The sequence below is a fragment of the Demequina subtropica genome (assembly GCF_000971235.1).
Taxonomy (GTDB): Bacteria; Actinomycetota; Actinomycetes; order Actinomycetales; family Demequinaceae; genus Demequina; species Demequina subtropica.
Window position 1 is genome coordinate 114,302 of the sequence record NZ_BBMB01000012.1, and the last position, 56,225, is coordinate 170,526.

General features: G+C 72.7%; 53 protein-coding genes (2 of these 53 running past the window's edge). 25 read left to right on the top strand and 28 right to left on the bottom strand.

The window, feature by feature from the left end; genetic code table 11:
* The 6 genes from AOM06_RS11855 to AOM06_RS14815 all read right to left on the bottom strand — a co-directional run.
* Positions 1-807, bottom strand: partial view of a pyruvate carboxylase gene (locus AOM06_RS11855; RefSeq protein ID WP_062306342.1) — the beginning only. Its footprint begins 2,601 nt before the window's first position; only the first 807 of its 3,408 coding nucleotides appear in the window; its start codon is at positions 805-807; its stop codon lies beyond the left edge, outside the window.
* A gap of 138 nt (positions 808-945) precedes the next feature.
* Entirely contained in the window at positions 946-1,518 is a 573-nt protein-coding gene (locus AOM06_RS11860) for a MerR family transcriptional regulator (protein ID WP_062306347.1), read from the bottom strand.
* 90 nt (positions 1,519-1,608) lie between these two features.
* On the bottom strand, positions 1,609-2,346 hold the full coding sequence (ftsR, locus tag AOM06_RS11865) for a transcriptional regulator FtsR (RefSeq protein WP_062306351.1): 738 nt from the start codon (positions 2,344-2,346) through the stop codon (positions 1,609-1,611).
* A 3-nt stretch (positions 2,347-2,349) separates the two neighbouring features.
* The gene (locus tag AOM06_RS11870; RefSeq protein WP_062306352.1) at positions 2,350-2,772 is read right to left on the bottom strand and encodes an FHA domain-containing protein; all 423 of its coding nucleotides are present in this window, start codon (positions 2,770-2,772) and stop codon (positions 2,350-2,352) included.
* Positions 2,773-2,830: 58 nt separating this feature from the next.
* On the bottom strand, positions 2,831-3,448 hold the full coding sequence (locus AOM06_RS11875) for a CDP-alcohol phosphatidyltransferase family protein (RefSeq protein WP_062306354.1): 618 nt from the start codon (positions 3,446-3,448) through the stop codon (positions 2,831-2,833).
* Positions 3,449-3,469: 21 nt separating this feature from the next.
* A complete protein-coding gene (locus AOM06_RS14815; protein ID WP_156163692.1) occupies positions 3,470-3,619 on the bottom strand; it encodes a hypothetical protein in 150 nt (49 codons plus the stop codon).
* 107 nt (positions 3,620-3,726) lie between these two features.
* Here AOM06_RS14815 and AOM06_RS11880 point away from each other — a divergent pair, with 107 nt between their 5' ends.
* The gene (locus tag AOM06_RS11880; protein ID WP_062306355.1) at positions 3,727-4,272 is read left to right on the top strand and encodes a MarR family winged helix-turn-helix transcriptional regulator; all 546 of its coding nucleotides are present in this window, start codon (positions 3,727-3,729) and stop codon (positions 4,270-4,272) included.
* Positions 4,273-4,320: 48 nt separating this feature from the next.
* Complete coding sequence (locus tag AOM06_RS11885) at positions 4,321-5,418, top strand: FAD-dependent oxidoreductase (RefSeq protein ID WP_062306357.1); 1,098 nt, start codon at positions 4,321-4,323, stop codon at positions 5,416-5,418.
* 16 nt (positions 5,419-5,434) lie between these two features.
* On the opposite strand, the gene AOM06_RS11890 is transcribed toward AOM06_RS11885, so the two are convergent.
* Positions 5,435-8,806: a proline dehydrogenase family protein gene (locus tag AOM06_RS11890; protein WP_062306362.1), complete on the bottom strand. Its 3,372-nt coding sequence runs from the start codon at positions 8,804-8,806 to the stop codon at positions 5,435-5,437.
* Between the two features lie 99 nt (positions 8,807-8,905).
* On the opposite strand from AOM06_RS11890, the gene AOM06_RS11895 reads away from it, so the two are divergent.
* Positions 8,906-9,799 (top strand): LysR family transcriptional regulator, encoded by an 894-nt coding sequence (locus tag AOM06_RS11895; protein ID WP_062306366.1) that lies wholly within the window; start codon positions 8,906-8,908, stop codon positions 9,797-9,799.
* Positions 9,800-9,808: 9 nt separating this feature from the next.
* Here AOM06_RS11895 and AOM06_RS11900 read toward each other — a convergent pair whose 3' ends face one another.
* The gene (locus AOM06_RS11900; protein ID WP_062306369.1) at positions 9,809-10,570 is read right to left on the bottom strand and encodes an EI24 domain-containing protein; all 762 of its coding nucleotides are present in this window, start codon (positions 10,568-10,570) and stop codon (positions 9,809-9,811) included.
* Positions 10,571-10,662: 92 nt separating this feature from the next.
* Here AOM06_RS11900 and AOM06_RS11905 point away from each other — a divergent pair, with 92 nt between their 5' ends.
* A complete protein-coding gene (locus AOM06_RS11905) occupies positions 10,663-12,075 on the top strand; it encodes an amidohydrolase (protein ID WP_062306372.1) in 1,413 nt (470 codons plus the stop codon).
* A 1-nt stretch (position 12,076) separates the two neighbouring features.
* On the opposite strand, the gene AOM06_RS11910 is transcribed toward AOM06_RS11905, so the two are convergent.
* Positions 12,077-12,505, bottom strand: a complete 429-nt coding sequence (locus AOM06_RS11910) for an OsmC family peroxiredoxin (protein ID WP_062306375.1) — start codon at positions 12,503-12,505, stop codon at positions 12,077-12,079.
* A 188-nt stretch (positions 12,506-12,693) separates the two neighbouring features.
* Between AOM06_RS11910 and AOM06_RS11915 the strand changes: the two genes are divergently transcribed.
* Genes AOM06_RS11915 through AOM06_RS11935 form a run of 5 tightly spaced genes read left to right on the top strand, consistent with a single transcriptional unit; the run spans position 12,694 to position 17,329 of the window.
* Positions 12,694-13,482, top strand: coding sequence for an SDR family NAD(P)-dependent oxidoreductase (locus AOM06_RS11915; protein WP_062306378.1), 789 nt, complete (start codon positions 12,694-12,696; stop codon positions 13,480-13,482).
* A gap of 5 nt (positions 13,483-13,487) precedes the next feature.
* Positions 13,488-14,084: a TetR/AcrR family transcriptional regulator gene (locus AOM06_RS11920; RefSeq protein ID WP_082105559.1), complete on the top strand. Its 597-nt coding sequence runs from the start codon at positions 13,488-13,490 to the stop codon at positions 14,082-14,084.
* Entirely contained in the window at positions 14,084-14,860 is a 777-nt protein-coding gene (locus AOM06_RS11925; RefSeq protein WP_062306384.1) for a hypothetical protein, read from the top strand. The genes AOM06_RS11920 and AOM06_RS11925 overlap by 1 nt, the downstream gene beginning before the upstream one ends.
* A 3-nt stretch (positions 14,861-14,863) precedes the next feature.
* Positions 14,864-16,120, top strand: coding sequence for an aminotransferase class III-fold pyridoxal phosphate-dependent enzyme (locus AOM06_RS11930; RefSeq protein ID WP_062306387.1), 1,257 nt, complete (start codon positions 14,864-14,866; stop codon positions 16,118-16,120).
* A gap of 6 nt (positions 16,121-16,126) precedes the next feature.
* Positions 16,127-17,329, top strand: a complete 1,203-nt coding sequence (locus tag AOM06_RS11935; protein ID WP_062306390.1) for an MFS transporter — start codon at positions 16,127-16,129, stop codon at positions 17,327-17,329.
* On the opposite strand, the gene AOM06_RS11940 is transcribed toward AOM06_RS11935, so the two are convergent.
* Together AOM06_RS11940 and AOM06_RS11945 are read right to left on the bottom strand one after the other, a co-directional pair.
* A complete protein-coding gene (locus tag AOM06_RS11940) occupies positions 17,319-17,780 on the bottom strand; it encodes a hypothetical protein (RefSeq protein WP_228372945.1) in 462 nt (153 codons plus the stop codon). The two genes, AOM06_RS11935 and AOM06_RS11940, sit on opposite strands and share 11 nt — an antisense overlap.
* A gap of 24 nt (positions 17,781-17,804) precedes the next feature.
* Entirely contained in the window at positions 17,805-18,653 is an 849-nt protein-coding gene (locus AOM06_RS11945) for an HAD family hydrolase (RefSeq protein ID WP_174447473.1), read from the bottom strand.
* Between the two features lie 153 nt (positions 18,654-18,806).
* Between AOM06_RS11945 and AOM06_RS11950 the strand changes: the two genes are divergently transcribed.
* A complete protein-coding gene (locus AOM06_RS11950) occupies positions 18,807-19,520 on the top strand; it encodes a gamma-glutamyl-gamma-aminobutyrate hydrolase family protein (protein ID WP_062306398.1) in 714 nt (237 codons plus the stop codon).
* A gap of 19 nt (positions 19,521-19,539) precedes the next feature.
* Here the strand turns inward: AOM06_RS11950 and deoD are convergent, their stop codons facing one another.
* On the bottom strand, positions 19,540-20,244 hold the full coding sequence (gene deoD / locus AOM06_RS11955; protein ID WP_062306401.1) for a purine-nucleoside phosphorylase: 705 nt from the start codon (positions 20,242-20,244) through the stop codon (positions 19,540-19,542).
* Between the two features lie 33 nt (positions 20,245-20,277).
* Entirely contained in the window at positions 20,278-21,183 is a 906-nt protein-coding gene (locus tag AOM06_RS11960) for a PfkB family carbohydrate kinase (RefSeq protein WP_062306404.1), read from the bottom strand.
* A gap of 140 nt (positions 21,184-21,323) precedes the next feature.
* On the opposite strand from AOM06_RS11960, the gene AOM06_RS11965 reads away from it, so the two are divergent.
* Both AOM06_RS11965 and AOM06_RS11970 read left to right on the top strand, forming a co-directional pair.
* Positions 21,324-21,950, top strand: a complete 627-nt coding sequence (locus AOM06_RS11965; RefSeq protein WP_062306408.1) for an alpha/beta hydrolase — start codon at positions 21,324-21,326, stop codon at positions 21,948-21,950.
* Between the two features lie 46 nt (positions 21,951-21,996).
* Positions 21,997-23,067, top strand: a complete 1,071-nt coding sequence (locus AOM06_RS11970; protein ID WP_062306411.1) for a class I SAM-dependent methyltransferase — start codon at positions 21,997-21,999, stop codon at positions 23,065-23,067.
* Here the strand turns inward: AOM06_RS11970 and AOM06_RS11975 are convergent.
* Together AOM06_RS11975 and AOM06_RS11980 are read right to left on the bottom strand one after the other, a co-directional pair.
* Entirely contained in the window at positions 23,061-23,945 is an 885-nt protein-coding gene (locus AOM06_RS11975; protein WP_062306416.1) for an NUDIX domain-containing protein, read from the bottom strand. The two genes, AOM06_RS11970 and AOM06_RS11975, sit on opposite strands and share 7 nt — an antisense overlap.
* Positions 23,942-25,177, bottom strand: coding sequence for a DUF2254 domain-containing protein (locus AOM06_RS11980; RefSeq protein WP_062306421.1), 1,236 nt, complete (start codon positions 25,175-25,177; stop codon positions 23,942-23,944). The genes AOM06_RS11975 and AOM06_RS11980 overlap by 4 nt, the downstream gene beginning before the upstream one ends.
* A gap of 105 nt (positions 25,178-25,282) precedes the next feature.
* Here AOM06_RS11980 and AOM06_RS11985 point away from each other — a divergent pair, with 105 nt between their 5' ends.
* Positions 25,283-25,765: a glutathione peroxidase gene (locus tag AOM06_RS11985; protein ID WP_062306424.1), complete on the top strand. Its 483-nt coding sequence runs from the start codon at positions 25,283-25,285 to the stop codon at positions 25,763-25,765.
* A gap of 6 nt (positions 25,766-25,771) precedes the next feature.
* Here AOM06_RS11985 and AOM06_RS11990 read toward each other — a convergent pair whose 3' ends face one another.
* From AOM06_RS11990 to AOM06_RS12005, 4 genes are all read right to left on the bottom strand, one after another.
* On the bottom strand, positions 25,772-26,389 hold the full coding sequence (locus tag AOM06_RS11990) for a YitT family protein (RefSeq protein ID WP_062306429.1): 618 nt from the start codon (positions 26,387-26,389) through the stop codon (positions 25,772-25,774).
* Positions 26,390-26,420: 31 nt separating this feature from the next.
* Positions 26,421-27,677, bottom strand: coding sequence for an MFS transporter (locus AOM06_RS11995; protein ID WP_062306433.1), 1,257 nt, complete (start codon positions 27,675-27,677; stop codon positions 26,421-26,423).
* Between the two features lie 123 nt (positions 27,678-27,800).
* A complete protein-coding gene (locus AOM06_RS12000; protein WP_062306438.1) occupies positions 27,801-29,750 on the bottom strand; it encodes an acyl-CoA dehydrogenase family protein in 1,950 nt (649 codons plus the stop codon).
* A 16-nt stretch (positions 29,751-29,766) separates the two neighbouring features.
* On the bottom strand, positions 29,767-30,417 hold the full coding sequence (locus AOM06_RS12005; protein ID WP_062306444.1) for a TetR/AcrR family transcriptional regulator: 651 nt from the start codon (positions 30,415-30,417) through the stop codon (positions 29,767-29,769).
* Between the two features lie 75 nt (positions 30,418-30,492).
* Between AOM06_RS12005 and AOM06_RS12010 the strand changes: the two genes are divergently transcribed.
* From AOM06_RS12010 to AOM06_RS12030, 5 genes are all read left to right on the top strand, one after another.
* Entirely contained in the window at positions 30,493-31,761 is a 1,269-nt protein-coding gene (locus AOM06_RS12010) for an acetyl-CoA C-acetyltransferase (RefSeq protein ID WP_062306448.1), read from the top strand.
* Complete coding sequence (locus tag AOM06_RS12015; protein ID WP_062306452.1) at positions 31,761-33,113, top strand: 3-oxoacyl-ACP reductase; 1,353 nt, start codon at positions 31,761-31,763, stop codon at positions 33,111-33,113. The genes AOM06_RS12010 and AOM06_RS12015 overlap by 1 nt, the downstream gene beginning before the upstream one ends.
* Positions 33,113-33,982, top strand: coding sequence for a MaoC/PaaZ C-terminal domain-containing protein (locus AOM06_RS12020; RefSeq protein WP_062306456.1), 870 nt, complete (start codon positions 33,113-33,115; stop codon positions 33,980-33,982). Before AOM06_RS12015 ends, AOM06_RS12020 begins: the two co-directional genes overlap by 1 nt.
* A 72-nt stretch (positions 33,983-34,054) precedes the next feature.
* The gene (locus AOM06_RS12025; RefSeq protein ID WP_062306459.1) at positions 34,055-35,794 is read left to right on the top strand and encodes an AMP-binding protein; all 1,740 of its coding nucleotides are present in this window, start codon (positions 34,055-34,057) and stop codon (positions 35,792-35,794) included.
* Positions 35,791-36,675 (top strand): glutaminase, encoded by an 885-nt coding sequence (locus AOM06_RS12030; protein ID WP_062306463.1) that lies wholly within the window; start codon positions 35,791-35,793, stop codon positions 36,673-36,675. Before AOM06_RS12025 ends, AOM06_RS12030 begins: the two co-directional genes overlap by 4 nt.
* Before the next feature lie 214 nt (positions 36,676-36,889).
* Here the strand turns inward: AOM06_RS12030 and nrdG are convergent, their stop codons facing one another.
* On the bottom strand, positions 36,890-37,453 hold the full coding sequence (gene nrdG, locus AOM06_RS12035) for an anaerobic ribonucleoside-triphosphate reductase activating protein (protein ID WP_062306695.1): 564 nt from the start codon (positions 37,451-37,453) through the stop codon (positions 36,890-36,892).
* Positions 37,454-37,458: 5 nt separating this feature from the next.
* Positions 37,459-39,705, bottom strand: coding sequence for an anaerobic ribonucleoside-triphosphate reductase (nrdD, locus tag AOM06_RS12040; RefSeq protein ID WP_062306467.1), 2,247 nt, complete (start codon positions 39,703-39,705; stop codon positions 37,459-37,461).
* Positions 39,706-40,208: 503 nt separating this feature from the next.
* Here nrdD and AOM06_RS12045 point away from each other — a divergent pair.
* A complete protein-coding gene (locus tag AOM06_RS12045; RefSeq protein WP_062306472.1) occupies positions 40,209-41,900 on the top strand; it encodes a M15 family metallopeptidase in 1,692 nt (563 codons plus the stop codon).
* A gap of 38 nt (positions 41,901-41,938) precedes the next feature.
* Here the strand turns inward: AOM06_RS12045 and AOM06_RS12050 are convergent, their stop codons facing one another.
* Positions 41,939-43,000: a tRNA-dihydrouridine synthase gene (locus AOM06_RS12050; RefSeq protein WP_062306477.1), complete on the bottom strand. Its 1,062-nt coding sequence runs from the start codon at positions 42,998-43,000 to the stop codon at positions 41,939-41,941.
* 122 nt (positions 43,001-43,122) lie between these two features.
* Here AOM06_RS12050 and AOM06_RS12055 point away from each other — a divergent pair, with 122 nt between their 5' ends.
* Genes AOM06_RS12055 through gad form a run of 4 tightly spaced genes read left to right on the top strand, consistent with a single transcriptional unit; the run spans position 43,123 to position 47,260 of the window.
* Positions 43,123-44,049: a phosphodiester glycosidase family protein gene (locus tag AOM06_RS12055; RefSeq protein WP_062306482.1), complete on the top strand. Its 927-nt coding sequence runs from the start codon at positions 43,123-43,125 to the stop codon at positions 44,047-44,049.
* Between the two features lie 3 nt (positions 44,050-44,052).
* Positions 44,053-45,129 (top strand): glycosyltransferase, encoded by a 1,077-nt coding sequence (locus tag AOM06_RS12060; RefSeq protein ID WP_062306486.1) that lies wholly within the window; start codon positions 44,053-44,055, stop codon positions 45,127-45,129.
* 55 nt (positions 45,130-45,184) lie between these two features.
* Positions 45,185-45,859, top strand: coding sequence for a Pr6Pr family membrane protein (locus AOM06_RS12065; protein WP_062306492.1), 675 nt, complete (start codon positions 45,185-45,187; stop codon positions 45,857-45,859).
* Between the two features lie 45 nt (positions 45,860-45,904).
* On the top strand, positions 45,905-47,260 hold the full coding sequence (gene gad / locus AOM06_RS12070) for a glutamate decarboxylase (protein WP_062306496.1): 1,356 nt from the start codon (positions 45,905-45,907) through the stop codon (positions 47,258-47,260).
* Here the strand turns inward: gad and AOM06_RS12075 are convergent.
* A complete protein-coding gene (locus AOM06_RS12075; RefSeq protein ID WP_062306503.1) occupies positions 47,257-47,919 on the bottom strand; it encodes a hypothetical protein in 663 nt (220 codons plus the stop codon). The two genes, gad and AOM06_RS12075, sit on opposite strands and share 4 nt — an antisense overlap.
* Positions 47,920-48,025: 106 nt before the next feature.
* Positions 48,026-49,243, bottom strand: a complete 1,218-nt coding sequence (locus AOM06_RS12080) for a cobalamin-independent methionine synthase II family protein (RefSeq protein ID WP_174447474.1) — start codon at positions 49,241-49,243, stop codon at positions 48,026-48,028.
* 335 nt (positions 49,244-49,578) lie between these two features.
* On the opposite strand from AOM06_RS12080, the gene AOM06_RS12085 reads away from it, so the two are divergent.
* Positions 49,579-50,379: a hypothetical protein gene (locus AOM06_RS12085; protein WP_156163694.1), complete on the top strand. Its 801-nt coding sequence runs from the start codon at positions 49,579-49,581 to the stop codon at positions 50,377-50,379.
* Between the two features lie 210 nt (positions 50,380-50,589).
* Positions 50,590-51,966 carry a pyridoxal phosphate-dependent decarboxylase family protein gene (locus AOM06_RS12090; RefSeq protein ID WP_062306511.1) on the top strand — a complete coding sequence of 459 codons (1,377 nt, stop codon included), beginning with the start codon at positions 50,590-50,592 and terminating at the stop codon, positions 51,964-51,966.
* Between the two features lie 6 nt (positions 51,967-51,972).
* On the opposite strand, the gene AOM06_RS12095 is transcribed toward AOM06_RS12090, so the two are convergent.
* The 4 genes from AOM06_RS12095 to AOM06_RS14820 all read right to left on the bottom strand — a co-directional run.
* A complete protein-coding gene (locus AOM06_RS12095) occupies positions 51,973-52,203 on the bottom strand; it encodes a hypothetical protein (protein WP_062306515.1) in 231 nt (76 codons plus the stop codon).
* 141 nt (positions 52,204-52,344) lie between these two features.
* Positions 52,345-53,751 carry a Re/Si-specific NAD(P)(+) transhydrogenase subunit beta gene (pntB, locus tag AOM06_RS12100; RefSeq protein WP_062306521.1) on the bottom strand — a complete coding sequence of 469 codons (1,407 nt, stop codon included), beginning with the start codon at positions 53,749-53,751 and terminating at the stop codon, positions 52,345-52,347.
* Positions 53,748-55,310 carry a Re/Si-specific NAD(P)(+) transhydrogenase subunit alpha gene (locus tag AOM06_RS12105; protein ID WP_062306524.1) on the bottom strand — a complete coding sequence of 521 codons (1,563 nt, stop codon included), beginning with the start codon at positions 55,308-55,310 and terminating at the stop codon, positions 53,748-53,750. Before AOM06_RS12105 ends, pntB begins: the two co-directional genes overlap by 4 nt.
* A 180-nt stretch (positions 55,311-55,490) precedes the next feature.
* Positions 55,491-56,225: the final stretch of a CshA/CshB family fibrillar adhesin-related protein gene (locus AOM06_RS14820; RefSeq protein ID WP_062306527.1), read on the bottom strand. Its footprint extends 11,772 nt past the window's final position; 735 of the gene's 12,507 nt are visible here — the last part of the coding sequence; its start codon lies beyond the right edge, outside the window — the gene reads right to left on this strand; it ends in the stop codon at positions 55,491-55,493.

A 56,225-nucleotide genomic window follows, 5' to 3' on the forward strand; every position in this document is an offset into this window, starting at 1 on the left:
GACGTAGCCGAGGCTCTGCGCGAACTTCACCGCGTCGGCGCACAGGGCGTCGCGGATCTCGGGGTCCAGCGCGGGCGCCGGGGCGATCTCCACGACCTTCTGGTGGCGGCGCTGGAGCGAGCAGTCGCGCTCGTACAGGTGCACCACGTTGCCCTGGGCGTCCGCCAGGATCTGCACCTCGATGTGGCGCGGGCCGAGCACGGCCTGCTCGAGGAACACGGTCGAGTCGCCGAACGCGTTCTCCGCCTCGCGCATCGCCGCGGACAGCATCTCGACCAGGTCCTCGCGGCGCTCGACGCGGCGCATGCCGCGCCCGCCGCCGCCGGCGACGGCCTTGACGAACACCGGGTAGCCGATGCGGTCGGCCTCGCCGACGAGGAAGTCGACGTCACGCGACGGCTCCGAGGAGTCGAGGACCGGCACGCCGGCCTCGCGCGCGGCCTTGAGCGCGGCGACCTTGTCGCCGGCCTTCGCGAGCACCTCCGGGGGCGGCCCGACGAACGTCACGCCCTCCTCGGCGCAGCGGCGCGCGAACTCGACGTTCTCCGACAGGAACCCGTAGCCGGGGTAGACGGCGTCGGCGCCGGCCTGCTTGGCCACATCGAGGATCGCCTCGATGTCGAGGTAGGCCTTGACCGGGTGGCCCTCCTCGCCGATCTGGTAGGACTCGTCCGCCTTGACGCGGTGCTCGGACATCCGGTCCTCGTAGGGGAACACCGCGACCGTGCCGGCGCCGTTCTCTACTGCAGCGCGGAACGCCCTGACGGCGATCTCTGCACGGTTGGCCACGAGGACTTTGGCGAACATCTGCTTCCCTTCGTCGTTGGGGACATCCTGCCAGGTTTCACGGTGCCAGTCAGCCGCCGTCCAGCAGGTGAGACGGCGCCGTGCCACGGCATGCCGAGGCGCCCGTCAGCAGGACGGGGGACGATGCGGGGCGTCGGGTCAGCCGGCCTGGCTGCGCCGCGCGCGGCGCTCGGCGAGCTCGTCCACATCCGGGGTGCGCGACGCATCGTCCGCGCGGTCGGCGGGCAGCGCGGAGAGCGAGCCCTCGAGCTCGCGCCACACCTTGCCGAGCGCGATGCCGAACACGCCCTGGCCGCCCTGGACCAGGTCGATGACCTCGTCGTCCGAGGTGCACTCGTACACGGAGGCGCCGTCCGACATCAGCGTGATGTGGGACAGGTCCTCGACCCCCCGCTCGCGCAGGTGCTCGACAGCCGTGCGGATCTGCTGCAGGGAGACGCCCGAGTCGAGCAGTCGCTTGACCACGCGCAGGACCAGGATGTCGCGGAAGCCGTAGAGGCGCTGGGTGCCGGAGCCCGTCGCGGAGCGCACGGTCGGCTCGACCAGCCCGGTGCGGGCCCAGTAGTCCAGCTGGCGGTAGGTGATGCCGGCGGCCTTGCAGGCGGTGGGACCGCGGTACCCGGCGTTCTGGTCGAGCGGCGGGAGCCCATCGTCGAAGAGAACGCCCTGGTCGAACCGGGGAGGCATCCGCTGGCCGGGCTCGTCGGTCATCAATCCTCCTAGGTTCAACCTTCACTCAAACGTTAGGGCTGAGAGGGTGCCGGGTCAACGACCGCGAGGCCGTGTCGCGCGACGTTTCCCCTATCCTCCCACCTGGTGGCGGACCACGGCGGAGAACGCGGCGATCGAGGCCTCGCCGAGCTCATGCGCCGCCGCCTCCGCCTCTCCCCCGGCACGCCTCCGCAGGGGCGCGGCGTGCGCCTCCGCGCGGTCCGCCTCGCGGCGCGCGGCGAGCACGAGCGTCCGCAAGGAGCGGACATCCCCGCCCGCCTGGACATAGGCGGAGGCGGCCACCACGACGGGCAGGACCGCCGGCTCGTAGCCGCCGGGCGTCGACGCGGCCACGATGCCGGCGGCCTCGAGCTCGTCGAGCAGCTCCGCCCGGATGCCGCCACGCTCGGCGACCTGCGCGGAGGTGAGGTAGTCGTCGGGCGCCTCGCCGATCTCCGTGAGCGTCACCGGCTCGTGAAGACGGCCCGTGTCGAGGGCGTCGAGCTGCTCGCGGATCGCCGTGAGGGGACGGTAGTGGTCCCTCTGCTGCCGCAGGACGAAGCGGAGGCGCTCGACGTCCGCCGGCGAGTACTGGCGATAGCCCGACGGGGTGCGCTCCGGGCACACGAGCCCATGGGAGTCGAGGAACCTCAGCTTGGACGTGGTGAGCGTCGGGAACTGGGGCTGCACCAGTCCGAGCACATCGCTCACGCGCAGCATCGGCTCATGCGACAGCGCGTGCGGCCATCGACCGACGAGCGCTGCGGCTTCCTCCCGCGGCTCGGGATCGGCGGCGACGGCGGACGGGTGGCGTGCGGCCTGTGCCATCCGTCAGGCCCGCGAGCCCGGGTGGAACGTCAGGCGGTACTTGCCGATCTGCACCTCGTCGCCGGCCTCGAGCTTGCGCTCCGACACGTTCTCACGGTTCACGTAGGTGCCGTTGAGCGAGCCGTGGTCGCGGACGTAGAAGTCGTGCCCGTCGCGGATGAACTGCGCGTGCTCGCGGCTCACGGTGACGTCGTCGAGGAAGATGTCGGAGCTGACCGAGCGGCCGACGGTGGTGACGTCGACGTCGAGGAGGAACCTGGCGCCGAGGTTGGGACCGTGATGGACGATCAGCAGCGCGTGGTCGGGACCCAGGGCCTCGATGGCGACGTTGTCCTGCTGGCTGGGCGCGGCGGGCGCGCCATCCTCGATGGCTGCCGCCGAGTCGAGCGACATCGTGCGCTCTGCGGGGCTCTCGTCATACGTCATGACGCCTCCTTCGGCTCGGACGGTCGCCCCTCATCCTAGGCCCGTCGCGGCCACACGCCTAACGACGCCGCGCACGTCGTGCCAGGACCGTCCTGCCACGCAGATCGCGCACATAGCCGATCCCCGCGTACCAGTAGAGGACCGCCGCGACCGAGGCGCCCACGAGCGCGACGACGCCGACCGCGGGCGTGTCCGGGAAGCTCACCACCTGCAGGTAGGCGAGCGGGAGGAACACGTACAGCATCGCCGTCGCGGTCTTCCCGATGAAGGTCACCTGCGGCGACTCGACATGGTGATGGTGACCGATGAGCAGCCACGTCCCGACCATCACATCGCGAACGAGGAGCACCGCGACCAGCCACCACGGGATGATGTCCCGGAACGCGAGACCCAGCACCACCGCCACCGTCAGCAGCCTGTCGGCGGCGGGATCGAGGAGGCGGCCGAGACGCGTCACCTGTCCCCACCGTCGTGCGAGGAAGCCGTCGAGGAAGTCGGTGACGCCCGCGGCGCCGAGCGCGGCGATCGCCCACGCGTCCCTCTCCGTCGCCAGCAGCGTGCCGAAGACCACGATGAGCACGAGCCGTCCCGCGCTGATCGCGTTGGGGATCGTCCACACCGCGGTCACCGGCACGGGATGGATGGGCCCGGTGTGAGGGTGCTCGATCGCTTCCACGCGCGACAGTCTAGAGGGACGTCAGGAAGGCGAGTCCTGCTCCATCACCTTGTCCACCGTCGCGGCGGCGATCCTGGTGGCCTCGTCCTCGCTCGCGCCACGCGCGATCTCCTTGGCCTTGATCTGCTCGAACTTGTAGTGACGCGTGTCCGTGATCTTGTCGTCGCTCACGATGCACCTCCTGGATCCGAGGGACGTCTCCAGCCTAGGCGCGCCGCCGTCGCGACGCACGACCGAGGGCCTGGTTGACGCGGCGCCGTGCGCTCTACGATGAGGGCATGCACGCCCCTGAGCTCGAGCCTCGAGACGCCGCGCTGTGGCGCGCCGTCACCCTCATGGGCCGACGGCTGGTCGCGGGCCTCGAGCAGCGGCTGCAGGCCTCGGTCGGCATCTCGGTGCCCGATCTCGACATCCTCATGGCGCTCGACGCCGCATCCGAGGGTCGGCTCCGCGCCGGCTCGCTCGGAGAGATGCTCGGCTGGGAGAAGTCGCGCATCTCTCACCACGTCGCTCGCATGGAGGCCCGCGGGCTCGTGAAGCGCGTCACATGCGCGGAGGACCTGCGCGGCACCTGGGTCGAGATCGACTCGGAGGGCCGCGTGGCGCTCATGCGTGCGCTCCCCGTCTTCTCCTCCCACGTCCAGTCCGGCCTCGTGGAGCTGCTGCCCGCCGACGAGGCCGAGGTCGTCGGGCGCGCCGCGCTCCGGATCCTGGACGCCTCGCCCGTGACCGCGTGCCAGGCGGAGATCGACAGGCTCGGCGTCGACCTCGGCCTCCGCGCCGTCGACGGCACCGCCGGATCTCCCCCGGCCGCATCGTCCTGAGCAGCGCGCCGTCCGGCACGCGAGCCGCCAGACCCTAGGGTGGAGCCCATGCCCGACCCCTCCGACCGCACCGCCGACGTCGTCATCATCGGGGCCGGCCAGGCTGGTCTGGCCGTCGCGTACCACCTGGGCCGGCGCGGCCTCGCGCTCGGCACCGACGTGCTGGTGCTGGACCGCGGCCCGGGCCCGGGGGGCGCGTGGCAGCATCGCTGGGAGTCGCTGACGCTGGGAGGGACCCACCACCTCCACGACCTTCCGGGGATGGCCGAGACCGGGCTGTCGTTCGCCTCCGCCCCCGGCGACGTGCCCGCGCGCGCCCTGGTGCCGAGCTACTACAGCACGTACGAGGAGCGTCACGGCATCGACGTGGTGCGCCCCGTCACGGTCACGAGCGTGACCCGCGACGGTGACGGCTACACCGTGAGCGCGGCCCCGGGCTCGGTGCTGGACCGCGTGCGTGCGCGCGTGGTGGTGTCCGCGACGGGGACCTGGACCAGCCCGCGGGTGCCGTTCGTGCCCGGCCGAGAGTCCTTCCAGGGCCGCCAGCTCACCACCGCGGAGTTCACGTCGGCCGACGAGCTCGCCGGCCTGCGCGTCGCGGTGGTCGGCGGAGGGACGTCCGCGCTCACCTTCCTCGACGAGGTCGGCGACGTCGCCGACGAGGTGCTGTGGTTCACGCGGCGACCGCCGACGTTCCACGACGAGGAGGTCGAGCTCTCCCCCGAGCGAGGGCGCGTCGCCGTCGCGATCCAGGACGATGCGGCACGCGCCGGGAGGCCGCTGCCGTCGATCGTCTCGGTGACCGGCCTGCCGAGGTCGGCGCTCGTGCGACGCCTCGAGGCCGCGGGCAGGCTGTCACGCCTGCCGATGTTCGCGCAGATGACCGCCGACGGGGTGGTGACGCGCGACGGTCCCGCGATCGCCCTCGACGCGGTGATCTGGGCGACGGGCTTCCGTCCCGAGATCGCTCACCTGCGGCCCCTGGGCGTGGTGAACGAGGCGGGCGGCATCGTGGTCGAGGACGGGCGCGTGCCCGCGGAGCCGGGCCTCTTCCTCGCGGGATACGGCCCTCAGGCGAGCACGCTGTCCTCCAACCGGGCGGCGCGCGTCACGGCCAAGGCGATCTCGGACCTCCTCGGGCGGTGACGCGCGGCCGCCGGGCTCAGGAGAGCCCGGCCACCACCGCGTCGGCCACGGGCCACGGCGTGCCGAACCGGTGCGCCGTCACCGCCACGGCCTGCTCGCGCACGAACGGCAGCAGCTCGAGCTCGGGGGCCCCGGTGACCGGCGCGTCGTAGACCGCGAGGTCGGGACGCTGCGCGGGCGCGTGACCCACGGCACGCACCCGCATGCCGCCGCCCGCGAGGCGGGCAGCCATCGTCTCCTCGTCCTCGACGGTCCATCGCAGCCCGAGCGCCTCCACCGCGGCGCGGACGCCGGAGGGCGCGGGACCGTCGGCCGAGACCCCGCCCGTGCCGCCCGCGCGGTGACGCGCGACGCACACGCGCAGCAGGGCCTCCTCGTCGACCCCGTCCCAGCGGATCTCGGTCGCGGCGGGGGCGTACCTCAGGACGTTGTGCTCCGACGCGAGCCCGGTGCGGTCGATCGCGGTGCCGTACACCGCGCCCCACGCCTCTGCGTCGGCGGCGGCTGCGGCGCGCACCCATGCGGGCGCCCCCGGAAGGGTCGGAAGGTCGGCGCGTCCGGAGTCCGCGACCTCGGCGCGCTCCCAGCCGGTGAGCGCCATGAGGTAGGACGGGCCGCCGGCCTTCGCCGTCGGTCCGACCACCGAGCGCTTCCACCCGCCGAAGGGCTGTCGCTGCACGATCGCACCGGTGATGCCGCGGTTGACGTAGAGGTTGCCCGCCTCGACCCGAGCGAGCCAGTGGTGGATCTCGGACTCCTCGAGGCTGTGCAGCCCCGCCGTGAGGCCGTAGTCCACCGCGTTCTGCAGCGCGATCGCGTCGTCGAGCGTCTCCGCGGTCATGATGCCCAGCACCGGCCCGAAGCACTCGGTGGCGTGGAACCAGGAACCGGGCCTCACCCCGGTGCGGACCCCGGGCGACCAGGCCTTGCCGTCATCGTCGAGCGCGCGGGGCTCGACGAGCCACCGCTCCCCCGGCTCGAGCGACGTGAGAGCACGCTCGAGCTTGCCGGCGGCGGGCGTGATGAGCGGGCCCATCTGGGTCCGGGGGTCGTCGGCGCGGCCCACGGTGAGGGAGCGCACCGCGTCCTCGAGCTGCGCGAGGAACCGGCGGGACCTGGCGACGGAGCCGACCAGGATCACGAGCGACGCGGCCGAGCACTTCTGACCCGCGTGCCCGAAGGCGGACTGGACCACGTCGCGCACGGCGAGGTCCAGGTCTGCGCTCGGCGTGACGACGATCGCGTTCTTGCCGGAGGTCTCGGCGAACAGCCGCAGGCCCGGCCGGATGCGATGGAACAGCTCCGCGGTCTCGTACGCGCCCGTGAGGATCACCTGGTCGACCCGCGGGTCGACCAGCAGCGCATCGCCCAGCCCTGCCTCGATCCCCGTCTCGTCGATGTCCACCAACCGCAGCGCGTCGCGCGGGATCCCCGCGTCCCACAGGATCTCCGCCAGCAGGGCGCCGCAGCGCGCGGACTGCTCGGCCGGCTTGAGCACCACGGACGATGCGGCGGCCAGGGCCGCGAGCGTCGAGCCCGCGGGGATGGCGACGGGGAAGTTCCATGGCGGCGTCACCACGGTGACGTCGCGGGGCCTGGGCCGCGCTCCTCGGAGGGCGTGGAGCTCGAGCGACCGCTCCGCGTAGTAGTGCGCGAAGTCGACCGCCTCGGACACCTCCGGGTCGGCCTGGTCGATGGTCTTGCCCGCCTCCGCCATCATCACCGCGACAAGGTCTGCCCGGCGCGCCTCGAGCGCGCGGCCCGCAGCGTGAAGGAGGGCCGCGCGGTCCTCGGGGGTGAGCGCCTGCCAACCGGCGGCGCCGGCCTTCGCCGCGGAGACCTCGGCCGCGACGGCGGCCGCGTCCTCGACGCGGGCGGCCGCGAGCGTGGCCTCCCCCGCGTCCGTCGCGGCCGCGGCGGTGCGGACGGCGGCCGCCCAGTCCCGGCTCGCGGGCAACGACGGATCGGTGTCGGGGGCGTTCCCGAAGCCGGGCGCCGCGGTCTGCGTGGCGCCTGCCTGGCGGTACGAGGCCACGGCGGGCTCGGCCGCGCGCTCGAGCGACGCACGGAAGCGACTCTCCTCGCGGGCGAAGGTCTCGGCGTCGTCGAGGTCGTACAGCGCAGACATGAAGTTCGCGGGGCTCGCGACCTCCTCGAGTCGGCGGACCAGGTAGGCCAGCGCGACGTCGAACTCCGTCGGGTGGACCACCGGGGTGTAGAGGCGCAGCGAGCCGGTGTCCTTGGCGACCGCTCGCGCGACGTGCTCGCCCATGCCCAGGAGCATCTCGAAGTCGAGGCCGTCCTCGATCCCGCGGTCGCGCGCGGTGAGCAGCGTGTGGGCGATGTCGAACAGGTTGTGGCCCGCGACGCCCAGGCGGACGTTCGCGATGCGCTCGGGGGTCAGCGCGTGGTCGAGGATGCGCTTGTAGTGGGCGTCCGACTCCTCCTTGGTGCCCCATGTCGCGAGCGGCCAGCCGTGGGTCTCGGCGTCCACGCGCTCCATGGACAGGTTGGCTCCCTTGACCAGGCGCACCTTGATGGGGGCGCCGCCGGCCGCGACCCGCGCGGCCGCCCATCCCTGCAGGCGGTGCATCGCGCCGAGCGAGTCCGGCAGGTAGGCCTGGAGGACGATGCCGGCGCTGAGGTGCTCCAGGCCGGGGCGCTCGAGCAGCCGCGTGAAGACCGCGACCGTGAGGTCGAGGTCCCGGTACTCCTCCATGTCGAGGTTGACGAACGCGCCGTCCTTGCGCGCCGCGAGCTCGTACAGCGGGGCCAGCCGCTCGACCACCGACCCGACCGTGTCCTCGAACGCCCATGGCGAATGCGGCGCGACGGCCGCCGAGACCTTGAGCGAGACGTAGTCGACGTCGTCGCGCTCGAGCAGCGCGAGGGTGCGCTCGAGCCGGCGGTCGGCCTCGGCCGAGCCGAGCACGGCCTCGCCGAGCAGGTTGAGGTTGAGGCGGCTGCCGCGCGAGCGCAGGCGGGCGAGCGCACGGCCCAGTCGGGCCTCCGACGCGTCGACCACGAGGTGCCCGACCATCGCCCGCACGACGCGGCGGCACGTCGCGACCACGAGCCCCGGCAGCACGCGCGAGGCCGCCGCGCCGAGCACGAGCGCGGCGCGCTGGTACGACGGGAGGAACCCGTGGTCGCGCGCGGCCATCCGGCGCAGGCTGGCGGCCGCGACCGCGGTGTCCTCGGGACGGACGATGCCGTCGACGAAGTCGGTGAGGAACGCGAGGCCCTCCGGGTCCCGCAGCATGCGCGCCAGCAGGCGCGCGGAGCCGTCGATCCGGTTGCTGCGCGCCGCCTCGAGCCACGTGCGGACCTGGGCGACGGTGTCGTCGGACGTGTGGGTGCGCTGAGGCGCGACCGGGGACATGGTCATGACGCTCCTTTATTCGCGGATCATTGTGGGCTTCCGCAAGCATCACCACCAGCGCGCTCAACTTACGAAGATACGTAAGCGCTACTTATGCTTGGGGGCATGCTCGATCTCACCCGGCTTGTCGCGCTGCGCGAGCTCGCCCTCCGCGGCACCATCGCGGCCGCCGCCGACGCGTTGGGCTACACGGCCTCGGCCGTCTCCCAGCAGGTGGCTGCGCTCGAACGGGAGGCCGGGGTCCGCCTCACGATCCGCGCGGGCCGGCGGCTCGTGCTGACCCCCGCAGGCGAGCGACTGGTCGCGCGCACCCACGAGCTGCTCGACACGATGGAGATCGCCGAGGCGGAGCTCCACGCGGAGACGGAGGGCGTCGCCGGGACGGTGCGCCTCGCGGTGTTCCAGTCCGCGGCGCTCACACTCGTGACCGGCGCGTTGCTGCGGTTGCGCGAGACCCATCCCGGCATCCGCGTCAAGGTCACCCAGACCGAGCCCGAGGAGGCGTTCGCCGACACGTGGGCACGGGAGTACGACCTGGTGGTGGCGGAGGAGTACCCGCAGCACTCCGCGCCCCACTACCCCGGCGTGGTCCGCCGGCCGCTCGTGAGGGACGAGCTCCTGCTCGCGGTCGGCGGCGAGTGGGCCGGTGCGACGAGCGTGGACGAGCTCGCGACCGCTCCCTGGGTGATGGAGCCGCCCGGCACCGCGACCCGCCACTTCGCGGAGCAGACCTGCCGACTCGCGGGCTTCGAGCCCGACGTGCGCTTCGCCTCGTCCGACCTCCAGGCGCACGTGCAGCTGGTCCAGAAGGGCCTCGCCGTCGCGATCCTGCCCGGGCTCATGGTGGCGTACGCCCGCATCGACGCACGCGTGATCCCGCTCGCGGGCGGTCCCCGACGCACCGTGTTCGCCGCGATGCGCGCGACCTCGCGGCTCGATCCCGCGGTCGAGGCCGTCCGGCTGGCGCTCGAGGCCGAGGGTGGGCTCGCGACCGCCTGAACGCACCCGCTACCGGTCGAGGCAGTCGCGGACCAGCAACGTCGCGCCGACGATGGCGGTGGGCATCGCCAGGAGCGCGCCCAGGGGCAGCAGGAAGACCAGGAAGACCGTCGCGCCGAAGGCGACGACCCGGAGACCGTGCGCGCGCAGCGCCGTGATGCGGTCCCGCCTGGCGACGATCCCCCGCCGCGCCATCGGGTAGGCCGTGAGCTCGATGGCCAGCAGGCGTCCACCGGCAAGAGCGCCGCACGCGAAGGCCGCGACGGAGCCCACGAGCGGCACCAGGCCCACCACGAGGAGCGCCACGGACAGCGCGAGCGAGATCCCCACCGTGACCGCGCCCTCGCGCAGGCCTCGCAGGAGCGAGGCCGTCCAGGGCTCCTCGACGTCCGCGCCCTCGTATCCGAGAGCGGCGTCGACACGTCGTGAGATCGCCTCGAAGAAGGGCTGGCCGATCGCGAGCGTGAGCGTCGCGAAGAGAGCGACGGACACGAGCGCCGAGGCTCCCAGCACCGCGACCGCGGCCGTCGCCGCGACCAGGCCGTGCCACCAGCCGTCCTGGTAGCCCAGGGCATCGGCGAGCCCCGCGCCGACGGCGCGCAGGTTGAGCACGAGCACGCCGAGCGCGAGGCCGAGCCCCGCGGCGACGATGGCACCGGGGAGGACGCCGAGCGCGAGCAGCCGCGGCTCGCGCGCCCAGCCCCTCAGCCCGTCGATGGCGGTGCGGACCCCCGCGGCCACCTCCTGGGCGGCATGAGGGCTGGTGGGCATCGCGGTCACAAGCGCCGATGCTAACGACGCAGCACGCCTGGGGCTACAGTGACGCGCGTCGCACGTCCCGCGACGTCCAGCGAGGAGCCTTGATGCACGATCTGATCCTGCGCCACGTGCGCGTGCGCGGCGTCGACGCGCCCGTGGACATCGCGATCGACCACGGCCGCATCACGAGCGTGGGTGCGGTCGACGGCGCCGGCGCTCAGGAGATCGAGCTCGGCGGCCGCACGGTGGTGCCCGGGCTCTGGGACGCCCACGTGCACTTCTCCCAGTGGGTCCGCACCCGTGGACGCCTGGACGTCTCCGGTGCTGGATCGGTCGACGAGGTCGCCGTGCTCGTACGGGCGGCGGAGCCCGCGGGGATGCTGGTCGGCTTCGGGTTCCGGTGGGCGACGTGGGGCGCCGAGCCGACCGCCGAGGCGCTCGACCGGGCGCGCCCGGCACCCACGGTCCTGCTGAGCGGGGACCTGCACACCTCGTGGGTCAACACGGCGGCGGCACGCGCGCTGGGATGCGCACCCGGGCTGCTCCGTGAGGACGAGGCGTTCGCGGTGCAGGTCGCCCTCGGCGCGCTCCCCCTGCCCGACGCGGAGGTGGCTGCCGCCGTGCAGGCCGCGGCCGCCCGGGGCGTCGTCGGCATCGTCGACCTCGAGATGGACGATGCGCTCGCGACGTGGGGGGCGCGCATCGCGCGCGGCATCGACGGGCTGCGCGTGGATGCGGGCTTCTATGCGCCGCTGCTCGACGCGCGCGTCGAGGCGCGGGCGGTGAGCGGGACGACCGTCGACGGCACCCGCGGGCTGCTGCGCCACGGGCCGCTCAAGATCATCACCGACGGCTCGCTCAACACCCGCACCGCCCACTGCGTCGATCCGTACCCCGGCGGCGGGCACGGCGTCCAGAACGTGCCGGCGGCGGAGCTGGCGGAGCTCATGCGCAGGGCGGCGGGAGCCGGCATCGCGTGCGCGATCCACGCGATCGGCGACCGCGCCAACGACATCGCGCTCGGGGCGTTCGAGGAGTCCGGCGCGCGCGGCAGCATCGAGCACGCGCAGCTCCTCGGCCCGGGCGACGCGGACCGGTTCGCCCGGCTCGGGGTGGTCGCCAGCGTCCAGCCCGAGCACGCGCTCGACGACCGCGATGTGGCGGACGTGCTCTGGGAGGGGCGCACGCACCGCGCGTTCCCGCTGCGCGACCTCATCGATGCCGGTGCACGGCTCGCGCTCGGGTCGGACGCGCCTGTCGCCCCTCTCGACCCGTGGATCGCGATCGCGGCCGCCGTGCATCGGACGCGGGACGCCCGTCCCGGCTGGCACCCCGAGCAGGCGATCACGCTCGACGAGGCGATCGCCGCGAGCACCCGGTCGCGCGTGGCGCCCGGCGAGCCCGCCGACCTCGCGGTGCTCGACGCCGACCCGCGTGGGGGTGGCCCGGCGGCGCTGCGCGCGCTCCCGGCCGCCCTGACGCTCATGGGCGGCCGGGTCACGCACGCGGCGCTCTAGCTCACGCGACGAGCGTGGCGCTCTCCAGGGAGATGTCCACGCCCGCGAGCGCCTTCGACACGGGGCAGCCGTCCTTCGCGTCCTCGGCGAACCGCGAGAACTCGAGCTGGTCGATGCCGTCGACCTTCGCGTGCACGGTCAGCATGCTTGACTTGACGCCCACCCCGGCCTCGAACTTGACCTCGGCGTCGACCTTCACCCAGTGCGGAGGGGTGCCGTTCTGCTCGAGCGCGAACGAGAGCGCCATGGAGTAGCACGAGGCGTGCGCCGCGGCCAGGAGCTCCTCGGGCGTGGTCACGCCGTCCTCGCCCTCCGAGCGCGCCTTCCAGTTGACGTCGAAGCTGCCGTTGCCCGACTCGAGGTGGGCCTTGCCCTGCCCCGTCGTGAGCCCGCTGTACCACTCCGCCTTCGCCTTGCTCGAGACCTCCATGGCTCCTCCTTCGCTCGATGCTTCGCCGGCGGGCATCGCCGCCGGTCCCAGGTGGACGTCCCACCTCCAAGGTCCACGTTACGGCCCTGTAAAACCTTCCCGCATGCCCTTGCGCGTCCCGTTCCCCGGTGGGAGCGTCTGCACCAGTTGGACGATCGTCCAAGTCCGTCGATGAGCAAGGAGGGGTCATGCGCATACCCCCGTCGTGCGTGGTGGTCACCGGGGCGAGCTCGGGCTTCGGCGCCGAGTTCGCCCGCAGGTTCGCCGCGGCAGGCTCCGACGTGGTGCTCGTGGCGCGCCGCCTCGACAGGCTCGAGAGCCTCGCGGCCGAGATCGAGAGCGCGCACGACGTCCGCGCCACGCCCGTCGCCGCGGACCTCTCGCTCCCGGGAGCCGCCGGGGCGCTGATCGACGAGCTCGTCGCGCAGGACCTCCACGTCGACGGGCTCGTCGCGAACGCGGGACTCGGGATCGAAGGACCCTTCGCCGATGCCGACCCGGACCGCATCCACCAGCTCCTCGCGGTCAACGTGATCGCCGTGACAGAGCTGGCGCGGCTCCTCCTGCCGCGGCTGCTGGGATCTCGCGCGGGCGTGCTCGTGACGGTGACCAGCACCGCCGCGTACCAGGCCATCCCCACGATGGCCCTCTACGCGGCATCCAAGGCCTACGTCCGCTCGCTGACCGAGGCGCTCTGGCACGAGTCGCGCGGCTCCGGGCTGCGCGTGCTCGCGATCGCGCCCGGCCCGTCGGAGACGGAGTTCTTCGCCGCCGCAGGCTCCGAGCGGTTCAAGGTGGGCCAGATGGTCGGGATCGCCGCGGTGGTCGACCTCGCGCTGCGCGAGCTCGACCGAGGCGCGCCGCGGCCCTCGAGGATCGTCGGCTGGCGCAACGCGATCCAGTCGCATGCCGCGCGCGTGGCGCCGGCGCGGGTCTCGCTCGCGGTCGCGGCCAAGGCGACTGGCGGTGCGCGGTGACCCGCATGCCCGTGGAGGACAGGCGCGAGGCTCTCGTCGCCGCGGCCCTCGCCGTGGTCGAGCGGGACGGCCTCGGAGGCGCGTCCGCCCGCGCCGTCGTCGCGGAGGCGGGCATGCCGCTCGGCGCCCTGCACTACGCGTTCCCCTCCCTCGACCACCTGCTCGCGGCGACGCTCGACGCGGTCACGGACCAGGAGCGGCTCGCCGCCGAGGCCCCGATCAGCGCGGGCGTCGACGGCGGCCTCGAGGCGACGCTCGCGGCCGGCCTGGACGCCTACGTCTCGCTCCTGGTCGCGCGGCCCGCGCGCGAGCTCGCCTATCTCGAGCTGATGCTCCATGCCTCGCGGGACAGGCTCGACCTCCCGCCGGCGCCGGGTCGCTACGAGCGGTCCTACGCGGTCGTGGCCGCCCTCCTCGAGGAGGCCGCGGCCGCGACCGGGCACCGCTGGGCCGCGCCGCCCCTCACCCTCGCGCGTCACGCCGTCGCGATGCTCGACGGCATCACCACCACGTGGCTGGCCGACCACGACGAGCCCGCGGCGCGCGCCACCGTGCGCTTCCTCGCCGCGTCCCTGGCCGCCCAATCCACCAAGGAGGACTGATGCTCACCGAGACCGATCCCGCGGTGCTTGCCCGGGTCAACATGCATGCCGTGCTCGGCGCGCTCACGGTGCTCGCCGAGCGCGCGCCCGAGGCCGCGCCGCTGCTCGCCCGGGTCGACCGCCCGACCGTGCTCCGCCTGCGCGTCCCGGGGGTCCCGGCGCACTCGCTGCGGTTCTGCGAGGACGGGGTCGAGGCCGGCGAGCGCGGGGGCGAGCGCGTGGTGACGCTCATGCTCCGCTCCCCCGCGCACCTCAACGCCATGGTCGACGGGGACGCCCAGCCGTTCCCGGTGGCCGGCCTCGGAGGGCTGCGCTTCCTGACCCAGGTGTTCGCTCCCCTCGCGGACCTGCTGGGGCGCTACCTCAAGCCCTCCGAGGCGGACCTCGAGGACCCCGCCTTCCGCGGCATCAGCGCGCTGCTCACGCTGCATGTCGCGATCGCCGCGGTCGCGCAGGTGGCCAACGAGGACCGCTCCGGCAGGCTCTCCGCCTCGCTCATCCCCGACGGGCAGATCGGGGTCGAGGTGGGCGAGGACATCGATCTGCGTCTCCACGCGCGCGCCAGCACGCTGACGTTCGACGCGACCCCCGCATCGTCCCCCGCCCGGGCGGTCCTGGCCTTCCGCGACCTGGACGTCGCGGGCGACGTGCTCGCCGGACGCGCGAGCGCGCTGTCCTGCATCGGCGACGGCTCGATGGCGATGCGCGGCTTCATCCCCATGATCGACAACGTGAGCCGGATCCTCGACCGCGTCGGCTGCTACCTCGGAGACTGACCCATGACCACGACCGCCACCACGCCGTTCACCTACGCCAAGAGCCTCGAGGCCTTCGACCGCGCGCGCCGCGTCATCCCCGCGGGCATCCCCGGGCACCAGGGCCCCACCGAGGGCTGCTACATCCCGCGCGACGCGTTCCCGCTGTTCAGCTCGCGCGCCGAGGGCACGCGCTTCTGGGACCTCGACGGCAACGAGTACCTCGACTACATGTGCGGCTACGGCCCGAACGTGCTCGGCTACGGCGATCCCGTGGTCGACGAGGCGGCGCGGCGGCAGGCCGCCCTCGAGGACGTGGTCACCATCCCCTCGACCGTGATGGTCGACCTCGCGGAGCTGCTGGTCGACACCGTCGCGAGCGCCGACTGGGCCTTCTTCGCGAAGAACGGCGGGGACACCACCACGCTGGCGGTGATGACCGCACGCGCGGCGACGATGCGCAAGAAGGTCGTGTTCGTGAAGGGGTACTACCACGGCGTCGCACCGTGGACGCAGAAGCTCGACTACCCCGGCGTGCTCGAGGAGGACATCGCGCACAACCTCTCCGTTCCGTGGAACGACCTGGGGGCGCTCGAGGCGCTGCTCCGGGAGCACCGGGGGGAGGTCGCCGCATTCATCTCGACCCCGTACATGCACGGCAACTTCGTCGACAACGAGCTGCCGGCACCGGGGTACTGGGAGGGCGTGCGCCGCCTGTGCGACGAGCACGGCGTGGTCCTCATCATGGACGATGTGCGGGCCGGCTGGAGGCTCGACCTCGCCGGCTCGGACCACCACTACGGCATCGAGGCCGATCTGCTGTGCTTCTGCAAGGCGATCGGCAACGGCTACAACCTCGCCGCGCTGACCGGCCGCGAGAGCCTGCGGGAGACCGTGGCGTCGCTCACCTACACCGGCTCGTACTGGATGAGCGCGGTGCCGTTCGCGGCGTCGATCGCGACCATCACGCGGCTCAAGGAGCTCGACGCCCCCGCCATGTTCCGCTCGCTCGGCACCGAGCTCACCAGCGGGCTGGTGGAGGCGGCCTCCGGGCACGGGCTCACCCTCGTGGCCTCGGGCGAGCCCGCGCTCTTCTACCTGCGGCTCGCGGACGACGACTCGCTCATGCTCCACCAACGCTGGGTGGCGGAGTGCGTGCGGCGGGGCGTCTGGTTCACATCGCACCACAACCACTTCCTCAACGCGGCGCTCACGCGCGGGGACATCCGCCGGACCATCGAGATCGCCGACGAGGCCTTCGGGATCGTCGCGGCGGGATAGGGCACCATGGCCGACCTCGTCCCCACCCCCATCGCGCTACGCACCGAGCGCCTCGGCGTCAGCGCGGTCTACGCCGCCCATGGCCTCAGCTACGCGACGATCGTCACGGCTCTGCCCCAGTTCCAGGAGCGGTACGCGCTCTCCGAGGACACGGTGTCGCTCGTCACGCTGACCGTGGTGATCGGAGCAGCTCTCGGCTCGGTGATCGCGGACCGCGTGGCCGTGAGGCTCGGGTCCCGTGCGGGCGTGGTGCTGGGCCTCACCCTCCAGGGCCTCGGCCTGCTCACCGTCGCGCTGCACGTGCCGTTCGCGGCCTTCTGGGTCACCATGGCCCTGTACGGCGCGGGGCTCGGGTGCATCGACGCCTCCGCCGCGATGCAGGGATCGCTGGTCCAGCGCCGGCTGGGCACCTCGGTGATGGCGTCCTTCTTCGCGGCCAACACCGCGGCCGCCATGATCGGGGCGCTCGCGATGTCTGCCAGCGCCTTGACCCCTCTCGGCGCGTCTCTCGCGCTCGGGATCGCGGGCCTCCTGGCCGGGGCGGTGGCGGTCGCTTCTCCACGGCTGCTCGACCCCGCGCGCGAGCGCGACGTCGAGCCCGGGGCCGCCCGCTCGCCGCTGCCGCGGCGTGGCGTCGCGGTGGTCGGCTTCGTGGTCTTCGCGGCCTTCGCCGCGGACTCGACGGTGGCCACGTGGTCGTCCGGGCACCTCCACGACGGCCTCCACGCCCCGGACGCGGTGGTGCCGCTCGGCTACGCGGCGTACGCGGGGGCCACCCTGGTGACCCGGCTCCTCGCGGACCGCGTGGTGCGCCGGTTCGGTCGCGGCCACCTCGCGGTCGCCACCGTGGTGATCGCCGCGGCCGGCCTCGTGATCGCCGGCGTGGTGCCGGCGGTGTGGTCGGCGCTGATCGGCTTCGCGCTCGCGGGGCTCGGCGTGGGGGCGCTCGTGCCTCTCGCGTTCTCGGCGGCCGGGGACCTCGACCACCGTCGCTCCGACGAGGTGATCGCTCGCGTCAACCTGTTCAACTACCCCGGCGCGGTCATCGGCGCCGTGCTCCCCGGGTTCCTGGCGACCGGATCGGGCTACGGGGCATCGTTCCTGCTCGCGGCCGTCCTGCTGCTGCCCGCGCTCGCCGCGGTGCGGCTGTTCCGCACGCACGACGAGGAGCGGGTCGGGGTCCGCGCGGGAGACGGAGTCAGCGGGTAGCGGGGACCGCGCAGGAGCTCTCGCGACGGACGCGCGCGAGGAAGGCCCAGGCCAGCAGGGCGATCGCGCCTGCCGCGAGGTAGGGCTGGATCGGCTCGAAGAACTGGATGGCGCCCGTGTACCCGAGCGCCACGAGCACGAGCTTGTTGCAGACGGGGCATCCGACGGCGAAGAAGGTCACGAACGCGCCTGCCGCGCCGATGCGGCCCTCACGCTCGACGCGGGCCTCCTCGGGTGTCGCGACGTACGTGGCCGTCACGAGGCCCGAGAGCACCGCGGTGGCCGCGAGCGCCCAGTACGACCAGGGCGTCGGCGGGATCTCCCGTCCGAACACGGGGTTGTCGATCAGGTCGGTCGGCAGGGCGATCAGCAGGTAGGTGGCCACGGCCGTGCCCAGCGCGACCAGCCAGCGTCGTGCGGGCCATGCGGCGAGCGAGGAGAGGACGTCCATGCGGGAACGATACCCCATGGGGTATCAGCCGACGGGATGCTCCAGCAGCCGCCTCAGCGTCACCACCACACCGTGATCGACGTTCGACGGGGCGATGTACCGTGCCCGCGCCGCCACGTCGGGATGCGCGTTCGCCATCGCGAACGACAGCTCCGCGGTGCCCATCATCTCGAGGTCGTTGAGGTAGTCGCCGAACACCACGGTCTGAGCCGGCGTCACGCCGAGCGACCCTTGCAGAGCGCGCACCGCGACGCCCTTGTCGACGCCCGGCGCCATGAGGTCGATCCAATGCCTGTCCGACACGACCACCTGGAGCTCGTCCGCGAGGTGCGCGAGCGCCGGGTAGGCGTCGTGCGCCGCATCGCCGAAGTCGTAGACCGCGACCTTGAGGACGGCGTCCTCCACCGCCGTGAGATCGTCCACCACCTCGAGGGCCGCGTAGTACGGCTCGACCTTGCTCATGAAGGCGGCATCGTCACGCTCGACATACGCGGACCGCAGCCCGCACACGACCGTGCCGACGTCGAACCCCGCGATCGCGTGACCGCGCACCGCCGCGACGATGCGGTTCATGGCCCCCGCAGGAAGGGGCGAGCACGACACGACCTCGCCCCCGTCGACCACGAGCGAGCCGTTCTCCGCGATGACCACGAGCGACTCGCCCAGACGCGCGAACTGCTGCGCCAGGGTCGCGTGCTGCCGCCCGGACGCCGGCGCGAAGACGATGCCGCGCTCCCGCATCACGGCGACGAGGGGCCACAGCGCGTCGGGGATGCGCTTGGCCGCATCCAGCAGGGTCCCGTCCATGTCGCACACCACCAGGCGGATGTCGTGACGCCCGGAAGGCACATGGAACGCGTCGGTGGGGGTCATCGTGCCTCCTGGTCTCGGCCCCATCCAGCGTAGCGGGGCGCTCCGGCGGCCCGTGTCCCGCCAGCAAGCGGCAAAGGCGTGGTCAAGGAAGCGGCCGGATCGACGCTAGATTCTGGCCAGGGGCGGGGCAGCCCCGGGGAGCACGGGGGGATCATGGACGCGCCGGTCATCGGGGTCACGTCGTACGTCGAGGAGTCGAGCACGGGCATCTGGCATGACCAGCATGCGGTCTGGCTCCCCGACGCGTACATCGCGCCGCTCCGCGCCGCGGGAGCCATCATCGCGGTGCTGCCCGAGCAGGACCCGGCGCTCGCCGCGGACACGTTGGCGCGGGTCGACGCGCTGTACCTCACGGGCGGCTACGACGTGGATCCCACGGCGTACGGCGCGGAGGCCCACGGCGAGACCGACGCGCCGCGCACGGCGCGGGACGCCTGGGAGGTCGCGCTGGTCGAGGCCGCCTGCGAGGCCGGGATGCCCGTGCTCGGCGTGTGCCGCGGCGCGCAGGTGATGAACGTCGCCCGCGGCGGCACTCTCCACCAGCACGTCCCCGACGTGGTCGGCCACGACGAGTACCAGATGGGCGACGCGATCTTCCGCGAGCTCGGCGTGAGCGTGCTGCCCGACACGCTCCTCGCGTCCCTGCATCCCCTCGAGCGCGAGGTCCCCATGTACCACCACCAGGCGATCGACGTCGTCGGCGACGGGCTCGTGGTGTCCGCGCGCAGCGTCCACGGCCTCGTCGAGGCGGTCGAGGACCCCGACCGGGCGTTCTGCCTGGGCATCCAGTGGCATCCGGAGCTCGACGGCCTCACCGCGGTGTGGGAGGCCTTCGCGGCCGCAGCCCGCGCCTACGCCACCCGCTGAGCACGGGCCGCTCGCGGGATCAGAGCGCGAGCGCGATCCTCACCGCGGCATCGAACTGCGACTCGCGCTCGTCCGACGTCATGCTCTCCCCCGTCAGCAGGTGGTCCGAGACGGTGACCACTGCGAGGGTGCGGATCCGCTCGGCCGCCCCCACGGCGTAGAGCGCCGCGGCCTCCATCTCGACCGCGAGCGTGCCGTGCGCGGTCAGCGCCGCCGAGAGCTCGGGACGCTCGAGGTAGAAGTGGTCGGACGTGAAGACCGTCCCCGCGTGCACCGTCGCGTCGCCGCCGAGCCGTGACGCCTCCGCGACAGCGGCGCTCGCCAGGGCGAAGTCCGGCACGTGGCTGAACCTCACGCCGGGGATCCGGCTCGCGGTCATGCTCGAGTCCGTGTGCGCGCCTGTCGCGATGATCACGTCCCGCACGCCCACCGCCGTGCTCATGCCGCCGGCCGTGCCGACGCGCACGATCTGCGTGACGCCGTACTCGCGGGCGAGCTCCGTCGCGTAGATCGTGATCGACGGCGCGCCCATGCCGGATGCCATCGCGGTGACCCGCCGGCCCTCCCAGGTGCCGGTGAAGCCCAGGATGCCGCGGACATCGGTGACCAGCTCGGCATCGTCGAGGTACTCCGTCGCGATCCGCTCGGCGCGCCGGGGGTCGCCCGGCATGATGACGCGATCGGCGATCTGGCCGCGCTCGGCGCGGATATGGGGCGTAGGCATGCCCCTCACCCTAGCGGCGGGCCTCGTCCCGGCTCACGCGTCCCGCAGCGCGAGGAACGCGTCGACATCCGCGGCCGTCGGGATCGACTGCGCCGATCCGGGGCGCTGCAGCGCCAGCGCGGCCGCAGCCGCGGCTCGAGCCGCCGACGCATCGATCCCCTCCCCTGCGGCCATGCCCCAGGCGAACGTGCCGCAGAAGGTGTCCGTCACCGCGGAGCTGTCGAGGGCGTGCGCGACGATCGCCGGGAGCATCCGCACCCCGTCCGCGTCGGCGAGCGTCGTGGTGCGGTCGGCCCCGAGCACCACGGCGCCTGGGACGCGTTCCGCGAGGCCGGCGGCGAGGGCCTCGGCCGAGGCGCCGTCCAGCCCCGTCATCGCCGCCGCCTGGACCTCGTCCGCGATCACCACGTCGACGAGCCCCAGCAGCGCCTCGGCCTCGTCGGCGGCGGGCACCGCGTTGAGCACCACCGTGCCGCCCTCTCCCTTGACGATCGCGGCGGCGGCACGGGAGCCGGCGACAGGGACCTCGAGCTGCACGAGCAGCACCCCCGTGTGCGCGAGCACATGGCGCGCACGATCCGACAGCACATCGAGCGTGGCGTTCGCCCCGGGGATCTCGATCACGGTGATCTGACCCTCGGCGTCGAGCGCGATCATCGCGGCACCGGTCGCGCCCTCGACCTCGTCCACGCACGGCTCCACGCCGGCCTCGGCCAGGCACCGCACCAGCATCGCGCCGTGGTCGTCGAGACCCACGGCGCCGATGAAGGTGGTGCGCGCCCCCATGCGTGCCGCGGCGACCGCCTGGTTGAGGCCGATGCCGCCGGGGCCCACCTCGAGATCATGGGCCACCGTGGCCGTGCCGCGGTGCGGCGGCCGGTCCACCAGGACGCGGATGTCCGCGTTGGCGCTGCCGAGCACCGTCACATCGCGATCCACGCGGCCTCCTGTGGTGTGGTCACGCCTCGTCGCGTGAATGCCCGCCGGTCGTGCTCCTCTGGACACTATGAGGCGGGGCGCGGGCACGCAACGCGGCACACCGATGCGAGCCGACGGCCCGTCGCCGGGATACTGGGCGCGTGACCACGCTGCGCTCCGTCCTCTCCCCGCTCCCGCCTGCTCCCGACAGCCCGGCTGTCGCGCTCCTGCTCCACGGCTTCGGCTCCCACGAGCACGATCTGCCCGGGATCGCACGCTGGCTGCCCGCGGGCCTGCCCTGGGCCTCGCTGCGGGCTCCGCTCGAGATGGGCTACGGCGCCGCTGCGTGGTTCCCGCTCTCCCCCGACGGCGCCATGGATCAGGACGCCATCGCCGCGGGCACGGATGCGGTGTGGGACTGGGTGGATGCGCACCTGGGCGCCCGGACGAGCATCGTCCCCGTCGGCTTCTCGCAGGGCGGGCTGATGGCGCTTCAGCTGCTGCGGACCCGTCCCGATCGCGTCGCGGCGCCCGTGGTGCTCGCCGGCTTCGTCCCCGTCGAGCCCCAGGCGGCCGACGCGACGCTCGCCGCCACCCGCCCCGCCGTGTTCTGGGGCCGCGGCGACGCGGACCCGGTGATCTGGCCTGACGCGCTGGCGCGCACGCGGGACTTCCTCGCGGCGCACGCGACCGCTGAGACGCACGTCTATCCCGGGCTCGGGCACTCGATCACCGAGGAGGAGATGGAGGACGTGCGCGCGTTCCTCGAGGCACAGCTGCGCCCTTGACGGACGTCGCGTGCGGCGTTCCCATGGTGGGGACGGGAGGAGCCGTATGTCCCCACACGCGCATGCCCCGGCGGACGAGTGGGCCGAGCACGTGCTCACCGCCGCGTTGGGAGCGATGGACACCCTCGCGATCCACCTGGGCGACAGGCTCGGGTGGTACAGGGCGCTCGCAAGCGACGGCCCGATCACGCCGGACGCGCTCGCCGAGCGGACAGGGACCCACCCGCGCTACGCGCGCGAATGGCTCGCGCACCAGGCGGCCGCAGGGTTCGTCGTCGAGGCGGAGATCGACGGCGCGCCGGTGTACTCGCTGCCCGCAGGAGCGGCCGAGGCGCTCACCGACGGCGGCTCGCTCGTCTACGTCGCACCGATCGCGCGCATGCTCGCTGCCGCGGCGACCCAGATGCCGGCGTTGATCGAGGCGTACCGGACGGGCGGCGGCGTCAGCTGGGCGCAGCTCGGCGACGATGCGCGCTGGGCGCAGGGCGACGTCAACAGGCCGTGGTTCGAGACGATGCTGGCACCGGCGCTCGCGAGCGTGCCCGACCTGCATGCGGTGCTGTCGCGTCCGGGGGCGCGCATCGCCGATGTCGCGTGCGGAGCCGGGTGGTCCGCCATCGCTCTCGCACGCGCCTACCCGACCGCCATGGTGACCGGCGTCGACGTCGACGAGCCGTCGATCGCTCGCGCCCGCGAGCACGTGACTGCCGCCGGACTCGAGGACCGCGTCACGCTCGTGCACTCCGATGGCGGCGCCTTGGAGGGAACCTTCGACGCGGTCTTCGTGTTCGAGGCGCTGCACGACATGCCGCGGCCGGTCGAGGTGCTCGCGGCGATCCGCGACGCGGTGAAGGCGGACGGCGCGGTGGTCATCATGGACGAGGGCGTCGCGGACCATCCGCCGGAGCCCGGCGACACCGTGGAGCGGCTGATGTACGGCTACAGCGTCCTCATCTGCCTCCCGGACAGCATGGCGAGCACGCCGTCCGCCGCGACGGGCACCGTGATGCGCGCGCCCATGCTGCGGGACTACGCGACGCAGGCGGGGTTCGGCGAGGTCGAGGTCCTCCCCATCGAGGACTTCGCGTTCTTCCGGTTCTACCGGCTGCATCACTGACGGGGCGCGACGGCGTCCAGGTGGGCGAGGAGCCACCCCGCGCCCCTGGTCTCGGCGCCGCCGGCGACCCGTCCCGCGAGTCCCCGGTCCGAGGTCACGACGGTGACGGCGTGCCCGGCGGCTGCGAGTGCCGCCGCCTCGGCCACGATCGCATCGTCCCCGGCGGCTGGCGCGTCGCGCACCTCGACCCCGGTCGCGGCGGGGACGCCGCGAGCTGCGCCCTCGACCACCGCGACGATGCGCGGGTACCAGCGGTCGAGCCCCGGGCCCGCGTCGGGGATGCCCGACGCGGCGAGCACCGAGAGGCGCGCCACGAGCCGCGACGCGGCACCCCTGCGATCGCGCCACCAGCCGTCGGGCACGGATCCCACCACATTGGCCGCGTCCACCACGATCGCGGGGCGATGCGCGAGGGCGCTCCGGAGCGTGGGCCACGACCGGGCGAAGCCCGGGTGGAGGTTACGGCGATCGACCTCGTCCACGGCGATCCAGGCGAGCTCCAGGCTCTCGGTGTCGCCGGCGACCGGGTCGAACGGATCCCGAGCGTGGGCCACCACCGTGGTGTAGGTCCAGACCGCGAGATCGAGCACGTGGACGCCCACCGGGTGCACGGCGGACGCGGGCACCCCCGCCTCCTCGTGGGCCTCGCGGAGCGCCGCGTCCAACGCCTCCTCACCCGCGTGGCGCGCACCGCCCGGGATGCCCCAGGTGCCACCGTGGTGGCTCCACTCCGCACGATGCTGGAGGAGGACGCCACGGTCGGGTGAATGGACGAGCAGACCCGCGGCCCCGAACGCTCCCCAGTAGCGGGTGCCGTCGGGTGCGTACGCCCAGTTGTCGCCCGGGTCGCGATCCGCGGGCAGCGGGGGCGGCCTCACGCGCGCCTCTCGCCGCGCGCCGCCGCGGCGGCGTCCTTCGCCAGCGCGACGTCCCGCGGATCGGAGAGCGCGGCGAGCGCGCGACGCTCGGCGCGCTCCGAGGCGCGGCGCAGCGTCGCGGCCGCCTCCGCGTCGGCGACGCGCGCGAGCCCGCCCAGCGCACGCTGGACGCGGAGCGCGACCTCGACCAGGTGCGCGCCGTCACGCGCGATCGGCCGGATGCCGTCCTCGACCAGGTCGGCGAAGTCGACCTCGGGCACGTGGACGCGGGGATGATCGACGCCGCCCTCCACCTGCGCGCACAGGTGCTCCGTCAGCACCCGCTGGATCGCGTTGAGCACCTCGACGGCGGTGCCCGGATCGTTGGTCGACGGCGACAGCGCGCGACTGCCGATCTCGCCCAGCGCCACGAGCCCGAGCCGCGGGTCCTGGTCGTAGGTGCGATGCCGTGCGACGGTGAAGGCCGCGCGGACCTCGTCGGCCACGGCATCGTCGTGCGCTGCGCTCACCCGGGCCAGGGCCTCGCCGCGTGCGACCGGTGCACCGGCCCGCGCGAGCACGTGCACCGCGCCGCCGGCGCGCTCGGCCGCCGCGTCGAGCGCGACGATGTCGACGTGCGTGACCACACCGGCGCGCTCGGCGAGGACGGGCCACGCGCCCGCGGGGATCGCGACGGCCGCGGCTCCCCCCAGGCGAGGGCGCCTGGCCGCGGCGCCGACGGTCGCGCACGCCGCGTCCTCGACCCGATCGACCACGTCGGCCATGCGGCCGAACGCGACCAGGTGCTGGATCCACCGCAGGAGCGTGACGACCACGCTCGCGACGACGACGAGCGTGCCGGCGTAGAGCACGATGCGGCCGTCGTCCCCGTAGTAGTCCGTGGACAGGGCCGCGATCCCGACGATCGCGAACACGAAGGCACCCAGGAACGTCGACAGGGCCTGCTGAGAGGTCTGGTCCTCGATCAGCAGCTGGGTCGCACGGGGCGTCGCGACCGCGGCGGCCGACGCGTACACCGAGACCATGACCGTGAGCGAGAACGTCGTGACCGCGAGCATCGAGGTCGCAAGGATCTGCAGGAGGGTCTGGACCGAACCCTGCCCGAGGTCGAGCGACACGAGCCCGCCGAGCCGCGAGCCGACCACCCCCGCGAGCAGCGCGAGCAGCACCGCGCCCACCGTGAACAGCGCGAGCCGGAACCACACGCGGCGGCGCAGCGCCGCGATGGTCATCCGCCAGCCTTCTCGACGCACCCGGCCTCCTCATGCCGCCTCGGGACCATCCTGCCCGGGGGTCCGAGGGTTCTGCGCGTTGCCGCGCCGCGTCAGAATGGCTCCATGACCACGCTTCACGACTTCAGCGCCGCCGCGCTCGACGGCACGACCCGCGACCTGGCCGACTACGCCGGCAACGTGGTGCTCGTGGTCAACACCGCATCGAGGTGCGGGCTGACCCCGCAGTTCGAGGGCCTCGAGGCGCTCTACCGCGAGCTCGCACCGGCGGGGCTCGTGGTGCTCGGCTTCCCCTGCAACCAGTTCGCCGGGCAGGAGCCCGGCAGCGCCGAGGAGATCGGAGAGTTCTGCACGCGCAACTACGGCGTGACGTTCCCGATGTTCGCGCGGATCGACGTCAACGGCAGGAACGCTGATCCGATCTACCGGTGGCTCAAGTCGCAGACCCGCTCGATCACGGGCGGCGCGATCAAGTGGAACTTCACCAAGTTCCTGGTGGGCCGCGACGGCCGCGTCATCGCGCGCTTCTCCCCCACCACGGAGCCCGCGGCGCTCGCCGCGGAGATCCGGGACGCGCTCGCGGCCTGAGGCGCATCAGCCGAAGTAGCGCCCCGGACGGTGGTTGATCGCGACCACCAGGTTGAGAAGCACGCCGCCGACGATCGACACGAGCAGGATGCGCCACTCGACCAGCGCGACCGAGGCCGCGATCACGCACGCGTCGAGCGCGAGCTGGACGTAGCCTGCACGCCAGCCGCGGGTCTGCTGGAGCCACTGGGCGAGGATGCCGAAGCCGCCCGCGCTCGCGCCGTGGCGGAACAGGACGATCATGCCGGTGCCGACCGCGAGGCCCGCGAAGATGGCCGCGTACATCGGCTGCAGCGATGACACGTCGATGAAGTGCGGGTGCAGTCCGACGCCGATCGAGATGAGGCCCACCGCGACGAGCGTCTTGACGGTGAAGGCCCAGCCCAGGCGTCGCACCGCGAGCCAGTAGAACGGAAGGTTGATCGCGAAGTAGACCAGGCCCAGCGACCAGCCGGTGACGTAGCTCGTGAGGAACGAGACACCCGCGAGGCCGCCGGTGACGCCGTCGATGGCGCTGAGCAGGTACATGCCCCAGGACATGAGGAACGCGCCCGTGGGGATCGCGAGCACGTCCTCCCACACCGCGTGGGGCTTGATCTCGGCGGGCGGCTCGACGACGGTCACGTTCTTCCTCCTGGGACGATGCGGGGCCGCGTCAGCGCCCGGGTCGCACCGCGACTCGGTCGTCTGCGGCCGCCAAGGAGGGTACCGCATCGTCCGGTCGGGGCCGCGTGACGGCCCACCCGGCGACGGCCGCGGCGACCCCGGGCACGCACAGGGCGAGGCCCAGCCACGTGGGCGCGACGAAGCCGAGCCCGGCGGCGATGACCGCGCCCCCCAGGAACGCGCCCAGGCTGTTGCCGATGTTGAGCGCCGAGTGGTTGAGCGCCGCCGCGATGGTCTGGGAGTCGCCGGCGACGTCCATGAGGCGCGTCTGGATCGCGGGCGAGATCGCTGCGGCGGACGCGCCGACCATGAACAGCCCGATGAGCAGCCCTGGGACGGTGCCGGCCGACAACGCGAGGGCCAGGAGCGATGCCGCGAAGACGCCGAACAGGGTGAAGACCGCGCGGACCGCCCCGTGGTCCGCCATTCGCCCGCCCACCAGGTTGCCGACCGTCATGCCCAGCCCGAGCACGACGAGCGCGAGGGGCACGAACGACTCGGACGCGCCGGTCACCTCGGTCGCGAGGGGCGAGACGTACGAGTAGACAGCGAAGAATCCACCGAAGCCCAGCGAGCCGGTGGCGAGAGCGAGCCATACCGCGGGGCGCCGGAACGCGCCGAGCTCGCGGCGCACCGTCGCGTGGGGGTCGCCGGGCGTCCGCGGCACCCAGAACCCGATCGCGACGGTGGTGAGCGCGAAGATCGCCGCGACGCCCAGGTAGGCGACGCGCCAGCCGGTGTGCTGCCCCAGCCACGTGATGGCAGGGACGCCGACCACGTTGGCGATGGTGAGCCCCGAGAGCACGAAGGCCGCGGCACGGCCCCGCTTGCCCGGCCCGAGCAGGTCGGCGGCGGCGAGCGCCGCGACCCCGAAGTAGGCGCCATGCGGCAGGCCGGCGAGCACGCGGGCCGCGACCACGGTCTCGAACGTCGGAGCGAGCGCCGAGGCGAGGGTGCCCAGCGTGAACGCCGCGGCGAGCGCCGTCAGCAGCGTCTTGCGCGGGAACCGGGCGGCGGCGGCCGCGATGGTGGGCGCGCCGATCACCACGCCCGCGGCGTACGCGGAGATCACGAGGCCCGCCTGGGCGAGCGCACCGTCAGGGTCCTGGGCGTAGAGGTCCGGCAGGAGGTCACGCGCGATGTCAGGCAGGAGCCCCATTGCGACGAACTCGGTGGTGCCGATGCCGAAGCCGCCGCACGCGAGGGCGAGGAGCGCGAGCCGGGTGCGCGCGGGGGTGAGCTGCATGGATGCGCCTTCTTCGATGAGCCGTCGGGGAACCGCTCATCGTCGAGCGCGGGCCAGGACGCGAGGCCCTGTTCGACACCAGTCAACCACCCGCGCACGCCCAGCATTCCGCCGGGACGCGCCTCAGTCGCGCAGCACCTGCGCCGCGAGCCACGGCTCGGGGATCCCGAGCCCCTCGACGAGCGCGAGCGCGTGCGGCCGCAGCTCGCGGCACAGCGCATCGATCTGATCCAAGATCACCTTGGACCGTGCCGTGGTCATGCGGCTGTGCTCGAGGAACCACGCGCGATCGTCCGCGATCGAGCTGAGGGCGTAGAGCGCGCGCACCTTCTCGAGCACCGCTCGCGCCTCCCGGTCCTCGCATGCCGCGACCATGTCGACCAGCGCCGCGAGCGTGACGCGCTCCATGTGGGCGCGAGCGACGAACTGCACATGCGGTCCGAGGCGGTTGAAACCCTCGAACGCGTCGCCCGTGCTCTTGGCAGCCGCGCGCATGCGGCGCGCGAGCGACTCGAGCGCATGGCGCTCGCGCTCCTCGAACATGAGCGCGTGCCAGCCCGCGTCCACGAGCGTGGTCTCCTCGGGGCGCCGGCGCGCCGTGGCCGCGAGCCTGTCGAACAGCAGGCCCGCGGAGGTCCGCTCCATCACCATGCCGCCCACCGCACGCGTGGTGGCCTGGACCACCCCGGAGCGGTCGAGCGCGCTCCACGCCTGCTTGTAGTCCGTGAGCAGCGCCTTGGTCACCAGCTGCATGAGCACGGTGTTGTCGCCCTCGAAGGTGGCGAAGATGTCGACGTCGCCGCGCAGGGCGGTGAGCTCGTTCTCGCTGATGTAGCCGGCGCCGCCGCACGCCTCGCGTGCCTCCTGCACGGCCCGGTTCGCGAACCACGTCTGCATCGACTTCATCCCCGCGGCGAACGTCTCGAGCTCGCGCTGGTCCCGCTCCGTGCTGGGCTCGTCGCCCTGGACGTGCACGAGCGCCTCGATGAGCCGGTTCTGCGCGGCCCCGAGCGCGTACGAGCGTGCGATGAGCGGCAGCAGCCGACGCTGATGGACCACGTAGTCGAGGAGGAGCACGCCGTCGGGCCGGCCCGGGGCGGGGAACTGCCGGCGGCGCAGCGCGTGGCGCGTCGCGATCGAGAGCGCGCGCCGGGCGGCCATGGCCCCGCCGTCGCCGACGCAGACCCGTCCCCGCACGAGCGTGCCGAGCATCGTGAAGAACCGCCGGTTCGGATCCGCGATGGGCGAGGCGTAGACGCCGTCCTCGGTCACGCCGCCGTAGCGGTCGAGGAGCATCCGGCGCGGCACGCGGACGTGGTCGAAGCGGAGCGTGCCGTTGTCGATGCCCAGCAGCCCGCCCTTGTGCCCGTGGTCGCCGGTGGTGACGCCCGGCAGGTCCTCGCCGTCCTCGTCGCGGATCGGCACCAGGATGGTGTGGACGCCGTGGCGCTCGCCATCGACCACGAGCTGGCCGAAGACGGCCGCCATCCGACCGTCGCGCGCGGCGTTGCCGATGTAGGCCTTGGTCGCCGCCTCCGTGGGAGTGTGGACCTCGTACTCGTCGGACTCGGACAGGTACGTGACGGTGGTCTCGAGGCTCGCGACATCGGAGCCGTGGCCGAGCTCGGTCATCGCGAAGCACCCGAGGAGCTCCATCGAGGTCACGCCGGGCAGGAACGTGTCGTGGTGCCACGCCGTGCCCAGGTTGGTGACGGCGCCGCCGAACAGGCCGAACTGCACGCCCGACTTGATGGTCACGGACAGGTCGCACATCGCGAGCGTCTCGAACGTGAGCGCGGCCTCGAGCGGGTCCGCGTGAGCACCCGCGCGCTGCGGCACGCCCGCGGAGCCGAAGCCCGCCGCCTGAAGCTCGAGCAGCCGTGCGAGCGTCCAGTCGCGCGACTCCTCGATGCCCAGCTCGACGGGCCGGAGCGCGCCTTCGGCGGGGAAGGTGGCACGCGCCACGGCCCGTTCGGCGGCATACGGCCCATCGAGCGCGACGCGCAGCGCCGCTCCGACGGTGGTGAGGCGCTCGTGGGCGAGCGGGCTGGGCGTCTGGTCGGTCAACGTCATTGTCAACTCCTTCGGTTCAGGTCGGATCGAGGCCGAGCGCGCCGCTCGGCGCCAGCGCGCCGACGAAGCCGGGCGCGAAGATCGCGGTGATGTGGGCGACCACGTCGGCGCGGGGCGGACGCGGCGAAGCGTCCATCCACTGATCCGCCGCGGCCCTGATGAAGCCCACGAGGCCGTGCCCCCAGATCGATGCCGACGACGCGTCGACGCCCGTGCGCTCGAGGTGGGCGCCGATCGCCTCGGAGACGTGGGTGCCCATGATCGCCGGCAGGTTGCCCGCGGGGTCGGGCGCGCCCGCGGGGGTGGCCACCGGCACGGCGAGCACGAACCGGTAGATGTGGGGGTCGCGCTCGACCAGGCTGAGGTACGCGTCGGCGAGGTCGCCCGCCATGCGCCCGAGGTCCTCGGTGTCGGTGAGCTGGAGCGCGGTCGTCAGCCCGGCGTGGATGTACGCGTGGACCGACTCGACCACGGCGGCATAGAGGCCCGCGCGATCGCCGAAGTGCCGGTAGAGCACGGTCTTCGAGGTGCCCGCACGTGCCGCGATGTCCTCGAGCGCGACGCCCGGCCCGTGGACGCGGATGGCGCGCAACGCGTGGGAGACGAGCTCGCGGCGCCGATCGGCGCGATGCTGCTCCCACCTGGTATCCCGGCCATCGGAGGACATGACACGACTATATCCAGTACCGGAGGTATCTGCTACCGTCAGTATCGGATAACCACCGAATCTCCCGGAGGAGCTATGCACCACAAGGTCGTGGTCGTCGGAGGGAACCGCATCCCCTTCGCGAAGGCGGGCGGACCCTACGCACAGGCGTCCAACCATGACATGCTGACCGCCGCCCTCGACGGGCTCGTCGCACGCACCGGGCTCTCCGGCTCGCGCGTGGGCGAGGTCGCCGGCGGTGCGGTCCTCAAGCACCCCAACGACTTCAACCTCACCCGTGAGGCGGTGCTCAGCTCCGCGCTCTCGCCGCTCACGCCGGCCTGCGATCTCCAGCAGGCGTGCGCGACGGGGCTCGAGACCACCATGTACATCGCCAACAAGATCGCGCTCGGTCAGCTCGACAGCGGGATCGCCGCGGGCGTCGACTCCGCCTCCGACGCCCCGATCACGGTGAGCGACCCGTTGCGCCGGATCCTCCTCGAGGCCAGCCGCGCCCGCAGCGCGAAGCAGCGCATCGCGGCGTTCGCGAAGATCCGCCCCAGCCATCTGGCCCCGCTCGCGCCGCGCGTGGCCGAGCCTCGCACCGGCCTGTCGATGGGTGAGCACCAGGCGCTTACCACGACCCGCTGGGGCATCACGCGCGAGGCGCAGGACGAGCTCGCGGCCGCGAGCCACCACCGTCTGGCCGAGGCCTGGGACCGCGGCTTCTTCGACGACCTCGTGACGCCGTACCTGCGCGTCGCCAAGGACGCGCTGCTGCGCCCCGACACGAGCGTCGAGCGCCTCGCGGCGCTCAAGCCTGCCTTCGGCGGCCCGGACGGCACCATGACCGCGGGCAACTCCACCGCCCTCTCGGACGGGGCCGCCGCCACGCTGCTCGCGACCGAGGAGTGGGCCGCCGAGCACCACCTCACGCCGTGGGCGCGCATCGTCGATGCCGAGGTCGCCGCCGTCGACCACCCGGCTGGGGAGGATCTGCTCCTCGCGCCCGTCGGCGCGACGGGCCGCCTGCTCGCGCGCCAGGGGCTCACGGTCGACGACATCGACCTTTTCGAGATCCACGAGGCGTTCGCGTCGACCGTGCTCGCGACCCTCGAGGCCTGGCAGGACGAGGACTACTGCCGCGACCTGGGGCTCGACGGCGCGATCGGCACGCTCGACCGCGCACGGCTCAACGTCGCGGGCTCGTCGCTCGCGGTCGGCCACCCGTTCGCCGCGACGGGCGCGCGCATCGTGCCGACCCTCGCGAAGCTCCTGCACGAGCGCGGGCCCGGCTCGCGCGGCCTCATCTCGGTATGCGCGGCCGGCGGCCAGGGCGTCGTCGCGATCCTGGAGGCGGTGTGATGGGCGCCCTCGAGAAGGCCTTCTACTCCCCCGTCGGGCGCAAGGTCGCCGCCAAGGCCGGCCTCGCCGAGCCGCCCCGTCTGCGCCGCGGGCGGGAGTTCCCGCGTGGCCCGATCGTGCTCGCACCGCTCGGGCCGTCGACGCTCGTGGAGGAGACGCTCGCGCTCGTGGGGCGCGCCTTCGACGCCCCCGTGGTCGACGCGGGCGAGGACGCCCCCGGCTACGGCGACCGCATCGGCGCGCTCATCGTGGACGCGACCGATGTCGCCGCGGTGGCCGAGCTCGAGGGTCTCCGCGCGGTGCTGCGTCCCGCCGTGCGCGGCGTGGAGCGCGCGGGCCGGATCGTCGTGATGGCCCGTCCGGGCGGCGTCGGCGGCGGATGGGAGGCCGATGCGGTGGCGCGCGCCCTCGACGGGATCAACCGGACGGTCGCCAAGGAGCTGCGCGGCGGCGCGACCTCGACGCTGATCTACGCGCACGAGGGCGTGACCCCGGCGGACCTGGTCTCCACGCTCGGCTTCGTGCTCCAGGGGCGCAGCGCCTTCGTCGACGGCCAGGCGTGGCACGTGCGTCCCGCCGCGACCCCGGAGGCTCCGCTCGCCGAGCGTCCCCTCGAGGGCAAGGTATGCGTGGTGACGGGCGCCGCACGGGGCATCGGGGCCGCCATCGCGCGCACGCTCGCGCGTGACGGCGCGGTCATCGTGGCCGTCGACATCCCCATGGCGGGCGAGGGCCTCGCCGCGGTCGCCAACGAGATCGGCGGGACGGCCCTCCAGCTCGACATCACCGCGGACGATGCGGGCGCCAGGATCGCGGCGCATGTCGCGGCCCGGGGCGAGCGGATCCACGCGATGGTCCACAACGCCGGCATCACGCGCGACAAGATGCTCGTCAACACGGACGCGGGCCGCTGGGGCTCGGTGGTCGACGTCAACCTCGCGGCGCAGATGCGCATCAACGCGGTGCTGCTCGACCCCGCCACGGAGGGCGGCCTCGCGGACGACGGCCGGATCATCGGCGTGGCCTCCACGTCCGGGCTCGCGGGCAACAAGGGGCAGACGAACTACGCGGCCTCGAAGGCCGGCGTGGCGGGCCTCGTCATCGCCATGGCTCCCGACCTCGCGGAGCGGGGCATCACCGTGAACGCGGTCGCCCCGGGCTTCATCGAGACCGACATGACGGCCAAGATCCCGTTCGTCCAGCGCGAGGTCTTCCGTCGCAGCAACAGCCTCAGCCAGGGGGGCAGCCCCGTCGACGTCGCCGAGACCATCGGCTACCTCGTCGACCCCGCCTCGCAGGGCGTCACGGGCCAGGTGGTCCGCGTCTGCGGCCAGAACCTGGTGGGGGCGTGATGCCCGCCGCCGTCGAACGCCCCGTCGAGCGCCTCGACGGGCTGCCGGCGATGGGCGCGTCCTTCGCGCGCGCGCTCGTGCCGTCCCGCAAGGGCGAGGCGAGGGTCCCGTCGCATGCGGTCCGTGTCGAGGGCGTGCGCCAGGACCTCGACAGGCTCGCGGAGTACTCGCGCGTGTGCGGCTACACGCTGCGGAACGCAGTCCCCGCGACCTGGATCCACGTGCTCACGTTCCCGCTCCACGTGAGCCTGCTCGGCGACCGCCGCTCCTCGGTGCGGCTCGTCGGGGCGGTGCACGCGTCCAACTCCATGACGATGCACCGTGCCGTGGCCACCGCGGAGGCGCTCGACCTCGAGGTCCACGCCGAGGGGCTGCGCCCGCACGCCCGCGGCGCGATGCTCGACCTCGTCGGCACCGCGAGCGTCGACGGCGAGACAGTGTGGGAGGGCGTGAGCACGTACCTGGTCGCGGGGATGAGGGTGCCGGGCGAGCCGGCACCCGTCGAGCGCGAGCCGTTCGACCCGCAGCCGCCGCTGGCCCTGTGGCGCCTCGCGCCCGACCTTGGACGGCGGTACCGCCGGGTCTCGCAGGACCCGAACCCGATCCACACCAATCGGGTGGCCGCGAAGGCCTTCGGGTTCGCGCGGCCCATCATCCACGGGATGTGGACCCACGCGCATGCGCTCGCGGCCCTCGAAGGGCGCCACGGCGAGTCGTACAGCGCGCACGTGGCGTTCGTGAAGCCCGTGCTGCTGCCGTCCACGGTGGGCTTCCGTGCGACCGCGCACGCCGAGGGCCTCGACGCCGCGGTCACCACGCGCGACGGCTCCAAGCCGCACCTCCTCATGAGCGTCCGCCGCGCGTCGTAGTCGCGCGGGACGGCCCGGACAGGGAACAATCGTCCCCGAACCAGATCCGCCCATCGATGAGGATGTGACGCCATGTCCCCCCACGCCCGCACCGCCCACGACCCCGTCGGCGGCGAGGACCGACCCTGGTACCAGTACTACGGACCCGGCGTGCCTCGCGCGATCGAGCCCGTCGCGGACCGTTCCCTGGGCGAGATGGTGGCGCGCGCAGCCGAGGAGCACGGCGACAACGTGGCGTTCTCCAACCTCGGGGGCACGCTCACGTTCCGCCAGGTGGACCAGCTCGCGACGCGCTTCGCCGCCTTCCTCCAGCAGGACCTCGGCCTCGCCAAGGGCGACCGCATCGTCATCCAGATGCCCAACCTGCTCCAGTACCCCGTCGCCCTGTACGGCGCGCTGCGCGCCGGCCTCATCGTGGTCAACGCGAACCCGCTGTACACGTCGCGCGAGATGGAGGGCGTGTTCCGGGACGCCAAGCCGCGCGCGATCGTGGTGATGGCCAACTTCGCGGACAAGGTCGCCGGCATCCTCGGCGCGACCAGCATCGAGCACGTCATCGTCACGCAGGCGGGCGACCTGCTCCCCCAGCCCAAGCGGGCCCTCACCAACTTCGTTGCCGCGAAGATCAAGAAGATGGTGCCCGAGTACCACCTTCCCGAGGCGATCGGCTTCCGCGCCGCGCTCGCGAGGGGCCGCGGCAGGACCCTCGCGACGCCCGAGCTCACGCAGGACGACGTCGCGTTCCTCCAGTACACGGGCGGCACCACGGGCGGCGCGAAGGCCGCCGTGCTGACCCACGGCAACCTCCTGGCGAACCAGGAGCAGTTCATCGCGCAGATCCGGAACACGCTGGGCGAGGAGCGCCAGTCGGTCATCATCGCCGCGCTCCCGCTCTACCACGTGTTCTCCCTCACGGTGAACTGCATCGGGTTCTTCAAGTTCGGCTCGCACAACGTGCTCATCACCAACCCGCGCGACCTCAAGGGGTTCGTCAAGACCCTGGACGCCACGAAGCCCGACGGCCTCATCCTGGTGAGCACCCTCGCGGGCGGGCTGCTCGACACCGACGGCTTCGCCGACGTCGACTTCGGCAGGCTCAAGCTCACGGTGGGCGGCGGCATGGCCGTGCGCTCCGCCGTCTCCGATCGCTGGAAGAAGGTCACCGGCCACGACATCACGGAGGGCTACGGCCTCACCGAGGCGTCGCCCGTGGTCTCGGTCAACCCGACCCACATGCCTCCGCGCATCGGCACCATCGGCGTGCCGCTGCCGAGCACCGACGTGCGCATCGTCGATGACGAGGCCAACCCGCTGCCGCTCGGCGAGCGCGGAGAGCTCGCGGTCCGCGGCCCACAGGTGATGCAGGGCTACTGGAACAACGCCGAGGAGACGGCGCGCGTCCTGACCGAGGACGGCTGGCTCCTCACCGGAGACGTCGCGGTGGAGGACGAGGACGGGTTCTTCCGGATCGTCGACCGCAAGAAGGAGATCATCGTCTGCGGCGGCTTCAACGTCTACCCGGGCGAGATCGAGGACGCGGCGATGCTGCACCCCCTGGTGATCGAGGCAGGCGCCATCCCGATCCCCAACGAGCACTCGGGCGAGGTTCCCAAGCTGTTCGTGGTCCGGCGCGACGAGTCGCTCACCGAGGACGCCCTGCGCACGTTCCTCAAGGAGCGCCTCACGGGCTACAAGCGGCCGAGGGTGATCGAGTTCATCGACGCGCTGCCCAAGAACAACGTCGGCAAGGTGCTGCGCCGCGAGCTTCGCGAGCTCGAGGCGTCGCGTGCGGAGGACGCCCCCGCATCGTGACGCTCGCGGCGGCGCTCGGCCGTGCCGTGGACGATGCCCGCCTGGGGCCGACGGGCGAGGTCACGCAGGTGTACCCCGCGCTCGCGGCGATCGATCCGGCGCTGCTCGCCGCGAGCTGGCATCCGCTCGAGGGCGCTCCAGCGACGGCCGGCCACGCCGACGCGCGCTTCATCCTCATGAGCGTCGCCAAGCCCTTCGCGCTGGCGCTGGCCGTCGACGCGCACGGCGCGGATCACGTGCTCGCCCTCACCGGTCATGCGCCGACGGGCCTGCCTTTCAACGATCCGGCCGCGATCACCGGCGGCACGGACGGTCGCACCAACCCCATGGTCAATCCCGGCGCGATCACCGTGTCGAGCCTGCTCGACGAGGCGCAGCTGCGCGACGGGCTGTCCCGCTTCGCCGGACGCCCGCTCGGCGCCGATGCCGTCATGGTCGACGCGATCCACGCCACCAACCAGCGCAACCGGCTGCTCGCGGGCCTGCTCGCCGAGCGCGGCCTGCTCCGCGCCACGGTCGAGGAGGCGCTGCACCGCTACACGCTGCAGTCGTGCATCGGCGTCACGATCGCCGACCTGGCACGCATGGGAGCGGTGCTCGCCGGCGGCGGTCGCGATCCGCTGTCCGGAGAGCGCATCGTGAGCGCGCGGGCCGCCGAGGTGGCGGTGCGCGCGATGGCCGTCGCGGGCCTGTACGAGGCCACCGACGCGTGGATGGCGCACGTGGGGCTGCCGGCGAAGAGCGGCATCGCTGGCGCCCTGGTGATGATCGTGCCGGGTCGCAGCGCCCTGGCCGCCTACTCCCCCGGGCTGGACGCCACGGGCAACCCGGTGCGTGCGCAGCTGGTCGCGCGCGCGATGGCACCCGCTCTCGCGCCCTGAACCGGCCGTGCGACGGGGCTGCCGCCCGGCCATACGCCCGAGGCTGCAACTGCGACTGCGACTGCGACTGCGCTGAGCATGGTGGTGTCCGTGTCGCGGTCCTCGCACCTTTCCTGCACGAGGGGCAGGTGGTCGCACCTCCCACCGTCGTGCAGGAAAGGTGCAAGCATGCCGCACGTCACCCCACCGCGCTGCACGCCGGGCACCGCCGCCCTCAGGACTCCTGAAGACCCGCCCACCTCACCGCGCGGCCGGCCGCGAGGGAGGCCCGCACATCGAGCACGCGCTGGTTGCGGCTGCCCCGGAACGCGAGCGTGAGGTCGCGCTGCGAGGCGTCGAAGGGCCCGTCGATGAGGACGTCGACCTGGTCCAGCAGCTCGCGCTTGTCGCCGCCCTCGGCCACCAGCTCCTCGAGCGTGTACCCGGTCCAGCACCACACGTCCTTGCCCGGGAGCTCGGCGCGCATGCGCCGCACCACGGAGAGGCATGTCCCGGTATTGAGGAAGGGCTCGCCTCCCAGGAGCGAGAGCCCCTGGACGGCCTCGTGGGCCAGATCGGCGAGGATGCGGTCCTCGAGCGCGGCCGTGAACGCCTCGCCGCACCGGAAGCTCCACGCGTCCTCGTTGAAGCAGCCGGTGCATGCGAAGAGGCACCCGCTCACATAGAGGCTGCACCGCACGCCCTCGCCGTCGACGAACACGAACGGCTTGTAGTCGGCGACATACCCCTGGCTCACCTTGTCGGAGCGCCAGGTCGCGCGCACGGGCGTGCGGTGCATCGTGCTCACCCCTGGGGGTCGGTCATGCGGTCCACGAGCGCCGGAGGCACGCGCACGTCGCCCGGGAGGTGCTTGACGCGTGCCGCGATCTCCTGGTGGCGGCCGTGCACCATGGGGCGCTGCTGGGGGTTGCCCAGGTAGCCGCACGTGCGCTTCACCACATCGCACGTGCGCGGGTCCGCGTTCCCGCAGCTCGGGCACGCGAATCCACGGGCGGTCGGCTCGAAGTCGCCCGCGTAGCCGCACGCGAAGCACCGGTCGATCGGCGTGTTGGTGCCGAGGTACCCGACCCGCGTGTACGCGTAGTCCCACACGGCCTCGAGGGCCTTGGGGTTCTGCTGCAGCACCGGGTACTCGCAGTAGTGGATGAAGCCGCCCGAGGTGTACTGCGCGTACTCCGCCTCGAAGTCGAGCTTCTCGAACGGCGTGGGGTTCTTGCGCACGTCGTAGTGGAAGGAGTTGGTGTAGTAGTCCTTGTCCGTGATGTCGGGCACCGATCCGAAGCGCTCCTTGTCGAGCCGGCAGAACCGGTCCGTGAGGCTCTCGGACGGGGTCGAGTAGACGCTCACGTGGTAGCCGGACTCGGCCTTCCAGGCGGCGGCGCGGTCCCGCAGCGTCTGCAGCACGCGCAACGTGAGGGCCTTCGCCTCGGGGTTCGACTCCCACTCGCCCCCGTAGAAGGCGGTCGCGACCTCGTAGAGGCCGATGTAGCCGAGCGACACCGTCGCGCGTCCGTCGCGGAACAGCGTGTCGACGTCCTCGGCCGGGGCGAGGCGCTTGCCGAAGGCGCCGTGGATGTACAGGATCGGCGCGTTGCCCGGCACCGCCTCCTTGCACCGCTCGACCCGGTAGAGCACCGCATCGTGCATCGTCGCGAGGCGCTCGTCGAGGAGCGACCAGAACGCGTCCAGGTCGCCCGCCGCCTCGAGGGCGATGCGCGGCAGGTTGAGGGTCACCACGCCCAGGTTCATGCGGCCCTCGACCACGTCCTGGCCGTCGGCATCCTCCCAGCCCTGGAGGAACGAACGGCAGCCCATCGGCGCCTTGAAGGAGCCCGTGAGCTCCACGATCTTGTCGTAGCTCAGCACGTCCGGGTACATGCGCTTGGTCGCGCACTCGAGCGCGAGCGCCTTGATGTCGTGGTTGGGGTCGCCCTCCTCGAGGTTGACACCCGCGCGCAGCGTGAAGAGCAGCTTGGGGAAGATGGCGGTGCGGCCCTCGCGGCCGAGGCCGCGGATGCGGATCTCGAGGATCGCGCGCTGGATCTCGCGCTCGTACCAGCCGGTGCCCAGCCCGAAGCCCACCGAGGTGAACGGCGTCTGCCCGTTCGACGTGAAGAGCGTGTTGATCTCGTACTCGAGGCTCTGCATCGCGTCGTAGATGTCCTTGCGGGTCTTCTCGCGCGCATAGTCGGCGCGCCGGCCCGGGTCCTCGATCCACTCCTGCGCGTCGGCGATGTGCTTGGCGTAGTTGAGGTCCGCGTACGGGGCGAGCAGCTCGTCGATGCGGTTGACGGTGCATCCGCCGTACTGGCTCGACGACACGTTCGCGATGATCTGCGAGATCTGCGCCGTAGCGGTCTGGATCGACCGCGGCGGGTCCACCTGCGCGTTGCCGATGCGGAACCCGGTCGACAGCATCGTCCTGAAGTCGATGAGGCAGCAGTTGGTCATCGGCGCATACGGGTGGTAGTCGAGGTCGTGGTAATGGATGTCGCCCTTCTGGTGGGCGTTCGCCACGTGCGCGGGCAGCATGCGCAGGCCGATCGCCTTGCCCACCATGCCGGCGGTGAGGTCGCGCTGGGTGTTGTAGACCTCGGCGTCCTTGTTCGCGTTCTCGTGGACCACGGCCGAGTCCTTGCTCATGAGGCGCGTGATCGAATGGTTGAGGTCCATGGCCTTCGACCGCGAGAAGTCGCGGTCGACGCGGTAGTCGATGTACGCGCGGGCGACCTCGTACTCCCCCGCCTCGAGGAGCTCGTGCTCGACCACGCTCTGGATCTCGTAGATCTTGACCGCGCCCGAGTAGCGCGACGCGAGCTCGGCGTCGATGCGGGACACGAGCGCGTCGACCGCCTGCTCATGGGCCGTCGTGAGCTCGCCGTGCACCGCCGCGTACGCCTTCGCGAGCGCGGTGCCGATGCGACGGTCGTCAAAGCGCAGCGTGCGCCCGTCGCGCTTCACCACCCGGAGGCCGGTAGCGTTCTCCCCATCCGCCACGGCGATCGCGCGCTCCTGCTCCGTGATGCTCATGATGGCTCCCCTTCGTGTCCCGTGATGCCCGCCGACCGCGGAGACCGGCTCCGCCAAGCGCCCATAACCACAACATGTAGTGGTGAGGGCTATGCCTCAACACTAGATCTCGTGGTCCAGGGGGCCTGGGCCCTAGGTCCCAAAAGCGACCTCGCGGGCGCTGCTCCCCGCCCGCCGTGCGCACGGAGACGCCCGCGCCGACCCCGCACGAATCCGCCGCCCATCGGCGTGTCGCACGCACGGACGCGCCGCGGTGAGACGCAACTCACACGCAACTCCCAGGATTCCGCGCCGGACGACGACGCCCCTGGTGTCCCCGGGTACGGGTGGGGGTACGGGAAGGCGGCGCGCGCGCCGTTCGCCGTTCGGGGACTATCTGCGCATATCGGCACGCCATAGCGCAGTTATCGTTCTGCGAGTGCCTGGACGGCCCACCGACGGCGGTGGCCATGAGCCCTGCGTCGCCGTCCGTGGCCAGTCCTTGTCGCCTGCCCTGGAGATCCGTGCGCCAGAACCGTAAGACCCTCACCTGGCAGACCGCATCCACGTTCGCGGTCTGCTGCTTCCTCGGCGGCGTCGCCGTCTCGCTCGGTGTGCACGAGCACCGCGTAGGAGAAGCGGTCGAGCAGGCTCGCGAGCAGGCACGAGTGCTCGACGAGGAGCGCGCGAAGCTCGAGGAGACGCTCGCGAAGGCGCGCGAGGTGTCCCAGGTGTCCGGTGCGGTCTCCGACGAGCAGCTGGTGGCCGACGCCGCCGCGCAGCTCACGCAGGCCGCCAGCGCCGCGGCCTACGCCGCGGAGCAGCACAACATCACGGTGAGCGCGGCGGTCGTCGCGCCGCCGACGTTCCTCAACCCCGAGGCGAGCTCCGCGACCCTCCGCGGCCCCTACGCCACCTCTCCGGTCCTCACGGTCGACGCGACCGCGGTGCTCGACGAGGTCGAGGGCGCCGACTCCGACGCGGACGCCACGCCGGAGCCCACCACGGAGGCGAGCGCGGAGCCGAGCGCCTCCGCCTCCGCCACGCCCGAGGCCTCCGCGAGCGCCGACGCGTCCGCGGGGACCGAGGACGTGCCCGAGACTGATGACGCGACCCCGACGACCGCCGCGACCGCGGCGGAGGAGGAGGCCGAGGCCCTCGCGCAGATCGTGGACGAGGCCGAGGTCGCCCAGGTGCTCCGCGGCGAGGTCGACGACCTCGAGACCGTGGCCGCCACCGTCGAGCGGCTCGAGCAGGCCGCCGCCCAGCTCGACGACGCGACGCGCCGCATCGAGGGCACCACGGCGGTCCTGGAGGCCGCGACCGCCGAGGCGACGCTCGAGCAGGCGAACGTCTCGCTCGACAAGCGCATCGACTCCGTCCGAGCCCTCGCGGACGCGTCCAAGGCGATGATCGACGCCGTCGACGGCAAGGTGACCGACGACGCGACTATCACGGACGTCAAGCAGGCCCGTGCGGCCCTGCAGGAGCTCAAGCGCACCGACGTCGATCGCGACGATGCCGACGCCGTCGACGCGCTCAAGGCGCAGATCGTCACCGCCGTGGAGGACCTCGCGCAGGCCGAGGAGGCGCTCTACGACTCCCACCAGGCATGGGTGAAGAAGGAGAACAAGCGACGCGACCGCGTCAACGCGGAGCGCACCGCGGCCTACGAGGCGGCCGTCGATGCCGCCTACGACGCCCTCACCGCGGACTACCGCACGGCCGCCAACCTCCGTCAGGACGGCTGGTCCGGCGCGCCCACCGGGGCGTCGTACAGCAACGGCTACCTCCCGAGCAGCAGCCTGTGCGAGCTCTCCTTCTCGAGCGACCACTATCTGCAGTGCTCGGCCGCCAAGGCCCTCGAGGCCGCGGACGACGACTACTACGCCCAGACCGGCAACCACCTCGGCGTCGTGTCGACCTACCGGTCCTACTCCGCGCAGGTCGCCACCAAGGCCTCGCGCGGCTACTTCGCTGCGGCGCCGGGCTCCTCGAACCACGGTTGGGGCATGGCCGCGGACTTCTCCCCTGCCTCGGCGACCTGGATGCGTGCCAACGGCGAGGACTACGGCTGGGTCCACCCGACGTGGGCGCGCTCGGGCGGCAGGAAGCCGGAGGCATGGCACCTTGAGTTCGTGGCGCCCGGCGTCACGGTCAGCCTGCCCGACGAGCCGAACATGCTGTCGCACGTCAAGAGCTCGCTGACCGCCTGATCGCCTCGGCGTGAGGTGGCGTGGCGCCGCCGGACCGCTCAGGCCGCGAGCGCCCGCACCTTGCGTCCCAGGTCCGCGTCGAGCAGCGCGCCCGTCGCGCACATCACCGCGTCGGCGCCGGCCGCGCGGTAGGCCTCGTAGTGCTCCGTCGCGAGCACGCCGCCTACCCCGATGATCGCGAAGCGCGCGCCGAGTTCCTCGCGGTGGCGCGCGAGCCGCGCGGTCATCTCGAGCCCCGCCCACCGGATCGCGTCGCCGCACACGCCGGCGACCTCGCGGCCCGCACCGGGCAGCGCCTGGCCGCCTCCGGCGTCCACCAGCCGCGCCGGGAGCGTGTTGATCGCGGCGTAGCCGTCGACGATGCCGGCGGTCGCCTCCACGAAGGCCCGCAGCCGCGCATCGTCACCGAAGTAGGCGAGCTTGAGCACGAGCGGCACGTCGCCGACCGCCTCCTTGACGGTGCCGGCGATGCGCGCGACCGAGGCCGTGTCGAAGCACAGCAGCGCGCCGGTGCCCTCGTTGGGGCAGCTGAGGTTCATCTCGAGCGCCCGCGCACCGGTCTCGACCACGAGCTTGGCGGTGGTCGCGTGGTCCGCGACGTAGGCGTCCATGCCGCCCTCCCCCTGCCGCGTGCCCTGGAACGAGGCGAGCAGGAGCTGGCCCTCCCCCGCCGCCGCGACGGCCGCCGCCATGTCCGGCTGCCATGCGTCGGGGTCCTGGGACGGCACGCCGAAGGAGTTCGAGATGCTCGTCGCATGGTCGAGGTCGTCGTCGGCGACCAGCGGTTCGACCCGGTCCGCCTCGAGCCGGCCGTCGACATGCACGGCGAGCGTGTTCGGGAAGGGATGCGACGGGTGGGCAGCGCTGCGCACGGTCTTGTAGGCCGCGATGTCGAACCCGTGCCGCAACGCCGCGGTCGTGTAGGCGGCGTCGAGCAGCGGCCCTGCGGCGATGCCGAACGGGCTGTGGAGCGCCTGGCCCAGCACCGCGTGGCGAGGAGGCGACTCCGGCAGCGGGACGCCCGGCCCGGCCATCGCGCCCGAGGGCCCGTGGGCGAGGTTGTGCTCGTAGGACTGTCGAGGGTCGTAGCACCAGGTCACAGTGCCCGAGGCTAGCCTCGCCCGGCGGTGCGGGACGGGGACCTTCGGCCGCCCGCCGCCTCCCGGGCAACCCTGAGGCGGCTCCCAGCAGAACCCCCGGACAGCGTTCCTAGGGTCGCCCCATGGACACATCACCCCGCCCGCGCCGCCGCCGCTGGCGCGTCGCCGTCGCATCGATCGCAGGCCTCCTCGCTCTCGTCGCCGGCGTGGTCGGCTGGGCGCTCGACCGCTACGTGATCGACCATGTCGAGATCGCCGACGCCTCGGCGTACGAGGCCTCCCTCGCGGAGGCGGCCGACACCACGGCGGATGATGGCGACGACACGGTCGACGACGCGCAGATCACCCTCTCGCAGCACACGTACGGCACCGGCGAGGATGCCGCCACCTACTACGTGGCCGAGATCTTGCTGACGGACATCACGCAGCTGCGCTCCGCCTTCGCGGACGACGCGTTCGGCGAGAACATCATCGCCGACCCCTCCGAGATCGCGGAGCAGGTGGGCGCCGCGCTCGCGATCAACGGGGACTACTACGGCTTCCGTTCCGACGGCATCGAGATCCGCAACGGCGTCGTGTACCGCGACGAGCCCGCGCGCGAGGGTGCCGTGATCTACCGCGACGGCACCATGGAGGTCTACGACGAGACCACCACGAGCGCCGAGGAGCTGCTCGACGCGGGGGCGTGGCAGACGCTCTCGTTCGGACCGGCGCTGGTGGACGACGGCGCCGTCGTCGACGGCATCGACCAGGTCGAGGTCGACACGAACGTCGGCAACCACTCGATCCAGGGGGACCAGCCCCGCACCGCGATCGGCATGATCGAGGCGAACCACTACGTGCTCGTGGTGGTGGACGGGCGCTCGGACACGAGCGCGGGCGTCACGCTCGACGAGCTCGCGCAGATCATGATCGACCTGGGCGCCACGGAGGCGTACAACCTCGACGGCGGCGGCTCGTCGACCATGGTGAGCGACGGCGACGTGGTCAACGTGCCGGGCGGGCGCGGGCGCGAGCGCGGCACCTCCGACATCCTGTGGGTGGGCTGATCCATGTGGGTGCTCATCCCGGCCTACGAGCCCGGCCCCCGGATGGTCGCGCTCGTCGAGGCGCTGCGGCCGCACCACCGGGTGCTCGTGGTCGACGACGGCTCAGGGGCAGAGTTCGGCGGCGTCTTCGCGGCCGCGTCGCGCGCGGGCGCGCACGTCCTCACGCACGACGCCAACCGAGGCAAGGCGGCGGCGCTGCGCACCGGCATGGCGTGGATGCATCGCCACCACCCCGCCGAGGGGCTCGTGTGCGCCGATTCCGACGGGCAGCATCGGCCCGAGGACATCGAGGCGGTGGCGCGAGCGCTCGACGAGCGCGCGGCATCCGGGCTCCCACCCGCGATCGTGCTCGGTGCGCGAGGCTTCGACGGACAGGTGCCGCTGCGCTCGCGCGTGGGCAACCGAGCCGTGTCCGCCGCGACCGCCGCGGTCACCGGGCTGCGCCTCGGCGACACGCAGACGGGCCTGCGCGGGTATCCCGCCAGCCTGCTGCCGTGGGCGATCGGCGTCCAGGGCGAGCGCTTCGCGTACGAGATGAGGGTCCTCCTCGAGGCCTCGCGCGCCGGGATCCCCGTGGTCGAGGTCCGCATCGGGACCGTGTACCTCGATGGCAACGCCGGCTCGCACTTCCGGCCCGTCGTCGACTCCCTGCACGTCCTCGCGCCGGTCGCGCTCTTCGCAGCCTCGTCCGTGACGGCGTTCGTGCTCGACGCCGCGGCCCTGCTCGCGCTCGCCCAGCTCACGGGTTCGCTCGGGGTCGCGGTGGTGGGCGCACGCGCCCTCTCCGGCACGGTGAACTTCCTGATCAACCGTCGCGCGGTGTTCGGCGCACGGGGTCCGGTCGCCCGCCAGGCCGCGCGCTACACCGCTCTCGCTCTGGCGCTCGTCGGCGCCAGCTACGTCTCGCTGCTGCTCCTCACGATGCTCGGCGTGCCTCTGCTGCTCGCGAAGGTCACCACCGACCTGGGGCTCTGGGCGCTCTCGTTCGGCATCCAGCGCGCGGTCGTCTTCGCCCACCCCGCGCCGGAGCGCCGGGCCTCCGTGGTGCGGGTCTCGCCAGGAGCGCCGATGCGGAGGTGAAGACACGCGCGGATTTGCACCAAGTCCGCTTCTCGGTTTGGTAAAGTCCCGAATCGTGAGCAAAGACGCCACGATCCGCATCCTGCGCCTCATCGGCGCCTCCGTGATCGCGTCCGCCCTGGGATTCCAGGCGTGGGCCGATCTCACCTTCGGCACGTTCACGTGGGGCCAGCTGCCCGGGTACTTCACGCCCCTCGCGAACCTGGCCGGCATCGTCGCGCTGCTGGCATCCGCGCGCGTGACCCGACCCGAGCGACGGTGGGTGACCCTCCTCCGCGTCAACTCCGCCACCTACCTGGTGGTGGTGGGCGCGGTGTACTGGGCGCTGCTCGCGCCCTACACGACCCCGTACTTCCCGTGGGCCAACGCCGTGCTGCACGGCGGCGCCGGAGCGATCCTCGTGGCGGACTGGGTGCTCATCGGCGGCCGCAGACGGCTGCCGCTCGGCACGCTGTGGAGCGTCCTGAGCCTTCCCGCGATCTGGGTGTCCTACCTGTTCGTCCGCGCATTCCTCGACGGGTGGGTGCCCTACCCGTTCCTCGATCCCGCGCGCGGGGCGGCCGCGATCGTCGCCACGCTCGGCGCGATCTCCGCGGTGGGACTCGTGGTGTCGGGCATGCTGCGGGTGCTCGCTGTGCTGCGCCCGGCGACGTTCTGGCCCCTGCCGCCGGCCAGGGCGAGCGTCGGCGTGGCCCCACCGAGCACGGGCGAGGGCGCTTCGGTACGTTGAGGACGGGAGGGTGCACCCGATCACGCGTACCTGAGGAGGACGGCGATGGAGCTCGACGCTCACGCTGGCACCGACGACTTCGACAACTTCGCGACCCCATGGTTCCGGCTCCCCGACGCAGCCATGACGCCGGACACGGCGTATCAGATCGTCCACGACGAGGCGATGCTCGACGGGAACGCGCGCCTCAACCTCGCGACGTTCGTCGGCACCTGGATGGATGAGCACGCGAACAGGCTCTACGCCGAGACGGTCGACAAGAACATGATCGACAAGGACGAGTACCCGAAGACCGCGGAGATCGAGACGCGGTGCTGGCGGATCCTCGCGGACCTGTGGCACGCGCCGGACCCCGCGCACGCCATCGGCACCTCGACCATCGGCTCGTCCGAGGCCGCGATGCTCGCAGGCCTCGCCCTCATGCGCCGCTGGCGCGCGCGACGCCGCGACGCGGGCCTGCCGGCCGACCGGCCGAACCTGGTGATGAGCTCCGCCGTGCAGGTGTGCTGGGAGAAGTTCTGCAACTACTGGGACATCGAGATGCGGCTCGTGCCCGTGTCGCTCGAGCACCCCACGCTCGACGGCGCGGACATCGACCGTTGGGTCGACGAGCGCACGATCGGCGTGGTGGCGATCCTCGGGGTCACCTACACCGGGGTGTACGAGCCGGTCGCGCGCATCGCCGCCGCGCTCGACGACCTGCAGGCCCGCACGGGGCTCGACGTGCCCATCCACGTGGACGGCGCCTCGGGCGCGATGGTGGCGCCGTTCCTGCAGCCCGACCTGGTGTGGGACTTCCGGCTCGACCGGGTGGTGTCGATCAACACGTCGGGCCACAAGTACGGCCTCGTCTACCCGGGCCTCGGGTGGGCGGTCTGGCGGTCCCAGGAGCACCTCCCCGAGGACATGATCTTCCGTGTCTCCTACCTGGGCGGCGACATGCCGACGCTCGCCCTCAACTTCTCGCGGCCGGGCGCGCAGGTGCTGCTGCAGTACTACCTGTTCCTTCGGCTCGGGCGGGAGGGCTACACCGCGGTGCACTCCCATACGCGCGCCGTCGCGATGCAGGTGGCGCGGGAGATCGGTGACATGGGGCCGTTCGCGCTCGTGAGCGACGCAAGCGACATCCCCGTCTTCGCGTACCGCCTCAAGGAGGGCTACACCGACAACTGGACGCTGTACCACCTGTCGGACCGGCTGCGCGCGAGAGGCTGGCAGGTGCCGTCGTACCCGATGCCCGAGGATCTCCAGGACGTGACCGTCCAGCGCCTGGTCATCCGGCGCGGGCGGCGCGCCCTGAGCCGCGACTTCCTCGAGGACATGCGCGCGTGCGTCGAGTACCTCGACAGCCTCTCCGGGCCCATCCCGGTCGAGCGCCCGGGCACGGCCTTCCACCACTAGCGGGACGATGCGGGCACCGTCGCCGCGGGTCTCACGAGGACCGCGGCGGCGAGGAAGCACAGCGCCCCGAGGAAGGTGCCCAGGTTCGCCCAGAACAGGCTGACGAACGTCGACGTCTCCGGCATCACGTACGCACCGGCGGCCGAGGCGCCGAACGCGACCGAGCCGAGCATCGTGAGCCACGCCGCCTCGGGCGTGCGTGCGTCGAGCCGCCACAGCTCGTGACGCCTGCGCACCGCGGCCAGCGCGAGCGCGCCCGAGACCAGGAACGCGACCGACCCCCACGCGTCGGAGCGCCACCCGGCACCGACCGCATCGGGAGTCCGCACGGCCGCCACGAGCGCGGCGAGCGTGCTCACGTTGAAGAGCACCGTGCCGAAGGACTGCACCGCCGCCGACCACCAGTCGTACGCATCGGCGCGCGCGGTGCCGGCCCGGGGCGGGCGGCGCCCGCTCAGCAGCAGCTGGATCGCGCCCGCGCCAGTGAAGCACAGCGAGCCGACGAAGAAGGTTGCGCTTGTCGCCACCGCGCCGACGGCGTCGGCGTACCACGGGAGCGCGCCGAGCGCGAAGAGCAACGACCCCACGGCGAAGCCCCACGCCTCTGCCCGGAGGCGGATGTACCTGCGATGAGAGGCGCCTTCGCGGTCTGCCGACATGCCTCCTACGCTACGGCCGTCCGACTGCGGCCGCATCGTCCTGGTGAGGCCCGACGATGCGGCGGCCCCGGCCTCCCCGAGGGAGCCCGGGGCCGTCCTCATCGGCTCAGCCGTTGAGCAGCGCGGCGGCGCGGCGTGCGCCCTCGCCCAGCGACTCCAGCTTCGCCCACGCGATCTGCGGGTGGATGCGGCCGCCGAGGCCGCAGTCGGTCGAGGCGACGACGTTCTCGGGGCCCACGATCTCGGCGAAGCGCACGATGCGGTCGGCGACCAGGTCGGGGTGCTCGACCACGTTGGTGGCGTGGCTCACGACGCCCGGGAGAAGCTTGGTGCCCTCGGGCAGCTCGACATCGCGCCACACCTTCCACTCGTGCTCGTGACGCACGTTGCCCGCCTCGAACGAGATCTCGGCGGCGTCGATCTGCGCGACCAGGTCGACGATGTGACGCAGCTCGAGGTCCGTGGTGTGCGGGCCGTGCCACGAGCCCCAGCACAGGTGGATCCGGACCTGCTCGCGGGGCAGGCCCGCGATGGCGTGGTTGATCGCGTCGATGCGGGTCTGGAGGAACGCGCGGTAGTCGGCGACCGACGGCTCGGGGTTGATCTGGTCCCAGCTCTCGGCGAGCGAGGGGTCGTCGAGCTGGACCGTGAGGCCTGCGTCGACGATCGCCTTGTACTCCTCCCGCAGCACGTCGGCCCACGCCCAGATGTGCTCCTCCTCGCTCGCGAAGTAGGAGTTCCCGATCCGGGCGGCGGAGCCCGGCGCCAGCGACGTGAGGAAGCCGGTCGAGAGACCCGCGGCGTCGAGGCCGCCGCGCAGGTGCGCGATGTCCGAGGCGATGGCGTCCTGGCCGCGGTACGACAGGGGGCCCACGGCCTCGGGCCAGAACGGCGGCTCGCCGAAGAGCACGCCGGAGGTCGGATCGAAGTACGCCTCGGCGAAAGCGACCCAGTCGCGACGATCGGTCATCGAGGTGAGCTGGATGTTGCCGGGGGTCGACCGGACGGGCGCGGGCGGCGGCGTGTCCTTCGACGGCAGCGCGAGGCCGGCGGTGCGCTGGAACGAGTACGACCACCAGGCGCCGAAGTCGTGCGCGGCGGTCATCGCCTTGCCGTACTCGCCGTCGCCGACGATGGTGATGCCGGCGTCGACCTGCTTCTTCACGAGCGCGGCGACCGCCTCGGCGGCGAGCTCCTTGTACTCGTCCGTCTGGACGAGGGTGAAGCCGTCCTCGGCGATCTCGAGCGCCTTGGTCGCCTCGACGAGCTCGGGAGAGCGCGGCAGCGAGCCGGAGGTGGTGGTCTGGATGGTCAGCTCGGGCATCGGGGCTCCTCTGGTCGCGGGCGCATCACCCGCACGGTTGCAGGGACAGCCCGCCGGCAATGCCCGCCAGGCGGCGGATCCGAGGCCTCGTTTGATGCGCGGCGGTGTGGCGACAGTCTGCCCGGACGATGCCGGTCACGGCAAACCGAGCCGGTCCGAGCCTCCCAGCGCGCCGCGTGAGATATCGCACACCATGCCGAAAGACGTGCCGGCAAATGCCTACACTTCTGGATCTGGCCGCCGATGGTGGTCACTAGCAACCGCGCCCGCGCCCCGGGCCGGGGCATCTCGAGGAGGACCGGGTGGACTCGCAGGATCTGGGCAGCATGCCGGCTGTGGCAGTGGACCGTGACCGCGTGGTGAGCGCGGCTCAGCAGACGATCGGCGACCACGCGTGCGCCACATGCGACTCCGGTCGCGTCTGCGACACGATGTTCTTCGCGGCCGCCGTGGTCGAGCTCGACCACGAGCTCCGCGAGGTCATCGCCGTGCGCGACGGCGACGAGGCCCTGCAGCGCGCGGTGGACCGTGGCCGGCACGAGGCGGTCGCGCAGTCGCTCGCCGTGCTCGGCCGCACCGAGGGCCAGTACCGCACCGAGGCGGACGGCGACACCTCGCACCTCTCGTTCGCCCTCGCGGAGGCCCTGCGCAGCACCGCGCTCGTCATCCGCTCCGAGGTGCACAACCCGACCTCGCGCACCGCGCTCGAGATCATGGCGCGCGCAGACGAGGCCTACGAGCTTGCCGAGTACGTCCGCGACGTGTCGACGCGCTACCGCGACACCAAGTCCGACGTCGCGGAGGCGCTCTCGAGCGTCGCCGGCGACATCGAGAAGGGCACCGAGGGCGTCAACCGCCTGCAGCGCGCCTCCGACATCTCCACGCCGGTGGACGAGCTCTCCTCGCTCGCCCGCGACGCCGATCCCGACGTCCGGTGGTGGGTCGCCCAGAACCCGTCGACGGCCGCCGAGGACCTCGCCAGCGCCGCCATGACCGAGCGTCACCCGCTGGTGCTGACCGCCCTCATCAGGAACCCCCGCCTCCCTGAGGACCGGGTGCGCCTCTTCACCGAGCACCCCCACCACGATGTGGCGATCGCGGCCCGCCGACGCATCGCCGAGTCGTCCGGTCGCTGACCCGCGTCCGACGCACACGAGGCCCCGCCGCCCCACCCGGGCTGTGGGGCCTCGCTCCTTCTCCCGACTGTTGCGCACCGCGAAGCGTGCGAGCACGAATCCTGCATCAGCGCGCTCATTACTCACGATTCCGTCATGGAATCGGCGTATTCGCGCCCGCTTCCGACGCGCGCGGCCCCCTATCCTGACCAGGTGATCCCCGTCCCCAGGATGAGCAGCGCCTCGCGCATGCATGCCGTGTCCCCCGAGAGCCACGCGATCGTCGACCATGTGCTCGAGTACACGCGCCGACGCGCGCTGTGGGAGGACATCCCTCTCGACACTCCCGCGAGCCCCGAGGAGCTCGCGCGCATCGCGCCCATGTCGATCACGCCTCAGGGCATCGGTGCGGAGAGCGCCCTCGCGCTGTTCGGCGACGTGCTCGCCCCGACCTGCCTGTCGACGGACCACCCCGGCTACCTCGCGTTCATCCCCTCCGCACCGAGCAAGGCGGCGACGGCCTTCGACCTCGTGGTGTCCGCATCGTCCATCTACGGCGGCTCGTGGCTCGAGGGCGCGGGTGCCGTGCATGCGGAGAACGAGGTGCTGACGTGGCTCGCCTCGGAGTTCGGGCTCCCGGGCACCGCGTGCGGGGTGTTCGTCCAGGGCGGCACCATCGGCAACCTCTCGGCCCTGGTCGCCGCGCGCGACGAGGCGCGGCGCCGCCTCGCCGCCCAGGGGCGCCCGCAGCCCGCCCGTTGGGCCGTGGTGGCCAGCGTCGAGTCGCACTCCTCGATCGCGTCCGCGGCATCCGTCATGGACATCGACATCGTCGACATCCACCCCGACTCCGACGGCCGCCTCCACGGACACTCCGTCGAGGACGCGCTCGCGGCCCACGGCGACGCGGTGCTCGCGGTGGTCGCGACGGCCGGGACCACGAACTTCGGGATCATCGACGACCTCGCGGGCATCGCGGAGGTGACGCGCCGCCACGGCGTGTGGCTCCATGTGGACGGTGCCTACGGGCTTGCAGGAGCGCTCGTTCCCCACATGCGCCCCGCCTATGCGGGGATCGAGCACGCCGACTCGTTGGTGGTCGACCCGCACAAGTGGCTGTTCGCGCCGTTCGACGCGTGCGCGCTCATCTACCGGGAGCCCACCGCCGCGCTGCGCGCGCACACCCAGCACGCGGAGTACCTCGACACGCTGACCGCATCGGCGGCGCCCAACCCCTCCGACCTCGCGGTGCAGCTCACGCGCCGCGCACGGGGCCTGCCGCTGTGGTTCTCGCTCGCGACCTACGGCACCGACGAGTACCGCGCGGCGATCGCGCACGGCATCGACCTCGCCCACCGCCTCGCGGCGGAGATCGAGCGACGCCCCGGTCTCTCCCTGGTCCGCCGCCCCCAGCTGTCGGTGGTCGTCTTCCGCCGCGAGGGATGGACCCAGGCCGACTACGACGCGTGGTGCGACAGGCTGCTGGCCTCCCAGACGGCGTTCGTGGTGCCCAGCTCGCATGAAGGCGAGCCCGTGCTGCGCCTCGCGATCATCAACCCGCTCACCACGTTCGAGCTGCTGTGCGAGGTGCTCGACACGCTGGCCTGAACCCGGTCAGGCGGGACCGCCCGGCTCCGACGCCCCGTCCCGGGACGGACGCGCGACGCGGGGCACCCGACGCAGCGCGACGATGGCGACCACCCCCGCGACCATGAGCGCGATCCCGCCGAGGATGATGCCTGCCGCCGCGCCGCCGTCGATGCTCACGCGCGGGGAGAACGTGCCGACGATGGCGAAGCCCTCCTTGGCCTCGACCTGCGAACCGGACCCGCGGAAGCTCGACATGCCAGCCACGCTACCCGCCTCCGCGTGGCGGCGCCGGGTCATGCACCGTCGCGCGGGTCGTGGAACCTCCGCCGGAGAGGCACCGAGGGCGCGCGACGGCCCCCGGGTTCACCCGGGGGCCGTCACGGCGAGGGGCCGCCCTCAGGCGGAGGCGCCCTCGCTCACGCGCAGCGCGGTGAGGATCTCCTCGACCTGGGCCTTGGCGTCGCCGAACAGCATCGCCGAGTTCTCGCGGAAGAACAGCGGGTTCTGGACGCCCGCGTAGCCGGTGGCCATCGAGCGCTTGAACACGATGCACTGCTTCGCGTTCCACACCTCGAGCACCGGCATCCCGGCGAGCGGGGAGCCCGGGTCCTCCATGGCGGACGGGTTGACCACGTCGTTCGCGCCGATGACGAGAACGACGTCCGTGTCCGCGAAGTCGTCGTTGATCTCGTCCATCTCGAGCACGATGTCGTACGGCACCTTGGCCTCCGCGAGGAGCACGTTCATGTGCCCGGGAAGGCGGCCCGCAACGGGATGGACGCCGAAGCGGACGTCGACGCCCTGGTGGCGCAGCATCGCGACCATGTCCGCGACCGGGTACTGGGCCTTCGCGACCGCCATGCCGTAGCCGGGCACGATGATGACGCGGCTTGCCGCCTCGAGCATCGCAGCGACCTCGGGCGCCTTGACCTCGCGGTGCTCCCCCTGCTCCCCCGCGGCCGCCGACGTTCCGCCCTCGGCGCCGAAGCCACCCAGGATCACGGAGATGAACGAGCGGTTCATCGCCTTGCACATGAGGTAGGACAGGATCGCACCGGACGAGCCGACCAACGCGCCGGTCACGATGAGCAGGTCGTTGCTCAGCATGAGGCCGGCCGCGGCGGCGGCCCAGCCCGAGTACGAGTTGAGCATCGACACGACCACGGGCATGTCGCCGCCGCCGATCGCGGCGACCAGGTGGAAGCCCAGCGCGAGCGCGATCACGGTCATGATCACGAGCGGCACGACGCTGCCGGTCGCGATGTACACGCCCAGGAGGATCGCGCTCGCCACGATCGCTCCGAGGTTGAGCCAGTTCCGGCCCGGGAGCGTGAGCGGGCGCGACTTCATCTTCGCGGACAGCTTGAGGTACGCCACGATCGACCCGGTGAAGGTCACCGCGCCGATGAGGACGCCGAGGAAGACCTCGACCTGGTGGACCGCGTCGGACTCCTCGGTGAGGTGCGAGTTGAAGCCCACGAGCACGGCCGCGAGGCCGACGAAGCTGTGGAGCATCGCGATGAGCTCGGGCATCTGCGTCATCTCGACGGTGCGGGCGCGCCACACGCCCACGCCGGCGCCGATCGCGAAGACCATCGCGATGAGCAGCGCAGTCGTCAACGCCGACCGCTCGGAGCTGTCGAGCGCGAGCACCACCGTCGCGGCGAGGGCGAGCACCATGCCGACCATGCCGAGGATGTTGCCGCGGCGCGCGGTCTCCTGCTGGGAGAGCCCCGCGAGCGAGAGGATGAAGAGCACGGCCGCGACCACGTAGGTCGCCTGAGCGAGGGAGACGAGGGTCATGACGCGTCCTTCCGGAACATGCCGAGCATGCGGTAGGTGACGAGGAATCCACCGAAGATGTTGATGCTGGCCACCGACGCCGCGATGAACGCGAAGGTGGCGACCAGCGTGTCCTCGGAGCCGATCTGCAGCAGCGCGCCCACCAGGATGATCCCCGAGATCGCGTTGGTCTGCGCCATGAGCGGCGTGTGGAGCGAGTGCTTGACGTTCGAGATCACGTAGAAGCCCACGATCACGGCGAGCGCGAAGACCGTGAGGTGCGCGACGGTCGCCGAGTCCGCGAAGGCGAGCAGGAGCAGCGACGCGAGCGCGCCCGCGCCGTACAGCCAGTTGCGGCGACGCTGCTTCGCGATGGCGGCCTCGGCGTCGAGCCGGGCCTTCTCCGCGAGCTCCTCGGGGGTCGGGGCCGGCGGGCCGGACGATGCGGGCGCGGCCGAGACGCTGACGGGCGGCGGCGGCCACATGATCTCGCCCCCATGCGTCACGGTCATGCCGCGCTGGACGGGATCCTCGAGGTCGAGCACGAGCGTGCCGTCCTTCGCGGGCGTGACCAGCGCCATGAGGTGCACGATGTTCGTGCCGAACAGCTGCGACGTGTGCCGGGGCATGCGGCTCGTGAGGTCCGTGTAGCCCACCACGGTCACGCCGTTGTCGGACACGACGACCTCGCCGGGCTGGGTGAGCTCGCAGTTGCCGCCACCCGAAGCCGCGAGGTCGACGATCACCGAGCCGGGACGCATCCCGGCGACCACGTCGGCGGTGATCGTCGTGGGGGCCGTGCCCCGCACCAGCGCCGTGGTGATGACCACGTCGGCCTTGGCCGCCTCGGCGGCGTACACGCGCATGGCCGCGGCCTGCTGCTCCTCGGTGAGCGGCTTGGCGTAGCCGTCCGCGCTGATCTCCTGCTGCGCCTCGGGCGCGTGCACGAACGTGCCGCCCATCGACTCGATCTGCTCGGCGACCTCGGGCCGCACGTCGAAGGCACGGACCTGCGCGCCGAGCGAGCTCGCCGCGCCGATCGCGGCGAGCCCCGCGACCCCCGCTCCGATGATGAACACCGTCGCGGGCGTCGTCTTGCCCGCGGCAGTGACCTGGCCGGTGAACATGCCGCCGTACTGCTCGGCGGCCTCGATCACGGCGCGGTAGCCGGCGACGTTGGAGAGAGTGCTGAGGACGTCGATGGCCTGCGCGCGCGAGATGCGAGGGACGGCGTCGAGGGCGAGCGCCGTGACGTCACGCGCGTTGAGCGCGTCGAGCAGCGCAGGGTTGGACTGCGGCGCCATCATCGACACGAGCGTCGCGCCCTCGGCGAGCGCCGCGACCTGGGGGTCGCCCGGCGCGTTGACGCACGTGACCACGTCCGCGCCCCATGCCTCCCCCGCGGTGCCGAGCGTCGCGCCGGCCTCCTCGTACTGGCGGTCGAGGAAGGCCGCGTGCGTCCCCGCACCGCGCTCCACCACCACCTCGTAGCCCAGCTTGATCAGCCCCGCGACGGAGGCCGGGCTCGCGGCCACCAGCCTCTCGCCCGGACGCGTCTCCATGGGAACGCCGATGCGCATCGTTCATCCTTGTCCGCCGCAGCGCCACCCGGGACGGGGACGCGGCAGGCTTGTCGGTCGGCGGCGCGCGGACCGCCCCGGAGGGACGGCGACCGCGATCCGGGATCGTGTTCACCCGCCTCGCACTCTAGCGGCGCGGACCCGGGACCTTCCTGGTGCGAAAGGCCCGGTACCGTCGCCTCACCGCGCCCCGAGCCGGCGGCGCTGCCACGCTCCCGCGCCGTACACTGCGGCGCCCGCCCCGAGGAGCACCACCGCGAGCGCCGACCACAGGCCCGCGCGCTCGGGTCCCGTGCTGCCGAGCACGCCCCCGCCACCGCCGACGCCCCCGACCCCGCTGGTGTCCACGGTCGTCTCCGTCGAGCAGGCGTCCTCGCTCACGCACGAGCCGCCCACCTCGCCGTCGGGCGTCACCACGTTGAGCAGCGTGCCGTCACCCGCGACCGGGTCGTCGATCGTGACGGAGTACAGCACCGAGACCGTGCCGCCGACCTCGAGCGGACCCGTCCACGTGAGGGTGGCCCCGGACACCGTGACGGTGCCGGCCGATGCCGCGCCGTCGCCGTTGTAGGTCGCGTCGTCGAGGACCTCGCTGAGATCGTCGGTGAACGATGCGGGGTCGTCGTCCGTGTACGGCGCCGTGCCGGTCGAGGTCACCGTCACGAGGTAGTGCACCTCGTCGCCCGGGTACGCGACCGTCGTGTCGACGATCTTCTCGACCTCGAAGAGGCGGATCGGGGTGATCACCTGGCATCCCTCGGGCATGTCCGGGATCGCCGTCGCGAGCGGTGCGGACTGGCGCAGGAAGCCGAGCGGCATCACCACCGGGCAGTTCGACTCCGGCGGCCCGAGGACGGCGTTGGCGAGCGTGATGTCACCGTTCGGCGGATCGTCGACGGTCACCGAGTAGGTGAT

Bases quoted from the DNA above. Each gene is read 5' to 3' on its own strand.
- AOM06_RS11860 (WP_062306347.1), bottom strand. From the start codon at position 1,518: ATGACCGACGAGCCCGGCCAGCGGATGCCTCCCCGGTTCGACCAGGGC.
- ftsR (WP_062306351.1), bottom strand. From the start codon at position 2,346: ATGGCACAGGCCGCACGCCACCCGTCCGCCGTCGCCGCCGATCCCGAG.
- AOM06_RS11870 (WP_062306352.1), bottom strand. From the start codon at position 2,772: ATGACGTATGACGAGAGCCCCGCAGAGCGCACGATGTCGCTCGACTCG.
- AOM06_RS11880 (WP_062306355.1), top strand. From the start codon at position 3,727: ATGCACGCCCCTGAGCTCGAGCCTCGAGACGCCGCGCTGTGGCGCGCC.
- AOM06_RS11885 (WP_062306357.1), top strand. From the start codon at position 4,321: ATGCCCGACCCCTCCGACCGCACCGCCGACGTCGTCATCATCGGGGCC.
- AOM06_RS11890 (WP_062306362.1), bottom strand. From the start codon at position 8,806: ATGACCATGTCCCCGGTCGCGCCTCAGCGCACCCACACGTCCGACGAC.
- AOM06_RS11895 (WP_062306366.1), top strand. From the start codon at position 8,906: ATGCTCGATCTCACCCGGCTTGTCGCGCTGCGCGAGCTCGCCCTCCGC.
- AOM06_RS11900 (WP_062306369.1), bottom strand. From the start codon at position 10,570: ATGCCCACCAGCCCTCATGCCGCCCAGGAGGTGGCCGCGGGGGTCCGC.
- AOM06_RS11905 (WP_062306372.1), top strand. From the start codon at position 10,663: ATGCACGATCTGATCCTGCGCCACGTGCGCGTGCGCGGCGTCGACGCG.
- AOM06_RS11910 (WP_062306375.1), bottom strand. From the start codon at position 12,505: ATGGAGGTCTCGAGCAAGGCGAAGGCGGAGTGGTACAGCGGGCTCACG.
- AOM06_RS11915 (WP_062306378.1), top strand. From the start codon at position 12,694: ATGCGCATACCCCCGTCGTGCGTGGTGGTCACCGGGGCGAGCTCGGGC.
- AOM06_RS11920 (WP_082105559.1), top strand. From the start codon at position 13,488: ATGCCCGTGGAGGACAGGCGCGAGGCTCTCGTCGCCGCGGCCCTCGCC.
- AOM06_RS11925 (WP_062306384.1), top strand. From the start codon at position 14,084: ATGCTCACCGAGACCGATCCCGCGGTGCTTGCCCGGGTCAACATGCAT.
- AOM06_RS11930 (WP_062306387.1), top strand. From the start codon at position 14,864: ATGACCACGACCGCCACCACGCCGTTCACCTACGCCAAGAGCCTCGAG.
- AOM06_RS11935 (WP_062306390.1), top strand. From the start codon at position 16,127: ATGGCCGACCTCGTCCCCACCCCCATCGCGCTACGCACCGAGCGCCTC.
- AOM06_RS11940 (WP_228372945.1), bottom strand. From the start codon at position 17,780: ATGGACGTCCTCTCCTCGCTCGCCGCATGGCCCGCACGACGCTGGCTG.
- AOM06_RS11945 (WP_174447473.1), bottom strand. From the start codon at position 18,653: ATGACCCCCACCGACGCGTTCCATGTGCCTTCCGGGCGTCACGACATC.
- AOM06_RS11950 (WP_062306398.1), top strand. From the start codon at position 18,807: ATGGACGCGCCGGTCATCGGGGTCACGTCGTACGTCGAGGAGTCGAGC.
- deoD (WP_062306401.1), bottom strand. From the start codon at position 20,244: ATGCCTACGCCCCATATCCGCGCCGAGCGCGGCCAGATCGCCGATCGC.
- AOM06_RS11970 (WP_062306411.1), top strand. From the start codon at position 21,997: ATGTCCCCACACGCGCATGCCCCGGCGGACGAGTGGGCCGAGCACGTG.
- AOM06_RS11980 (WP_062306421.1), bottom strand. From the start codon at position 25,177: ATGACCATCGCGGCGCTGCGCCGCCGCGTGTGGTTCCGGCTCGCGCTG.
- AOM06_RS11985 (WP_062306424.1), top strand. From the start codon at position 25,283: ATGACCACGCTTCACGACTTCAGCGCCGCCGCGCTCGACGGCACGACC.
- AOM06_RS11995 (WP_062306433.1), bottom strand. From the start codon at position 27,677: ATGCAGCTCACCCCCGCGCGCACCCGGCTCGCGCTCCTCGCCCTCGCG.
- AOM06_RS12000 (WP_062306438.1), bottom strand. From the start codon at position 29,750: ATGACGTTGACCGACCAGACGCCCAGCCCGCTCGCCCACGAGCGCCTC.
- AOM06_RS12005 (WP_062306444.1), bottom strand. From the start codon at position 30,417: ATGTCCTCCGATGGCCGGGATACCAGGTGGGAGCAGCATCGCGCCGAT.
- AOM06_RS12010 (WP_062306448.1), top strand. From the start codon at position 30,493: ATGCACCACAAGGTCGTGGTCGTCGGAGGGAACCGCATCCCCTTCGCG.
- AOM06_RS12015 (WP_062306452.1), top strand. From the start codon at position 31,761: ATGGGCGCCCTCGAGAAGGCCTTCTACTCCCCCGTCGGGCGCAAGGTC.
- AOM06_RS12020 (WP_062306456.1), top strand. From the start codon at position 33,113: ATGCCCGCCGCCGTCGAACGCCCCGTCGAGCGCCTCGACGGGCTGCCG.
- AOM06_RS12025 (WP_062306459.1), top strand. From the start codon at position 34,055: ATGTCCCCCCACGCCCGCACCGCCCACGACCCCGTCGGCGGCGAGGAC.
- nrdG (WP_062306695.1), bottom strand. From the start codon at position 37,453: ATGCACCGCACGCCCGTGCGCGCGACCTGGCGCTCCGACAAGGTGAGC.
- nrdD (WP_062306467.1), bottom strand. From the start codon at position 39,705: ATGAGCATCACGGAGCAGGAGCGCGCGATCGCCGTGGCGGATGGGGAG.
- AOM06_RS12055 (WP_062306482.1), top strand. From the start codon at position 43,123: ATGGACACATCACCCCGCCCGCGCCGCCGCCGCTGGCGCGTCGCCGTC.
- AOM06_RS12060 (WP_062306486.1), top strand. From the start codon at position 44,053: ATGTGGGTGCTCATCCCGGCCTACGAGCCCGGCCCCCGGATGGTCGCG.
- gad (WP_062306496.1), top strand. From the start codon at position 45,905: ATGGAGCTCGACGCTCACGCTGGCACCGACGACTTCGACAACTTCGCG.
- AOM06_RS12075 (WP_062306503.1), bottom strand. From the start codon at position 47,919: ATGTCGGCAGACCGCGAAGGCGCCTCTCATCGCAGGTACATCCGCCTC.
- AOM06_RS12080 (WP_174447474.1), bottom strand. From the start codon at position 49,243: ATGCCCGAGCTGACCATCCAGACCACCACCTCCGGCTCGCTGCCGCGC.
- AOM06_RS12090 (WP_062306511.1), top strand. From the start codon at position 50,590: ATGAGCAGCGCCTCGCGCATGCATGCCGTGTCCCCCGAGAGCCACGCG.
- AOM06_RS12095 (WP_062306515.1), bottom strand. From the start codon at position 52,203: ATGTCGAGCTTCCGCGGGTCCGGTTCGCAGGTCGAGGCCAAGGAGGGC.
- pntB (WP_062306521.1), bottom strand. From the start codon at position 53,751: ATGACCCTCGTCTCCCTCGCTCAGGCGACCTACGTGGTCGCGGCCGTG.
- AOM06_RS12105 (WP_062306524.1), bottom strand. From the start codon at position 55,310: ATGCGCATCGGCGTTCCCATGGAGACGCGTCCGGGCGAGAGGCTGGTG.